The organism is Bifidobacterium sp. ESL0820 (assembly GCF_052606235.1).
On record NZ_CP199594.1, the window covers coordinates 57,672 to 115,342 of the forward strand.

The 57,671-nt window shown below is 60.0% G+C and carries 47 protein-coding genes and 1 tRNA gene (2 of these 48 cut by a window edge); 33 read left to right on the top strand and 15 right to left on the bottom strand.

Features of this window, described 5'->3' with window-relative positions:
• The 10 genes from ftsE to ACUIAH_RS00320 all read left to right on the top strand — a co-directional run.
• Positions 1-1,637, top strand: partial view of a cell division ATP-binding protein FtsE gene (gene ftsE, locus ACUIAH_RS00275; protein ID WP_445340991.1) — the 3' portion only. It extends 169 nt beyond the left edge of the window; only the last 1,637 of its 1,806 coding nucleotides appear in the window; the start codon falls outside the window, past its left edge; it ends in the stop codon at positions 1,635-1,637.
• Positions 1,634-2,557, top strand: a complete 924-nt coding sequence (gene ftsX, locus ACUIAH_RS00280; protein ID WP_045924722.1) for a permease-like cell division protein FtsX — start codon at positions 1,634-1,636, stop codon at positions 2,555-2,557. The genes ftsE and ftsX overlap by 4 nt, the downstream gene beginning before the upstream one ends.
• A gap of 87 nt (positions 2,558-2,644) precedes the next feature.
• Positions 2,645-4,033 carry a CHAP domain-containing protein gene (locus tag ACUIAH_RS00285; RefSeq protein ID WP_445340992.1) on the top strand — a complete coding sequence of 463 codons (1,389 nt, stop codon included), beginning with the start codon at positions 2,645-2,647 and terminating at the stop codon, positions 4,031-4,033.
• Between the two features lie 92 nt (positions 4,034-4,125).
• On the top strand, positions 4,126-4,602 hold the full coding sequence (gene smpB, locus ACUIAH_RS00290; protein WP_313838171.1) for an SsrA-binding protein SmpB: 477 nt from the start codon (positions 4,126-4,128) through the stop codon (positions 4,600-4,602).
• A gap of 278 nt (positions 4,603-4,880) precedes the next feature.
• The gene (locus ACUIAH_RS00295; RefSeq protein ID WP_445340993.1) at positions 4,881-5,819 is read left to right on the top strand and encodes an ABC transporter substrate-binding protein; all 939 of its coding nucleotides are present in this window, start codon (positions 4,881-4,883) and stop codon (positions 5,817-5,819) included.
• Positions 5,820-5,928: 109 nt separating this feature from the next.
• Positions 5,929-6,903 (top strand): amino acid ABC transporter permease, encoded by a 975-nt coding sequence (locus ACUIAH_RS00300; RefSeq protein WP_045924718.1) that lies wholly within the window; start codon positions 5,929-5,931, stop codon positions 6,901-6,903.
• A gap of 16 nt (positions 6,904-6,919) precedes the next feature.
• A complete protein-coding gene (locus tag ACUIAH_RS00305) occupies positions 6,920-7,732 on the top strand; it encodes an amino acid ABC transporter ATP-binding protein (protein ID WP_445340994.1) in 813 nt (270 codons plus the stop codon).
• Positions 7,733-7,828: 96 nt separating this feature from the next.
• The gene (gene glmS, locus ACUIAH_RS00310) at positions 7,829-9,721 is read left to right on the top strand and encodes a glutamine--fructose-6-phosphate transaminase (isomerizing) (protein WP_121914157.1); all 1,893 of its coding nucleotides are present in this window, start codon (positions 7,829-7,831) and stop codon (positions 9,719-9,721) included.
• Positions 9,722-9,727: 6 nt separating this feature from the next.
• On the top strand, positions 9,728-10,480 hold the full coding sequence (locus tag ACUIAH_RS00315; protein WP_445340995.1) for a pseudouridine synthase: 753 nt from the start codon (positions 9,728-9,730) through the stop codon (positions 10,478-10,480).
• Between the two features lie 110 nt (positions 10,481-10,590).
• Positions 10,591-12,693, top strand: a complete 2,103-nt coding sequence (locus ACUIAH_RS00320; RefSeq protein WP_445340996.1) for a beta-galactosidase — start codon at positions 10,591-10,593, stop codon at positions 12,691-12,693.
• Here the strand turns inward: ACUIAH_RS00320 and ACUIAH_RS00325 are convergent.
• Positions 12,650-13,447 carry a type III pantothenate kinase gene (locus ACUIAH_RS00325; RefSeq protein ID WP_445340997.1) on the bottom strand — a complete coding sequence of 266 codons (798 nt, stop codon included), beginning with the start codon at positions 13,445-13,447 and terminating at the stop codon, positions 12,650-12,652. The two genes, ACUIAH_RS00320 and ACUIAH_RS00325, sit on opposite strands and share 44 nt — an antisense overlap.
• Positions 13,448-13,592: 145 nt before the next feature.
• Here ACUIAH_RS00325 and ACUIAH_RS00330 point away from each other — a divergent pair, with 145 nt between their 5' ends.
• From ACUIAH_RS00330 to ACUIAH_RS00360, 7 genes are all read left to right on the top strand, one after another.
• A complete protein-coding gene (locus tag ACUIAH_RS00330) occupies positions 13,593-15,239 on the top strand; it encodes an ABC transporter substrate-binding protein (protein ID WP_445340998.1) in 1,647 nt (548 codons plus the stop codon).
• Positions 15,240-15,241: 2 nt separating this feature from the next.
• Positions 15,242-16,219 (top strand): ABC transporter permease, encoded by a 978-nt coding sequence (locus tag ACUIAH_RS00335; RefSeq protein ID WP_445340999.1) that lies wholly within the window; start codon positions 15,242-15,244, stop codon positions 16,217-16,219.
• 77 nt (positions 16,220-16,296) lie between these two features.
• Positions 16,297-17,268, top strand: coding sequence for an ABC transporter permease (locus ACUIAH_RS00340; RefSeq protein WP_445341591.1), 972 nt, complete (start codon positions 16,297-16,299; stop codon positions 17,266-17,268).
• Positions 17,259-18,053, top strand: a complete 795-nt coding sequence (locus ACUIAH_RS00345) for an ABC transporter ATP-binding protein (protein ID WP_445341000.1) — start codon at positions 17,259-17,261, stop codon at positions 18,051-18,053. Before ACUIAH_RS00340 ends, ACUIAH_RS00345 begins: the two co-directional genes overlap by 10 nt.
• The gene (locus tag ACUIAH_RS00350; RefSeq protein WP_445341001.1) at positions 18,040-18,888 is read left to right on the top strand and encodes an ABC transporter ATP-binding protein; all 849 of its coding nucleotides are present in this window, start codon (positions 18,040-18,042) and stop codon (positions 18,886-18,888) included. The genes ACUIAH_RS00345 and ACUIAH_RS00350 overlap by 14 nt, the downstream gene beginning before the upstream one ends.
• An 81-nt stretch (positions 18,889-18,969) precedes the next feature.
• Positions 18,970-20,988: a RecQ family ATP-dependent DNA helicase gene (locus ACUIAH_RS00355; RefSeq protein WP_445341002.1), complete on the top strand. Its 2,019-nt coding sequence runs from the start codon at positions 18,970-18,972 to the stop codon at positions 20,986-20,988.
• Between the two features lie 63 nt (positions 20,989-21,051).
• Positions 21,052-21,534: an S-ribosylhomocysteine lyase gene (locus ACUIAH_RS00360; protein ID WP_029678668.1), complete on the top strand. Its 483-nt coding sequence runs from the start codon at positions 21,052-21,054 to the stop codon at positions 21,532-21,534.
• A 79-nt stretch (positions 21,535-21,613) separates the two neighbouring features.
• On the opposite strand, the gene ACUIAH_RS00365 is transcribed toward ACUIAH_RS00360, so the two are convergent.
• The 5 genes from ACUIAH_RS00365 to ACUIAH_RS00385 all read right to left on the bottom strand — a co-directional run bounded on the left by ACUIAH_RS00365 (position 21,614) and on the right by ACUIAH_RS00385 (position 26,748).
• A complete protein-coding gene (locus ACUIAH_RS00365; protein WP_445341003.1) occupies positions 21,614-22,513 on the bottom strand; it encodes a dihydrodipicolinate synthase family protein in 900 nt (299 codons plus the stop codon).
• A gap of 2 nt (positions 22,514-22,515) precedes the next feature.
• Positions 22,516-23,313, bottom strand: coding sequence for an amidohydrolase family protein (locus tag ACUIAH_RS00370; RefSeq protein WP_445341004.1), 798 nt, complete (start codon positions 23,311-23,313; stop codon positions 22,516-22,518).
• Position 23,314: 1 nt separating this feature from the next.
• The gene (locus tag ACUIAH_RS00375; protein WP_198199950.1) at positions 23,315-24,583 is read right to left on the bottom strand and encodes an MFS transporter; all 1,269 of its coding nucleotides are present in this window, start codon (positions 24,581-24,583) and stop codon (positions 23,315-23,317) included.
• 8 nt (positions 24,584-24,591) lie between these two features.
• Positions 24,592-25,383 (bottom strand): SDR family oxidoreductase, encoded by a 792-nt coding sequence (locus ACUIAH_RS00380; protein WP_445341005.1) that lies wholly within the window; start codon positions 25,381-25,383, stop codon positions 24,592-24,594.
• A gap of 81 nt (positions 25,384-25,464) precedes the next feature.
• A complete protein-coding gene (locus ACUIAH_RS00385; RefSeq protein ID WP_445341006.1) occupies positions 25,465-26,748 on the bottom strand; it encodes an enolase C-terminal domain-like protein in 1,284 nt (427 codons plus the stop codon).
• A gap of 150 nt (positions 26,749-26,898) precedes the next feature.
• On the opposite strand from ACUIAH_RS00385, the gene ACUIAH_RS00390 reads away from it, so the two are divergent.
• The 6 genes from ACUIAH_RS00390 (at position 26,899) to dnaG (ending at position 34,116) form a co-directional block, all read left to right on the top strand.
• On the top strand, positions 26,899-27,954 hold the full coding sequence (locus ACUIAH_RS00390) for a LacI family DNA-binding transcriptional regulator (RefSeq protein ID WP_445341007.1): 1,056 nt from the start codon (positions 26,899-26,901) through the stop codon (positions 27,952-27,954).
• A 146-nt stretch (positions 27,955-28,100) separates the two neighbouring features.
• Entirely contained in the window at positions 28,101-28,736 is a 636-nt protein-coding gene (locus ACUIAH_RS00395; protein WP_445341008.1) for an N-acetyltransferase, read from the top strand.
• A 42-nt stretch (positions 28,737-28,778) separates the two neighbouring features.
• Positions 28,779-30,137, top strand: a complete 1,359-nt coding sequence (gene alr, locus ACUIAH_RS00400) for an alanine racemase (protein WP_445341009.1) — start codon at positions 28,779-28,781, stop codon at positions 30,135-30,137.
• 70 nt (positions 30,138-30,207) lie between these two features.
• A complete protein-coding gene (locus ACUIAH_RS00405; protein ID WP_024626651.1) occupies positions 30,208-30,666 on the top strand; it encodes an Ohr family peroxiredoxin in 459 nt (152 codons plus the stop codon).
• Between the two features lie 18 nt (positions 30,667-30,684).
• Positions 30,685-31,968: a deoxyguanosinetriphosphate triphosphohydrolase gene (locus ACUIAH_RS00410; protein WP_445341010.1), complete on the top strand. Its 1,284-nt coding sequence runs from the start codon at positions 30,685-30,687 to the stop codon at positions 31,966-31,968.
• Positions 31,969-32,025: 57 nt separating this feature from the next.
• On the top strand, positions 32,026-34,116 hold the full coding sequence (dnaG, locus tag ACUIAH_RS00415) for a DNA primase (protein WP_445341011.1): 2,091 nt from the start codon (positions 32,026-32,028) through the stop codon (positions 34,114-34,116).
• Between the two features lie 94 nt (positions 34,117-34,210).
• Here the strand turns inward: dnaG and ACUIAH_RS00420 are convergent, their stop codons facing one another.
• Entirely contained in the window at positions 34,211-36,130 is a 1,920-nt protein-coding gene (locus ACUIAH_RS00420) for an alpha/beta hydrolase (RefSeq protein ID WP_445341012.1), read from the bottom strand.
• A 564-nt stretch (positions 36,131-36,694) separates the two neighbouring features.
• Here ACUIAH_RS00420 and ACUIAH_RS00425 point away from each other — a divergent pair.
• Positions 36,695-37,468, top strand: a complete 774-nt coding sequence (locus tag ACUIAH_RS00425; RefSeq protein WP_445341013.1) for an HAD family hydrolase — start codon at positions 36,695-36,697, stop codon at positions 37,466-37,468.
• Positions 37,469-37,478: 10 nt separating this feature from the next.
• Here ACUIAH_RS00425 and ACUIAH_RS00430 read toward each other — a convergent pair whose 3' ends face one another.
• Positions 37,479-37,781, bottom strand: coding sequence for a nucleotide pyrophosphohydrolase (locus tag ACUIAH_RS00430; protein WP_445341014.1), 303 nt, complete (start codon positions 37,779-37,781; stop codon positions 37,479-37,481).
• A 97-nt stretch (positions 37,782-37,878) separates the two neighbouring features.
• Between ACUIAH_RS00430 and ACUIAH_RS00435 the strand changes: the two genes are divergently transcribed.
• From ACUIAH_RS00435 to ACUIAH_RS00455, 5 genes are all read left to right on the top strand, one after another.
• Complete coding sequence (locus ACUIAH_RS00435) at positions 37,879-40,029, top strand: DNA/RNA helicase domain-containing protein (protein ID WP_445341592.1); 2,151 nt, start codon at positions 37,879-37,881, stop codon at positions 40,027-40,029.
• A 105-nt stretch (positions 40,030-40,134) separates the two neighbouring features.
• Positions 40,135-41,079, top strand: a complete 945-nt coding sequence (gene uriH, locus ACUIAH_RS00440; protein WP_046323844.1) for a uridine-preferring nucleoside hydrolase UriH — start codon at positions 40,135-40,137, stop codon at positions 41,077-41,079.
• Positions 41,080-41,171: 92 nt separating this feature from the next.
• Positions 41,172-42,533 carry a uridine transporter UriT gene (uriT, locus tag ACUIAH_RS00445; RefSeq protein ID WP_445341593.1) on the top strand — a complete coding sequence of 454 codons (1,362 nt, stop codon included), beginning with the start codon at positions 41,172-41,174 and terminating at the stop codon, positions 42,531-42,533.
• Between the two features lie 243 nt (positions 42,534-42,776).
• Positions 42,777-43,958: an SLC13 family permease gene (locus ACUIAH_RS00450; RefSeq protein WP_445341015.1), complete on the top strand. Its 1,182-nt coding sequence runs from the start codon at positions 42,777-42,779 to the stop codon at positions 43,956-43,958.
• 136 nt (positions 43,959-44,094) lie between these two features.
• Entirely contained in the window at positions 44,095-45,264 is a 1,170-nt protein-coding gene (locus tag ACUIAH_RS00455) for an MFS transporter (RefSeq protein WP_445341016.1), read from the top strand.
• Positions 45,265-45,310: 46 nt separating this feature from the next.
• On the opposite strand, the gene ACUIAH_RS00460 is transcribed toward ACUIAH_RS00455, so the two are convergent.
• Genes ACUIAH_RS00460 through ACUIAH_RS00470 form a run of 3 tightly spaced genes read right to left on the bottom strand, consistent with a single transcriptional unit; the run spans position 45,311 to position 47,048 of the window.
• A complete protein-coding gene (locus ACUIAH_RS00460; protein ID WP_445341017.1) occupies positions 45,311-45,916 on the bottom strand; it encodes a DNA-3-methyladenine glycosylase in 606 nt (201 codons plus the stop codon).
• The gene (gene fdxA, locus ACUIAH_RS00465; protein ID WP_045924685.1) at positions 45,913-46,299 is read right to left on the bottom strand and encodes a ferredoxin; all 387 of its coding nucleotides are present in this window, start codon (positions 46,297-46,299) and stop codon (positions 45,913-45,915) included. The genes ACUIAH_RS00460 and fdxA overlap by 4 nt, the downstream gene beginning before the upstream one ends.
• Positions 46,296-47,048 carry a helix-turn-helix transcriptional regulator gene (locus ACUIAH_RS00470; protein ID WP_445341018.1) on the bottom strand — a complete coding sequence of 251 codons (753 nt, stop codon included), beginning with the start codon at positions 47,046-47,048 and terminating at the stop codon, positions 46,296-46,298. Before ACUIAH_RS00470 ends, fdxA begins: the two co-directional genes overlap by 4 nt.
• A 58-nt stretch (positions 47,049-47,106) precedes the next feature.
• On the opposite strand from ACUIAH_RS00470, the gene ACUIAH_RS00475 reads away from it, so the two are divergent.
• A complete protein-coding gene (locus tag ACUIAH_RS00475) occupies positions 47,107-49,770 on the top strand; it encodes a multicopper oxidase domain-containing protein (protein ID WP_445341019.1) in 2,664 nt (887 codons plus the stop codon).
• Between the two features lie 255 nt (positions 49,771-50,025).
• Here ACUIAH_RS00475 and ACUIAH_RS00480 read toward each other — a convergent pair.
• Positions 50,026-50,102, bottom strand: a tRNA-Arg gene (locus ACUIAH_RS00480).
• Positions 50,103-50,140: 38 nt separating this feature from the next.
• On the bottom strand, positions 50,141-52,024 hold the full coding sequence (locus tag ACUIAH_RS00485) for a 1-deoxy-D-xylulose-5-phosphate synthase (RefSeq protein ID WP_445341020.1): 1,884 nt from the start codon (positions 52,022-52,024) through the stop codon (positions 50,141-50,143).
• A 179-nt stretch (positions 52,025-52,203) separates the two neighbouring features.
• On the opposite strand from ACUIAH_RS00485, the gene purE reads away from it, so the two are divergent.
• From purE to ACUIAH_RS00500, 3 genes are all read left to right on the top strand, one after another.
• Complete coding sequence (gene purE, locus ACUIAH_RS00490) at positions 52,204-52,710, top strand: 5-(carboxyamino)imidazole ribonucleotide mutase (RefSeq protein WP_313835669.1); 507 nt, start codon at positions 52,204-52,206, stop codon at positions 52,708-52,710.
• Positions 52,694-53,860, top strand: coding sequence for a 5-(carboxyamino)imidazole ribonucleotide synthase (purK, locus tag ACUIAH_RS00495; RefSeq protein ID WP_445341021.1), 1,167 nt, complete (start codon positions 52,694-52,696; stop codon positions 53,858-53,860). The genes purE and purK overlap by 17 nt, the downstream gene beginning before the upstream one ends.
• Positions 53,861-53,929: 69 nt before the next feature.
• Positions 53,930-54,373 (top strand): Fur family transcriptional regulator, encoded by a 444-nt coding sequence (locus ACUIAH_RS00500; protein ID WP_045924680.1) that lies wholly within the window; start codon positions 53,930-53,932, stop codon positions 54,371-54,373.
• On the opposite strand, the gene ACUIAH_RS00505 is transcribed toward ACUIAH_RS00500, so the two are convergent.
• Together ACUIAH_RS00505 and ACUIAH_RS00510 are read right to left on the bottom strand one after the other, a co-directional pair.
• A complete protein-coding gene (locus ACUIAH_RS00505; RefSeq protein ID WP_445341022.1) occupies positions 54,345-56,954 on the bottom strand; it encodes a bifunctional lysylphosphatidylglycerol flippase/synthetase MprF in 2,610 nt (869 codons plus the stop codon). The two genes, ACUIAH_RS00500 and ACUIAH_RS00505, sit on opposite strands and share 29 nt — an antisense overlap.
• A gap of 54 nt (positions 56,955-57,008) precedes the next feature.
• Positions 57,009-57,671, bottom strand: partial view of an alpha/beta hydrolase gene (locus ACUIAH_RS00510; protein ID WP_445341023.1) — the final stretch only. 702 nt of this gene lie beyond the right edge of the window; the window shows 663 of its 1,365 coding nt (coding positions 703-1,365); its start codon lies off the right edge, out of view — the gene reads right to left on this strand; its stop codon occupies positions 57,009-57,011.

Sequence of the window (57,671 nt, forward strand, 5' to 3'; positions counted from 1 at the left end):
CCACCGAGGGGGAGATCCGCGTGGCCGGCAACGATCTGCGACGCCTGCGCAACCGTGAGATTCCCGGGTATCGGCGCTCCATCGGCTTTGTGTTCCAGGATTACAAGCTGCTCAACAACAAGACTGTATGGCAGAACGTGGCCTTCACGCTGGAAGTCATCGGCGCTCGTCGATCCACCATCAAGACTCTGGTTCCTCAGGTGCTCAAGACCGTGGGGCTGACGGGCAAGGAGCAAAACTACCCCCATGAGCTTTCCGGCGGCGAGGCGCAAAGGGTGGCTTTGGCCCGCGCCTACGTCAATAATCCGGAAATCCTGCTGGCTGACGAGCCCACAGGCAATCTAGATCCCACAACCTCCTTGGGCATTATGGAGGTTCTGGATGCCATCAACCGGACCGGCACCACCGTGGTCATGGCCACCCACAACGAGGAGATCGTCAACTCCATGCGCAAGCGGGTGGTGGAGCTGCATACGGGTCGGATCATGCGCGACGAGGTCCACGGCTCCTACGATTCTTCGCGCTTCTTCCCCGATGCCGAGGTTGCGGCGCGCTCCCATCATGCCATCGGGGATCCCGCCGACGGCGATGCCCTGGACCGTGCTCGTGAGGTTGGTGTTGGAGGGCGCCGTCCGGTGCAGGTTGTTGTGCAGGATGGGAATAGCTCGGCTACCGAACCCATCGCGGATGGAACCAAGGGGGCCAAGCAGGTGGTCCAGGCGGCGGCACAGGCCGTCGACCAGGGTCAGTATGGCGATGAGGGAATCGCACGGCTGGCTAAGTCCATGCATTCGGGGAGGACAGGACGTTATGGGCAGGTCTTCACCTCGGTCGAGGACACCCTGACCTGGGGGAAGGGCCTGGGCAGTCTTGAGTCTGCGCAGGAAGATTCCAGTCAGCATGAAGAAGCCTCTTCGGGGCAGCCCGATCGGAAGGCCGATTCCGATTCTGACGAACGATTCCGCAGACCTGCACCGGTGTCTCAGGGCAGCCAGGATCGACCGGGTCAGTCGAGTGAAGGTTCCGGCGACAAAGACCAGGGCAAGGCAGGAACCGATCGCGCAGAATCCGGGAATCGTCCCCAAGCAGAACCTGCAGAACCTGCTGCCTCCAGGAAGTCTCGGAAGTCCGCTCGTGGTTCGGAAGCTGCTCCGCGGCCCGAAGATGCGGGCAGTCGAGAGCAGGATAGGAACCCAGGTCGTGACCGCAAGGGTCTCGCGCATGACGATCACAATCATGACCATGGTCAAGGCGGGCCCAAGAAAGATGACAAAGTCAAAAACCGCCAACCGTTGAAGGAATCCTCTGCTGAGGCTTCTGATCGTGAACAACAGTTCAAGAGGCCCGATGTCTCCAGCCCAGCCCAACCGACCGGCGAATCCGGTCAGGCTGCGGTCCGCATGAAGCAGGACGGCGCGCAATCCTCAAAAGAACCCTCCGGCAAGAGCAGGACCGGTAAAAAGGACTCGACGAATGAAAGAGATCACGATGTTGAGTCTTACGATGCCGAGTCCATGGGGGCCCCGCCGGCCCCGCCCGCTCCCCCTGAAGTCCCCAAGGCGGCCAGGAAGCCCCAGCAAAAGAGCGGTGCACAGGCTCGGAACGAGCGTCATGACAAGAAGAAGGCGGCACGATGAGACTGCGGTTCATCCTTTCCAGCACCTGGGACAACCTGCGGCGCAACGGGTCCATGATCCTCTCGGTCATGCTGGTCACGTTCATCTCCTTCCTCTTCATCGGCGCATCGGGCCTCATGCAGGCCCAGATCAGCAAGGCCAAGGGGGACTGGTACGACCAAGTGGAGGTGGTGGTCTGGCTATGCCCGGACGGCGCCAGCCAGGCGGCATCCTGCGCGACCGGCAAGGCGCCCACCAACGCCGAGATCGTCAAGCTGGAGAACACCATCAATACCGAGCTGCGCGACTCTGTGGCAAAAATCACCTACCAGAGCAGGGAGGACTTCTTCAAAAACACCTTCCTCAAGCAGTACCCCAACGGCACATACGAGGGAAGGACCATGACCGCAGCGGACATGCAGGCCTCCCTGCGTCTCAAGCTCAAGGATCCAACCAAGTACCAGGTGGTCTCCGAGGTGCTGTCCGGACGCGACGGCGTAGAGGAGGTGTCCGACCAGCGTCAGATATTCGACCCGGTCTTCAAGATCCTCAACAGGGCTACGGCAGTCACCCTGGTCCTGGCTGTAGTCATGGTGATCGTAGCCATCCTGCTGACTGGCACCACCATCAGGATGAGCGCAGCCTCGCGTCGCAACGAGACCGAGATCATGAGACTGGTGGGAGCCTCCAACTGGACCATACGACTGCCCTTCATCCTGGAGGGCGTGGTGGCATCCTTGCTGGGATCTCTTCTGGCTGTCGGCGCTCTGAGCGCCATCGTCAAGCTTTTCATTACGGATTGGCTGGCCCGGACGGTCCAGTGGATGCCCTACGTGGACCAGTCCACGGTCCTGCTCATGGCCCCGGCGCTGATCCTGGGGGCCATGCTTCTGTCCGCATTGGCTTCTTCCATCTCCCTGCGGCGGTATTTGAGGACCTGATCCGCAGCGACGGGCCGATTGTCCTTATGGGTCCGAACTCTGCCATAATGATGACTAGCATGGATAAGTGATAGTGAGGACTTGACCATGAATCGTACGAAGCACTTGGAAGCCATCTGCGGCCTGGTGGGGTCGTTGGCCATGATGCTGGGCGGTGGGATCCTGGGGTTGACAGTGGCCCCCGCACCGGCCCGGGCCGATTGGAGTAGCTATCAGCAGAAGGTGCAGAGCCATGAGGCTCTCAAGAGCAAGCTGGCGGGTGTCAACAGCGAGCTGGCCAACCAGATTCTCAGTCTCAGCGATCTGACTGCCAACCAGATCCCGGCGGCCCAGCAGAGCGCTATCGAAGCTCAGCAGCAGGCCGAGCAGGCCGACAGTCTGGTTCAGGCCACCAATGACCGACTGCAGGCGGCCCGCAAGGATCGTGCCGACCTGGAGGCCAAGATCCGTCAGACCGGCATCGACTATGACGACGCCAAGGCCGGTGTGGCGCAGATGGCGAGAAAGAGCTTCCACGGCTCTGAGGCCTCCCAGGTCATGGACGTGGTGACCAAGTCCTCCAGCACCAAGGACTTTGTGGACAAGATGCAGTCCGATGCAGCCGTGACCCGATCCGAGGCCAACACGGCCAATGATGCCGCCAACACCCTCAATTCGTCCATGAATCGCAAGCAGCGCCTCGAGGCCATCGAGGAGCAGATCAGCACCTTGAAGGCCAAGGCCGACCAGCAGCAGGCAGCGGCCCAGCAGGCAGCAGCCGCGGCGCAAGCCAAGCAGGACAGTCTGCAGGCCTTGCGCGACCAGGGAACTGCAGCACGCAAGCAGCTGGAGGGGCAGAAGGCCGCCCTGACCACGCAATCGGCCCGTGAGGCCGCTGATATTGTGGCCACCGAGTCTATGATCGATTCCCTCAACACTGGCAATGCCGGCGGCGGGGCCGATCCTCATGCCGGCGGCGCCCAGCAGATCGGCGGTGGCGGCTCCGCATCATCGCCGGCTCCGCAGCAGGCTCCGCCGAGCAACGGGGGCGGTGGAGGTGCCTCCGGCATGAATTACGGGGTGCCTGGCAGCTGTCCTGAGGGTTCTGGGTTCTGCTACGGCCATCCCACCGGCAACTCGGTGGGCGGCAGCGCTTATCCTGCCCGTCAGTGCACGCTCTGGGCCTACATCCGCCGCTCGCAGCTGTCCCTGCCTGTGGGATCCTATATGGGCAACGGGGCTGAGTGGGCCGGCAAGGCACGTGGCCTGGGCTATTTGGTCAACAACACCCCCCATGTCGGTGCTGCCATGGTCTTCGCCCGCGGCCAGCGAGTTACAAATTGGAACGCTGACTGGACCTATGGCCATGTGGCTGTGGTCGAGCGGGTCAATGCAGATGGATCGGTGCTCATCTCCGAAGGAGGCACCGGCTTCGCCTCCTTCCCGACTTATGAGACGGTCTATGGGGCCGGCAACTACCAATACGTTCATTACTGATGCCGTTGCGGGCCAGGTCCGCCGCTTGGAACGTTACTATCGCTGTCCGGAGTGCCAGGTAGCCTCCTTGGCGCGATCCAGAGGAGGATATTATGGCTAAGGAAACCGGCACAACCATGATCGCCCAGAATCGCAGGGCTCGTCATGACTACCAGATTGAGGATCGGTACGAGGCCGGCATAGCTCTGACCGGGACTGAGGTCAAGTCACTGCGCGAGGGGCGGGCTTCCCTGGCCGAGTCGTTTGTCAGCATCGACCGGAGGCACGAGGTCTGGCTGGAGAACGCCAATATCCCTGAATACCTCAATGGCACCTGGAATAACCATGCCCCCAAGCGCAAGCGCAAGCTGCTTCTGCATGCCAGGCAGATCATTCGCCTGGAGCGGCAGATTCAGGCCAAGGGATACACCATTGTCCCCTTGAGCCTGTATTTCAAGGATGGCAGAGTCAAGGTGGAGATCGCTGTGGCAAGAGGCAAGCGCGAGTATGACAAGCGTCAGTCCCTGCGGGAGGAGCAGGACCGCCGCGAGGCCCAAAGGGCCATGCGCTACCGGAACCGTCGGGGCTGAGACACCTGCTGATGCACTTTCTGATTCTCGGATAGGCCGGCTGCCTCCTGATATTTCCTTGCACTATGCAGATCGACACGCCCGGAGCTAAGACGATTGGCAGTGTTCTATAAGCTTCTGAAGCTTGAGCTGGAGCCAAAATCTGCCCTGCAGAACAAACTGCAATCGATGATCAACAATCAGCTGGATGCATAAAAATACAAATGTGTGCATAATAGTGCATGTTGATCAAGGGATACGGAGGGTCGCCTCGGGCGGTCCGGAAGAGGAGAAGAGACATGGGCAAGATCAAGGCGGTGCTGGCGGCGGCTCTGAGTGTCACCCTGCTGGCCTCCCTCGGGGCCTGCGGAACCACCGACGAGGCGGACAGCAACAATGCGTCGGGCAAGTCCACAACAAGTTCCCATCCGGCGGCTTTTGACGTCAGTGGCATCAAAAAGGATCCGGCCATCGCGGCCAAGGTGCCCGAGTCGGTTTCCAAGGACGGCAAGCTGACTGTGGGCATGGAGACCTCGTATGCTCCGGGTGAATTCATGAATGAGGACGGAAAGACACCGATCGGCTATGACGTCGACCTGTCCAACGCCATTGCCAAGGTGATGGGGCTCAAGGGGGAGATGGTCAGCGCTTCCTTCGATACCATCATCCCGGCCATCGGCAGCAAGTACGACGCGGGCATCTCCAGCTTCACCATCACCAAGGAGCGGATGCAGTCGGTTGACTTCGTCACCACATTCAAGGCAGGCACGGCCTTTGCAGTCAAAAAAGGCAACCCCAACAAGATCAATCCTGACGACATCTGCGGCGTCAAGGTCGGTGTGCAGACGGGCACCATCGAAGAGCAGCAGGCGACCGACAAGATTTCGGCCGAGTGCAAGGCCAAGGGCAAGAAGCCGGTGGATGTGCAGTCCTACAAGCAGCAGACCGATGCCGCCACAGCGGTGGTCAACGGCAAGATCGACGTCTTCTACGCCGACTCCCAGGTGACCGGATATGCCATCAAGCAGACCGACGGCCAGCTGGAAAAGCTGGGCAAGGATACCGACATCGTCCTGCAAGGCGCCGCTCTGAAGAAGGGCAGCGGCATGGCTGAGGCCACCCAGGCGGCGCTCCAGAAGCTGATCGACGACGGCACCTATGCCAAGATCCTCAAGAACTGGGGCGTCCAGAGCGGGGCAGTCGAAAAGGCGGAGATCAACCCTGCGGTCTCTGACTGAGACAGGCCTCTAGGCGCGGGCCGGCTCAACAACCGGACTGCGCCTAGCGGTTGGCCCGGCTGGATAGGCTGGGCCTGAATAAGTTCAGCGGTGCGGAAGGAAGCAGGAGATGCATACCAAGAAGGGGACGGACCAGATTCAGATCCCCGGCAGAATAGAGGCCAGGCCGGTGCGCAAGCCGGGGCCGATCGTGGCCGCCGTCATCGTGGCCGTTTTCGTGGCCATGCTGATCCATGGCATGGTGACCAATCCCAACTTTGATTGGCCCACGGTCTGGAAGTATCTCTTCAACGAGCATGTCCTGGACGGCATCAAGTGGACCCTTCTGCTGACCGTCTACGCCATGGTTCTGGCCACAATCCTGGCCATCATCCTGGCGGTCATGCGCAAGTCGTCCAATCCGGTCCTGCGTTGGGTCAGCTGGTTCTTCATCTGGTTCTTCCGCGGCACTCCTGTATATACCCAGCTGGTTTTCTGGGGCCTGCTCTCCGTGCTGATTCCCAAGCTGGCCATAGGCATCCCCTTCGGGCCAGAGTTCTGGAGCATCGACACCAAGACCGTGCTCAACGCCACCGTGGCGACGGTTCTGGGCCTGGGACTGAACGAGGCTGCCTACCTTTCCGAAATCGTCCGCGCCGGCATCGAGGCTGTGGACCCCGGCCAGGAGGAGGCCGCCAAGGCTCTGGGCATGCCGCCCTCCATGATCATGCGACGGATCGTCCTGCCTCAGGCCATGCGCATCATCGTGCCGCCTACCGGCAATGAAACCATCGGCATGTTGAAGACCACATCCCTGGCCCTTGCCGTGCCCTTCACCCTGGAGCTCCAGTTCGCCACCAACGCCATCGCCAACCGCATCTACAAGACCATCCCGCTGCTGATCGTGGCCTGCATCTGGTACCTGGTCATCACCTCCGTTCTGATGGTCATCCAGGCCCAGCTGGAGAAGCACTACGGCAAGGGCTTCGACTCGCGGCCCCTGGCCGGATCAGGGGCCAAGGACGGCAAGGATGGCGAGGACCCGCAGACCCGTCAGGAAACTGACAAGGTCAACAAGGTCATGATGGCCGGGCTGAACGCCTGAGCGCAGGAGGAAAATCATGGACGAGGACAGGCAGACCAGGAAAAATGGGCAAGTCAATAAGAATCCGGCTATCGTCATCAGGAATGTGCACAAGGTATTCGGCGACCAGCATGTACTGCGGGGGATCAACCTGGAAGTCATGCCCGGCACGGTAACGGCCGTCCTGGGGCCTTCCGGCTCAGGCAAGTCGACCCTGCTGCGGCTGATCAACCAGCTGGAGACCCGCACAGCAGGCGAAATCTATGTGGACGGCGAGCTGACCGGATACAGGAAAATCAATACCGGCAAAGGTGCTGTGCTGCAGACCCTGGATGACAAGGCTATTGCCAGGCAGCGATCCAAGATCGGCATGGTCTTCCAGCGTTTCAACCTCTTCCCCCACATGACTGCCTTGGAGAACGTCATGGAAGCGCCGGTCCATGTGGGCCGGGTTCCCAAGGCCGATGCCCGCCAGGAGGCTCAGGCCCAGCTGGAACGTGTAGGGCTGGAGGACAGGATGGACTATTATCCTGCCCAGCTCTCCGGCGGTCAGCAGCAGCGTGTGGCTATCGCGCGAGCCCTGGCCATGCACCCCGACATCATGCTCTTCGACGAGCCCACCTCAGCCCTGGATCCTGAGCTGGTGGGAGAGGTTTTGGGGGTCATGAGGCAGGTTGCCCAACAGGGCATGACCATGGTGGTGGTCACCCATGAGATGGGCTTCGCCCGCGAGGTGGCCGAGCAGATCGTCTTCATGGATCAGGGAGTCGTGGTGGAGCAGGGAGGCCCTGACATCATCGACCATCCGCACTCCGAGAGGTTCGCTGAATTCTTGCATACCGTACTCTAGCCTCAGCAGGCTCAGGTCCTGTCCAGGTTGTAGAAATTCCGGCAAGAAGCCTTCCGGACAGGCGACGGCGGAACTCCCATGGCTAGACTGGGGTCCATGTGCGGAATCGTCGGTTATGCGGGATCGGTGCGGACGGCCTGCGGCAGGCCCCTGGAGGTCTGCCTCAAGGGTCTGGAACGTTTGGAGTACCGGGGCTATGACTCGGCTGGAGTGGCTCTTGCTGCCCCGGGAATGACGCAGGTGGCCGTACGCAAGAAGGCGGGGCGCCTGGGCAATCTGGTCGCTGATCTGAAGACCAAGCCCATGCCCGAAGCCACCGTGGGCATCGGGCACACCCGCTGGGCCACCAATGGCGAACCCACTGATGTCAACGCTCATCCCCACACCAGCCGTGACGGCAAGGTCGCGCTGATCCACAACGGGATCATCGAGAACGCCTCAAGGCTGCGGCTGGACCTGGAGACCGAGGGATACACCTTCGTGTCCTCCACGGACACCGAAGTGGCGGCCAAGCTTCTGGGCAAGATTGCCCAGGAGATCGTCGATGCCACCGGCCAGCCCGACATCTTCGAGGCCATCAGGCGGTTGGCCCGCATGCTCAAAGGAGCTTTCACCATCCTGGCTGTGGACTCACGTCAGCCTGATCTGGTGGTGGGCGTCCGACATGATTCGCCGCTGGTGGTCGGTCTGGGAGACGGGGAGAACTACCTGGGCTCCGATGTGGCTGCCTTCGTAGCCTATACCCGCCAGGCCATGGAACTGGGGCAGGACCAGGCCGTCTGCATCAGCGCGGACCAGGTCAAGGTTACGGACTTCCAAGGGCACCCGGTAGAGCATCCCCGCCGTTATACCGTCGACTGGGATGCCTCGGCCGCCGAAAAGGGCGGATGGGACTCCTTCATGGACAAGGAGATCCACGAGGACCCGGCTGCCGTCTCCAACACCCTGTTGGGCCGATACGACGAGTCGGGCGACCTGGATCTGGACGAGGTTCATATCGATGAGGAGGTCTTCCGCCAGATCGACAAGATCATTGTTGTGGCCTGCGGAACGGCCTCCTACGCAGGGCTGGTGGCCAAGTACGCCATCGAGCACTGGGTCCGCATCCCGGTGGAGGTCGAGCTGGCCCATGAGTTCCGCTACCGTGATCCCATTCTGACCCCGCGCACCCTGGTCGTGGCCATATCCCAGTCAGGAGAGACCATGGATACGCTGATGGCGCTTCGCCACGCACGCGAGCAGGGTTCACGGGTTCTGGCCATCTGCAACACCCAGGGGTCCACCATCCCCAGGGAGTCCGACGCCGTGCTCTACACCCACGCCGGCCCCGAAGTGGCTGTGGCCTCCACCAAGGCCTTCCTGGCCCAGATCGTGGCGGCCTACCTGCTGGGTCTCTACCTGGCCCAGGTCAAGGGGACCATGTATCGAGACGAGATCCACCAGACCATCGACAGCCTCAAGGCCATGCCGGCCAAGATCCAGAAAGTGCTGGACGGACAGGCCGAGGTCATCAGCCAGACGGCTCAGCGCATGTCCAAGGCCCGCTCCTTCCTCTTCCTGGGGCGGCATGTGGGCTATCCGGTGGCCCTGGAGGGGGCGCTCAAGCTCAAGGAGATCGCTTACATCTTCACCGAGGGGTTCGCCGCTGGCGAGCTCAAGCACGGGCCTATCGCCCTGGTGGAGCCGGGAGAGCCTGTGGTGGTCATCGTACCCAGCGCACGGGGCCGCAATGTGCTGCACGACAAGGTCATCTCGGCCATCGAGGAGGTCAAGGCCCGTGGCGCCTTCACCATTGTCGTGGCCGAGGAGGGCGACCCGGACGCCGACCGCTATGCTGACGTGGTCTTTTGGAGGCCGCCCTGCCCAACCCTGCTAAGCCCCCTGGTGGACGTGGTCCCTCTGCAGCTGTTCGCCTTGGACATGGCCCGGCTCAAGGGTCTGGATGTGGACAAGCCCCGCAATCTGGCCAAGTCGGTCACGGTGGAATAGGGTCCCATGGCTGTCGGGTCCGGGCAGCGGGGGCACCGGATGGTCCTGGAGGAGCCGCGGATCCCCTTCGAACCCAGAATCATCTACGAGGACCAGCGCATCATCGTGGTCGATAAGCCCCATTTTCTGGCCACTATGCCTCGAGGGATGTGGTACGCCAGTACTGTGCTGATCCGAATGCGCCGACTTTACGGGGAGCCCGACATCATCCCTGCCCACCGGCTTGATAGGGCTACTGCGGGCGTGCTGGTCCTGGTTCGAGATCCGGCTGCCAGGCGGGCCTATCAGATGCTCTTCCAGGAGCATCGCGTGCGCAAGGTCTACCAGTGCTTGGCGCCGGTGCGACCCATAGCTCGCTCGCGGACCGGCACCGTGCGACACCTGGATCCGCCCCGGGTCTTCCCGCTAGAGCGCCGTTCCAGGATGATCAAACGCCGTGGGGTTCTCCAGGCCTGGGAGGAGCGAGGGCCTGTCAATGCGGTTACTCGGGTCGAGCTGACAGCGGGCCAGGGATGCCTGGCCACCTACACCCTTTACCCGAAGACCGGCAAGACCCACCAGCTTCGTGTGCACATGAATGCTCTGGGCCTGCCCATAGTGGGTGACGATCTTTACCCCTGGATCCAGACGCGGGCCTATGACGACTTCTCCCAGCCACTGCAATTGGTGGCCCGTCGCCTGGAGTTCACTGACCCCTTCACTGGAGCTAATCGCATCTTCACATCCTCCGTTCCCTTGGATCCTCAAGGAAAAGCCTGAACAGTCAGCCTGGTGGGACATAATGGTCAGGGGATCCCGGAGCCGCGGGACGACGTGGACGCGGCAGGCATCCCCGTCCGAGAATCGAGACGGACCAGGAGGTTCTACCCATGAGCAAACCGACAAGGCGGGCCTATCGATGGCCCAAGCATCTCAAGGGTCAGCAGTCCCTCTGGTACGGATGCGACTACAACCCCGACCAATGGCCCGAGGATACATGGGATGAGGACATCAGGCTGATGACCAAGGCAGGGGTCAACGTGGTGGCCTTGGCGGTCTTCTCCTGGTCGCGCATAGAACCCAGCCAGGGGGTTTTCGATTTCGATTGGTTGGATCGGATCATTGACAAGCTTGGTCGGGCGGGCATCGGGGTCAACCTGGCCTCGGCCACGGCCTCGCCTCCATTGTGGCTCACCCAGGCCCATCCTGAGGTTCTGCTCAGGGACGAGCGAGGCGACACGGTCTGGCCCGGGGCCCGGCAGCACTGGCGGCCCACCTCGCCGGTCTTCCGCTCCTACGCTTTGAAACTCTGCCGGGCCATGGCCGAGCACTACCGGGACAACCCCTATCTGGTGGCCTGGCATGTGGGCAATGAGTATGGCTGTCACAATCGCTTCGACTATTCCGACGATGCCATGCGGGCCTTCCAGCGCTGGTGCCGCCGCCGCTACAAGGACATCGAGGCCGTCAACCGCGCCTGGGGCACGGATTTCTGGTCACAGAGGCTGAGCGACTTCTCGCAGATTCTGCCACCGCGTTTCATCGGCCAAGGGAATTTTCAGAATCCGGGCCGCATGCTGGACTTCGAGCGATTCAGCTCCGATGCCCTCAAGGATTTCTACATGGCCGAGCGCGATACCTTGGCTGAAATCACCCCGGACATCCCCCTGACCACCAACTTCATGGTCAGCGCCGGCGGATTCGCCCTGGACTATGACGACTGGGGCGACCAGGTGGACTTTGTGGCCAACGACCACTATGTGACGCCTGGTAGGGATCATCTGGAGGAGCTGGCCTATTCCTCCAGCCTGGTGGATGCCATCGCTCGCCGGCGTCCCTGGTGGCTTATGGAGCAGTCCACCTCGGCGGTCAACTGGCGGCCGGTCAACCCCCGCAAGGAGCCCGGACAGCTGGAGCGCGACTCCCTGGCTCACCTGGCGCTTGGTGCTGATGCCATCTGCTACTTCCAGTGGAGGCAGTCCCGGGCTGGCGCGGAAAAGTTCCACTCGGCCATGCTGCCTCATGCCGGCGAGGACACGGCAGTCTTCCGTGACGTCTGCCAGCTTGGAGGGGACCTGCAGGGACTCTCGCAGGCTGGTTTGGCTGGCAGTACGCTGGCCAAGGCCCCGGTGGCCCTGGTCTTCGACTACGCAAGCCAGTGGGCCAGCTCCCAGGCAGCATCGCCCAGCGCCCGGGTCGAGCATGGCCAGGAGCCGCCGGTCTGGTACCGGGCCTTTCTGGACAACGCCATCCGGCCCGATGTCCTGCCGGTCAAGGCCGGATGGGAGGAGTATCCGCTGGTGGTCCTGCCAGCCCTCTACCTGATCGACGCTGACTTCTCCAAGCGGCTGCACAAGTATGTACACAGTGGAGGGCGGCTGATCGTCACCTGGGGCAGCGGCATCGCCGACGAGCAGGACCGCGTCTGGACGGGAGGATATCCGGGGCCGCTTCGGGACCTGCTGGGTCTGTCGGTCGAGGAGTTCACACCCATGGCTCCCGGCGCACCTGGCCTGCTGGACCACCTGGACCTGGCCAACGGGGTCACGGCGCACGACTGGGCCGATGTCATCGGCCACCTGGACAAGGGCACCAAGGTCCTGGCTAACTACCGGGCGGATCCCTGGACAGGGATGGATGGCATGCCGGCCATGACCGTCCATGACTGGGGTCATGGCAAGGCCGCCTACCTAGGTTGCCGTCTGGATGCCCAGGATCTGGCCAAGGTTCTTCCTGCCCTGCTGGAGGCCCTGGATATCGCTGATATGAGATCAGTCCAGGGCGACCCCGATCTGTTGAGAGTTGAGCGAGTCAGCAAGGATGATCGGACGCGTTTCGTCTTTCTGTTCAACAGGACCAGGCATCCGGTGCAGGTTCAGCTGGAGGGGCAGGTCCTGGTGGGCTCACTGGCCAGCGTTGACGGGGATGGCAAGCAGGCCAGCCTGCAGGTCAATGGCGCGCTGGTGCAGCGTGTGGTCGGCCATCGGCATTGAGCTGGTGAATCCTGTGCATGCCGGCGAAGATCAGCTCGGGATCGTATACCTCGATCAGGTCGGTGTCCTGTGAGAAGGTACGACCCATGCCGCCTGTGGCCACTACGTGGAAGTCTCGGCCGATCTCGTTGCGAAACTGGCGAATGATCCTTTCCAAGCCGCCAAGGAAGTTGTAATAGAGTCCGGCCTGCATGGCCGTCCTGGTACCCGTGGCCATGATGGTCTGAGGACGGGTGATCTCCACCTGGGGGAGCTGGGCGGTCTGGCCGGCCAGGGCCTGGGCCCCTGAACGGATACCCGGCACGATCAGGCCTGAGCGGATGGCGCCCCTGTCATCCACATAGTTGAAGGTGGTGGCCGTGCCGAAGTCGATAACCAGTACAGGCCCTCCGTAGCGGTGGAAGGCGCCCACGCAGTCGGCCAGGCAGTCGGCGCCCAGGGAGCGCGGATCATCCAGACGGATGTTCATGCCTGTCTTCACGCCGGGGCCCACCACCATGGGGTCGATGGAAAAGAAGCGGATCAGGCAGGATCTGACGGCATGCATGACCGCGGGAGCCACCGAGGAGATGATGGCATCCTGCACATCCGCAGTCTTGTAGCCGGCCAGGGCCATGAGCTGCCCCAGCAGAAGTCCGAACTCATCGGCCGTGTGGTCGATCCTTGTGGTCAGCCTGTAGGAGGCGGCGACCTGGTCGCCCTCCATGAATCCGACCTCGATGTTGGTGTTGCCGATGTCGATGGCCAGCAGCATGTCTCTTCCTCCCTGCCGTCGTCCGGGCGCGTGGCGCTTTCCGAATCCATCCTAAGCGCATAAGCCTGGGTGATGGCTTCGGGGAGTATGCTGGTGGGCGGTGATCGACCAAAATGGCGGTCAACCACAGCATAAGGATTCGTCAATGAACGCAGATCGACACGGCACGCATGCCCATGGCAGCGTGACCGCAGCAGATACAGAGGCGGCCCAGGAGTCAGGCCCCAGCACTGACCCCGAACTCAACGCCAGGATCAGGCCTATGAGGTCGGGTGGCAACACCCTGCCCTGGAAGCTGCTCAGTCTCCTGCTGGCCCTGGCCTTGGCACTCTCCCTATGGACCGGGCATCGTGGACCTATTGGCCAGGCCGAGGGAGGAACCGTTGCGGACACGGTCACGGTGGGGCTCAAGCTGGCTCCCACCAATCTGGACATCCGCAACCAGTCGGGTACGGCGCTGGATCAGCTTCTGATCGGCAATGTCTATCAGGGCCTGGTGTCGCGGGATTCCCGGAACCAGGTGCGCCCAGGGCTGGCCAGGAGCTGGAATGTCTCCGAGGACGGCCTGGTCTACACCTTCCACCTGCATGAGGGCATCCGCTTCTCCAACGGTCATGCTCTTCGGGCCCAGGACGTGGTCGACTCCATTCGCGGGCTCATGGCAGGCCACTACCAGGGCAGCGAGATGCTGGAGGGCTTCCAGGGCGTTGAGGCCGCAGATCCGCTGACGGTGCGCCTGACGCTGTCCAGACCCTACCAGGACCTGCTCTGGCAGTTGAGCGGCCGGGCTGGCCTGGTCTTTGACCGTCGTGCTCATTACGACATGAAGACCCAGGCCGTGGGATCCGGCCCGTACCTGCTGGAAAGCTTCCGGCCAAACGACTCGGTCACCCTCAAGGCCGATCCGCACTACTGGGGCAGCGACAAGCCTAAGACGCCAACCATCGTCATCCGTTACCTCAACGACGACAACGCTGCCGTCAACGCCCTGCGCAGCGGGGATGTGCAGGTGCTGGCTCCGGTCACCGAGAACCTGGCCAGTCCTTTCCGCAACAGCCGCGACTTCCAGGTCAAGGCGGGCGACGACACCGACAAGTACGTTCTGGCCATGAACGGCAAGGGTGCCGCCACATCCGACCCGCTGGTGCGGCAGGCCATCCGCCATGCCATCGACCATCGGCAGCTGATCGCCTCCCGGGGCGGATCGGACAGGGCCCTGGGCGGCCCCATACCCTCCCTGGATCCCGGCTATCAGGATCTGACCGGGCTCTACCCCCACGATCCTGAGCAGGCGCGGCGGCTTCTGGCCCAAGCCGGGTACGGTCCCGGTCACCGGCTCAAGCTGCGGCTGACCTACGCCAACACCTACGGCAGCGAGTTGGGCGATCAGCTGCGCTCGCAGCTGCGTCAGGTGGGCATCGACCTGGATGTGCGGGTGGTGGAGTTCTCGGTTTGGCTCCAGGACGTCCATGCCAACAAGGACTATGACCTGTCTCTGGTGGATCATGGCGAGAGCCACGACTTCCATCAGTGGGCCAACCCCGGCTACTACTACAACTATGACAATCATCAGGTCCAGGAGCTCTATAGGCAGGCCATGGCCACGACCTCCGCTGATGACTCCGACAGGCTCCTGGCCCAGGCCGCCCGGATTGTCAGCAACGATGCGGCGGCGGATTGGCTCTTCAACTACCGGGTGACCACGGCCTGGCGGACGGGGTTGGAGGGCTTCCCGGTCGATCTGAACCAGTCCCTCATGCCCTTGTCCGACGTGACCTACAGGCGGGGATAACCATGGCCAAATTCCTAGTGCGGCGCCTGGTGCTCTTCATCTTGGCGCTGATGGGCATCTCCCTGCTGATCTTCCTGGCACTGCGCATCCTGCCCGGTGACGTGGCCGCCGTCATGGCCGGGCTGGATGCTCCGCCTGCGCGTGTTGACCGGCTGCGTCGGCAGATGGGCCTGGACCGCTCCTACCCAAGGCAGTATCTGGACTGGATCAGCGGCTTTCTGCAAGGGGACCTGGGCAGGTCCATTCTGACCAACCGTCCCATCGCCTCCCAGGTTGGTGTCCGGGCCCAGATCACCTTCCCGCTGATTCTTCTGGGGCTGGGTGTGGCCCTGCTGCTGGGCATTCCCCTGGGCTCCGCGGCCGCTCTGGCGCGCTCGCCACGGATGCAGTCCTTCAGCCACATGGCCGCCATCGTGGGCGGATCCGTACCCGCCCTCTGGTCAGGACTGCTGCTGATCATGCTCTTCGCCAAGGGCAGCGGCCTGATTGGCCTGTTGCCCTCCCAGGGCTTTCCTGCTCTCGGCTGGGCTCAGCCGGGTCAGGCCTTGTCGGCTTTGATTCTGCCTGCTCTGTCCACCGGCATCATCGTGGGCGCCGGCATCATGCGGTACACCCGCTCCCTGCTGGGCGACATGCTCTCTTCGGGGTATGTGGACATGGGCATGGCCTGCGGGATGACCAGAACCCAGGCCGCCCTGCGCATCGGTCTGCGGCTGGCTTCTCCCCAGTTGGTTTCGGTGGTCGGGCTGACCATGGCCGAGATGATCACCGGGGTCATGGTCAGCGAGAACCTGTTCGCCCTGCCGGGACTGGGCTCCATGCTGGTCACCGACGTGGGCAACCGGGATCTTCCGGCCGTTCAGTCCGAGCTGCTTCTTCTGGCGGCCTTCTTCCTCTTCCTGGGACTCTTGGTGGACGTTATCCATAGATTGATCGATCCGCGTTTTCGAGGTGCGGCCAGGCAGGAGGTGGCTGATTGATGAGCTGGGAACACGCAGACAGGCCGCGCTTGGGACCCAGGGCCGCATTCCCCGGGCAACTAGGATTCTTCGGGCGGATGCGGGTGGTGCTGGCCGCCATGTGGCGCAAGGCCTCGGGTCGATACTCGCTGATTGTTCTGGTCATGTGGATCCTGGTCTCCCTGGTCTCCAGGTTCTGGACTCCGGTCCCTATCTGGACCACTGACGGGTACCGGATCTGGCAGGCCCCCAGCCGCGCCCATCTTCTGGGAACGGACGGTACCGGAGCAGACATCCTCTCCTGGCTGATGGCGGGGTCGGCAACCAACCTGGCCATCAGCCTTCTGGCTGTCATCCTGTCGGGCGTATTGGGACTTCTTCTGGTCATGGCCATGGTCTCGCGCCGTTCAGGAGTATCACAGACGGTCGTGGTCCTGGTCGACGCCCTGATTTCCCTGCCCACAGTTCTGCTGGCCCTGATTCTGGCTGTTCCCCTGGGCCCCAGCATCGCCGTGGTCGTCGTGGCCTGCGGGTTCGGCTACGGACTCAACCTGGCCCGGATCGTACGGCCCCAGGCGCTTCTGGCGGCAGAGTCTGACTACGTGCAATCCGCCCGACACAGCGGAGTCGGATCCTTCAGAATCTTCTGCACCCACCTGGTGCCCAATGTCATTCCTGTCCTGTGCGTGCAGCTTTCCATGTCGGCGGGGACCTCGGTTCTGGCTGAAGCAGGGTTGACCTACCTGGGGGTGGGCGTTCCCTCCGGCCTGCCCTCCTGGGGGCACTCACTGACCACCTCGGTCAAGTTCATCAACGTCTTTCCGCTGACCGTGCTCTGGCCCGGCCTGGCGGTCACCATGGTGGTGGTGGCGCTGAACCTGTTCGGCGACGCCCTGCGTGATGCCATCGATCCGGTTACCAACCCCAGGCTCAGGGCTGCCGTAGCTGCCGCCGGACGGTCCACTGTCCGGCCCGAGGAGCTCCAGGAAAGGTCTGCTCAATCGGATGACTCGGGTCATCATGTCGAGAATGCGGTCCATACAGGCGAGGGAGGCCAATCATGTCGCTGAATATTGACGGCCTGAGCCTGTCCATCAATGGCCGCACCATTCTCGACCAGGTGGACATCAAAGTCGGGGACGGCCAGCGGGTAGGCCTGATCGGCTCCTCAGGCTCCGGAAAGTCGATGATCGCCCGCAGCGTTTTGGGCACCACACCACTGACGGCCTCCCTGTCGGGATCCATTCTGGTGGACGGGCTCCAGATTCTCGGTTCGGACGACCGGTCCCTGGCGGATCTGCGCGGTTCCCGGATGGGCATGATCTTTCAGAATCCTTCCACGGCCCTGAACCCAGTAAAGAAGGTCTACAGCCAGGTTGAGCTTCCTCTTCGCCGCCACTACCGCTTGAGCGCTCAGGAACGGCGCAGACGGGTCATGGAGATATTGGCCCAGGTCGGGTTGGATGCGGATCTGGCTGGCTCATATCCGCATGAGCTGTCCGGGGGCCAGCAGCAGCGGGCGGCCATAGCCACAGCCCTGGTCACCAAGCCCAGACTGATCCTGGCGGACGAGCCCACCACCGCCCTGGATGCCATCACCCAGCGGCAGATCGTAGACCTGTTGGTTTCCTTGGTTGACCAGAGCGGGGCCTCTCTGCTGTTCATCACCCATGATTTCTCCGTCCTGGCTCGGGTTGCTGATTACTGCTACATCCTTGACGCGGGCCGAGTGGTGGAAAGCGGGCAGACGCAGAGCATTCTGCGCGACCCATTCAGTCCGCAGGGCAGGACTCTGGTGAGAGCGGCCAGAGAGCTGACGCTGCGCGCAGATGGAGGCAAGCATGACCGCGACTGATGGTACACATGCCGATCCGATCCTGACCGGGAAAGGCCTGACCAAGATCTATGCCTCTACCGGCAGCGGCATGGCTCGGAAGGCTGCGGTTGACGGAATTGACATCTCCCTTCTGCCGGGGGAGTGCCTGGCGATCATAGGGGAGTCCGGTTCAGGGAAGACCACGCTTTCTCGTCTGCTCCTAGGTCAGTTGAGGCCTGATGCCGGGCAGGTGACATATCAGGGCAGACCGGTTCTCCACGGTTCCCCGGCCGACAAGGCGCTTGCCCAAGACTCTGCTCTGGTCTTTCAAAACCCCTTCACCTCCCTCGACCCGCGGTGGACCATCGGCCGGTCAGTCGCCGAACCTCTTCTGGCTGCCAGGCGCAGGGGGAGTGGGCACCTATGGCATCGTCGTCAAGATGGGACAGACCTTGCTGATCGGGTGGCCAAGGTCTTGTCAGAGGTTGAGCTTGACCCCGGCGCGATCATGACGGCTTATCCCTCCGATCTGTCTGGAGGCCAGGCCCAGCGGGCGGCCATAGCCCGGGCCCTGATCGTCAAGCCCCGGATACTCTTGGCCGATGAGCCCATGAGCGCCATCGACGTCTCGGCGCGCGTAGGGATTCTCCATACCCTTCAATCCATCATGGCCCAGTCCAGGCAGCAGGCCGATCCGTCAAATGGCATGTCCATGATCATCATCTCCCATGATCTGGGCGTGGTCCAGCACATCGCGGACAGGGTCATGGTGCTCAACCAGGGGAAGGTGGTGGAGGAGGGGCCGGTGAAAGCCATCCTCAATCATCCCAAGCAGTCCTATACCCGCCAGCTACTGGCAGCTGCGACCCTATAGGCATTCGTCTTTTTCCGACGATTGACCACATGGTCGTTCGCCCACTGCTTGACGCCTGCCGGGGCAATAGACTGGGGAATCATGGTGGACATCCAGGATGCAGGGCAGGCGCTGAAGCGGTATTTCGGGTATGAGTCCTTTCGCCCGGGTCAGGAGGATCTGGTCAAGGCCATCTTGAATGGGCAAGACTGCCTGGGTGTTATGCCGACCGGGGCCGGCAAGTCCATTTGCTATCAGATTCCTGCCACACTTCTGGACGGTCTGACCATCGTCATCTCTCCCTTGGTTTCCCTGATGAAGGACCAGGTGGACGGGCTGGAAGATGCCGGCATTCATGCTTCGTTCGTCAATTCCACCCAGGACGTGGATGAGCAGTCCCTGGCCCTGGCTCAGGCTGCCCAGGGACGCAGCAAAATCCTTTACGTGGCTCCGGAACGGCTGGATGCCCCCAGATTCAGGGAGTTCGCCCAGCATACGAGGATCTCCCTGCTGGCGGTGGATGAGGCCCACTGTGTATCCCAGTGGGGTCAGGACTTCCGCCCTGCCTACTTGGGCATTGGCGACTTCATCAGATCCCTGCCTCACCGGCCCACGGTGGCAGCCTTCACTGCTACGGCGACCGAGAAGGTTCGGCGCGACATCGTATACATGCTGGGCTTGGACGACCCCTACGTGGCGGTGACGGGATTCGACAGGCCCAACCTCTTCTTCGACGTGATCAAGCTGGAGAGCAAATACAAGAATCGCTGGGTGGTCCAGTACGCCCTGAAGCATGGAAACGACTCAGGCATCGTCTACTGCGCCACCCGCAAGGAGACCGAAGCCCTGGCCGATGATTTGACCAAGGCCGGTGTCAGCGCTGTCAGCTACCACGCTGGCATGGATGCCCAGGACAGAGAGCATGCTCAACGGGACTTTGTCAACGACAAGGTGCAGGTTGTCGTGGCTACCAATGCCTTCGGCATGGGCATCGACAAGTCCAACGTACGTTATGTCATTCATCACAATATGCCTGAGAGCATCGAGGCCTATTACCAGGAGGCCGGCAGAGCGGGACGTGACGGCGAGCCAGCCCGTTGCTCCCTGCTGTGGAACGAGAGCGACATCGTCACCCGCAGGCGCCTCTTGGACATGGATAACGGCAATGACAGGCTGACCGGGGATCAGACTGAAGCGGTCAGGGCCGAACACCGGCGTCTGCTCAACGTCATGATTGGCTACTGCAGGACCACCGGCTGCCTTCACCAGTACATGCTGCGGTATTTCGGCGAGGAGGTGGACCAGGCGGCCGCAGGTCTTTCGCCTGCCGAGGCCGATAAGGGCAAATCCGTCCCAGTCGGGCATCCTGACACGGGCAGCGGCGGCTGCCAGAACTGTTCCAACTGTCTGAGCACCTTCACGACCATCGACGTCAGCGATGTGGCCCGTGCCATCAGCAGGTGCGTGCATGACGTGAACCAGGGGTTCGGCTCCGGCAAGATCGCGCAAATTCTCCGTGGTTCGCGCTCGCAGGATCTTCTTCGGCGAGGGTTGGATCGGTGCCCTAGCTATGGCGCTCTGGATCAGGTTCCAGAGTCGCGAATCCGTGACGTGCTCAACCAGATGGCCTCGGACGGGTATCTGTATATCACCGAAGGGCGGTTGCCCATGGTCCATTTCGGGCCCAAGGCTGCGCAGACGGTCAGTCCGGACTTCCATTACGAGATCAAGCGGACGGAACGCCCACGTGCCTCGGGCAAGGTCTACGGCGGCAGATCCTCTTCAACCGTCGACGATGATGGTCTCGACCAGGCCGGTGCAAGCGATGCCAGCCCAGAAGATGAGGAACTTTTCCAGAAGCTACGCGACCTGCGGACCAGCATAGCCCGCAAGATCGGCAAGCCTCCCTACATTGTCTTCTCCGACAAGGCACTGCGCGATATGTGCCGTCTTCGTCCGGCTGATGATGCAACCTTCCTGGCCGTCAATGGTGTGGGGCAGCACAAGCTGGAGCAGTATGGACCCCAGTTCATGGGGGTCATCTCCGAGTTCTCGGCCAGAAGAGGGGTGGATGTGGCCAAGGGCACTTCCGGATCTGATAGGCGGGTCGGCCTACCATAGGATGTACATGACTTCATCGCGGCTGCCTTTCATACCCGGCGCCCGACAGGAAAGGAAACAACAATGGCTGACAAACCAATCGTAGAGAGCTTCCAGCTGGATCACACCAAGGTCAAGGCGCCCTACGTTCGTCTGATCGACGAGGAGAAAGGGCCCCAAGGAGACATCATCTCTAACTATGATCTGCGCCTGGTCCAGCCCAATCAGAACGCCATCCCAACTGCCGGGCTGCACACCATCGAGCACACCATCGCCGTGCTCCTGCGCGAGCGCATCCCCGGCTATATCGACTGCTCGCCCTTCGGTTGCCGGACGGGCTTCCACCTGCTTGCCTGGGGCCGTCATTCGACCGAGGATGTGGCCAAGGCCCTGAAGGAGTCGCTGGAATTCATCGCCGAAAAGGCCACCTGGGACGACGTGCCCGGCACCGAGATCACTTCATGCGGCAACTATCGCGACCATTCGCTCTTCTCGGCCAAGCAGTGGAGCCGCGACATCGTCGCTGCCGGCATCAGCTCCGATCCTTACGAGCGCAAGCTGGTCTGATCGCTGACAGGCAAACAACTGGGCCTGAGGAAGGGTATGTTCCTTTCCCCAGGCCCAGTTCGATGCAACAGACGAAAGCTCAACTACGCAGTATGGTTTCGATCTGTTTCATCTGATCGTCATCAATCTGCATGGCTGGTTCGCGGATGCGCGTGCTGATGGGAAGACCCTGCAGTCGCACAGCTCCCTTGATGGCCGACACGAACAAATCCGCAGTGTCGTAAATCGCCATCAGGTGGTTGATGCGTCGGGCCTTGTCTAGTGCAGTCCGGTAATCGCCCTCTTGATAGGCCTGATGCATGGCCACGAAGGTTTCCGGCTCCACGTTGGTCAGACCCGACAAAACACCGTTGCCTCCGCAGATGCGATTGACCATATAGTATTCGTCGAATCCGGAGAACACCGAGAACTCAGGGCTGACACGTCTGACTGCCGATACGACTCGGCGTGTGTGGCTGATCGTGTCCACGGTGTCTTTGATGCCAACAATGTTTGGACATTCCTGGGCCAGTTTAGCGACCAACTCCGGGGAGCAGTCGTTGCCAGTACGAGCCGGGAAGTTGTAGAGGATCACCGGCACAGCCGAGGCGTGAGCGATGCTGGTGAAATACCTGTAAGCAGTCGGTTCCGAAGGGCCGAAATAATAGGGGCTGACAGCCACCACGGCATCGGCGCCGATTTGTCCGGCAAACTTGGTCAGATCCATAACCCGGTCTATGTCAGTGTCGCCTACTCCGACGAATACCTTCATGCGCCCCCGTATATGGTCGACGGCGAATTGCAGGGCTGAGCGCTTCTCTTGGAGATCATAGGCATAGAACTCGCCGATGCTTCCGAACAGGAGCACCCCATTAATGCCAGCCTGGATCAGATGGTCCAGATGTCGTCCCCACAGGTCGGTGTCGATGACTCCTTGATCGTCGCTGACGGTTATCGACGGGCAGAATATTCCCTCGAATTTGGCTGATGATGTGCTCATGTTCACCCTTCCACAGTAAGCATATCGGCATCGATCCCATAGGCCCTCATGGCATTGTGCTTGAAGAAGTCCTCATCAGGGCCAAAGGTATCCAGCATCAGTTGCCAGTGTTCCTGGAGTGAGGAGTGCACGGTGACGACCGGCCAGTTGGAGGCATAGAGGATCCTATCCGGGGGAAATGTGTCCCTGATGAAGGCGACGATGTCGCGATCGACCGGCAAGTCGCCTGATACCTTGATATAACAGTGCGGCAGGGCCGCCATGGCCTCTATGGCCTTTCTGGAGGTCGACGACAAGTCGGGCATATTGCCCAGATGGTCCATGATGACAGTCAGGGAAGGAACCTGAGAGAATGCCTGAGCCATGTCCGGCAGTTCCGCCCCCCTGTTGCATAGCTCAAAGGGCAGGCCCTTATCAGCCATGGCGCGGAGCCCAGCGATGAAGGAGGGTTCCAAGCAACGGCCGCGAGGGGCAGAGTCAGTGTGCAGCGGCTCTCTGATGCCCGTCGCATTGATGGGCACCCTCATATAGGGCCCTACCTGGACTCGGAGCATTCGGGCAAGAATCTTGGGGTCATTGTTCTCATAGACCAAACGGTCCTCTAATAGGGGGTCGTCCGAGTCTACTTCCACATAGACTCCGCCCAGAAATTCCACTCCCAGCTGCTCGTACTCGCTTTCCAGCTCATGAAGGGGAAAGCTCCGGTTCAGTGAGGGCATTCCGTCCAGCCACGGCAGATGCTGCCGCTCAAGATCCCACATATGGAAGTGAGCATCGATGACCTGTAGTTGTCGTGTCATATCAGGCCCCCTGCTTAAGACCTATGCGGCACCCGCGGAAGGCATACCAGGCGATGTAGAGGAATCCGGGTACGGTCACCAGCATGGCGATTTCGATGCCCATGGCATCCTGGATGGCACCCAGCAGCAGTGGAATCAGGGCCGCTCCGACGATGCTCATAACCAGCGCCGAAGAGCCGGTCTTGGCGTCGTTGCCCCTGATGCCCTTGAGCGTCAGCGAGAAGATCGTGGGGTAGCCGATCGATATGAACAGATAAGCGATCAGGAAGCAGATGACCGAGAATCGTCCCAGACCCAGGAATACCAGAACCATCAGCACGGCTGTGATGCACATGTAGACGCCCAGTATCTTGCCGGCATCGAATTTGGTCATCAACGGAGTGGTCAGGAACCGGCCAAGGGTGAACAGCAGCGACAGCAAGGCCAACAGTGTGGCAGCCAGACCGGCGGTGATGCCGGCGCCCCAGTGTTTGAGAGCATAAGCGGAGAACATGGCCATGCCTGCCACCTGCAAGCCGATAAAGATGAACTCGGCGATCACGCCCAGTACGAAGTAAGGGCGTTTCAACAGACTTGAGGTGCCGGAACCGGTGCCAGTTTTCCCTTCCTGCTCGTCATCGCCGGGTGGTGTCGGCAGTTTGAAGACGATGAAGACAGCTAACACCAGCAGCAGGACGATGCCGATGACGATATAGATCATTCTGGTATCTGACAGGAACTTGACCTTGGCTTGCTCAAAGCCCGGCTCTTTTGGGGTCAGGGTTTTGGACAGGACTCTGCCCAAAATCAGAGGCCCCACCACGTTGCCGACGCCGTTGAAGCTCTGTGCCAGATTGAGTCTGAAGGATTCGCCTTTTTCATCGCCCAGCTTGGTGACATAAGGGTTGCAGTTGGTCTCCAGCGAGGAGGCTCCCAGCGCTACCACGAACATGGCGAATAAGAAGAGCCCGTAGCTGGCCATATTTGTGGCCGGCACCACGATGAATGCTCCGACTGCGAACAGTATCAGTCCGGAGATGACCCCGCCCTTGTAACCGAAGCGCTTGGAGATGATTCCGGCTGGGATGGCCATGACGAAGTAGGCTCCATAGTAGGCCACCTGCAGCAGCGATGCCTGGGTGCTGTTCAGCTCCATGTAGTTGCTGAACGGACTGTTGAGGGCGTTGACCAGATTCATGGTCAATCCCCAAATGAAGAAGAGTCCGATGACCAGGGTTATGGCGACAGTGGCCTTGGACCCGCCCTTGTTTCGTGTATTTGTATTTTCCATGTCAGAGCTCAATTCAGTGCCCGGTCCAGGTGGACGTATCCGCCATCGACGAACACCCATTGGCCGGTGGTGTGTGATGCGCGATCAGAGAGCAGGAAGGTGGCGGTGTTCCCAATCTCCTCGGGTGTGGTCATGCGATGCTCCAAAGGAATCTTGTCTGTGATGACCGACAGGCGTGCCTGCTGGGCCTTTTCATCGCCAAAGGTCTTGATCCAGTCGGCATAGAGCGGGGTCCAGCATTCCGAAACCACGATGGCATTCACTCGTACGTCATCGTGCACCAAGGCCGCAGCCCATTCCCTGGTCAGGCCCAGAACCCCGCCCTTGGCTGCTGCATAGGCGCTGGTCTTGCCCTGACCGGTCACGGCGGTTTTGGAGGTGATGTTGATGACTGATCCGTGGCTTTCCTTGAGGTAGGCACAAGAGGCGTGCATGAGTTCGTAGTAGTGGGTGAGGTTGCCGTGTACGGAACGCTCGAACTCCCGCCAGTCAGTAGTTTCCAAAGCTTTGTTGTCGTTGACTCCAGCGTTGTTGACTATGCCATCGATATGGCCGAATTCCTTGTGTACCTGCTCCACAATGGGTGCAATGCCGTCGGTGTCATTCAGATCCAAAATGAAGGTCCGGTAGGTATCGGTATAGGCCTCGATGTCTTTGCAGAACTGGTCCCTGGCTGACTCGTCACGGTCTATGATTGCGGTTATGGCACCCTCCTGGGCCAGTTGTAGAGTGATGCCCCTGCCGATGCCCTTGAAGCCGCCGGTGATGATGAATACCTTGTTCTTGAGATGCAGATCCATGAGAACTCCTTTGTCTATATGGATGGATGATTTGTTAGAGGTCCAGTGATTGGACCGGATTTTGATTGAGGTGGGCCGCTCTCACTCCTGGTGCAGGTAGCGCTGTGCGGTTTCCACGGTCATTTCGGCTCCATTGCCGGGAGCGGTCGGTGCCTGATACATGCCTTGGCTGATACGCACGGGGTTCACGAAATATTCGTGCTGGTTGTCCACGTATTCGATCATTCGGCCCTGTGTGGTGCAGGAGACGGCTGCGTAGTCGAACATGGCGAAGTGGCAAACCATCTCGCACAATCCGACCCCGCCGGCGTGGGGGCAGACTATCTTGTGGAACTTGCGAGCCAGCAGGTATTCCAGAACTATCTCCTGGGGGCCCGCCACTCTGGTGGCGTCGATCTGCATGATGCCGAAGGCGTTGGCCTGCAGGAACTGCTTGAACATGATGCGGTTCTGCATCTGTTCGCCGGTTGCCACGGGTATGGGATTGATGGCTCTGGCAATGGTTGCGTGGCCGATGATGTCGTCGGGGCTGGTAGGCTCTTCGACCCATGCCAGGTCAAAGTCATGGAAATGGTTGACCCAATCAATGGCTTGAGGGACATCCCAGACCTGATTGGCGTCGACGGCCAGGCGGACGTCGGGACCGATGGCATCCCTGGCCAGTCCCAGACGGCGTATGTCATCATCGAGGTTCTGGCCTACCTTGAGCTTGATTTGCTTAAAGCCTTTTTCCTGTGTCTCTCGTTTGGCGATCTCCACCATTTTTTCGTCGCTGTAGCCAAGCCAGCCTGGTGCTGTTGAGTAACCGGGGTACCCGTGCTGGCGAATGTCCTCGATGCGCTCCTGCTTGCCGGATTGCCCATCCTTGAGGATGTCTATAGCCTCCTCGGGGCGCAGGGCATCAGATAGATATCGAAAGTCCAATGTGCTGACAAGATCCTCAGGGTCCATTTCAGCCAGCAGCAACCACAATGGTTTTCTCGCCCTCTTGGCTTTCATGTCCCAAAGAGCACTCAGCAGTGCGCCGATGGCCATGTGCTCGACTCCCTTTTCGGGTCCCAGCCAGCGCAGCTGTGAGTCATGGACCAATAGGTCCCAGGCCAGACCCATGCTGTCCAGCAGACGTTCAACTTCCAGGCCACGCAGAGTCTCTCCTATGGAATCTATGGCTCTGCAAACAACATCGTTGCCTCGTCCGATGGTGAAGACCAGACCACAACCTTTGATGCCGTCGTCAGCCGAGGTGTGTATTTCCACATAGGCGGCTGAATAGTCGGGGTCCTTGTTCATGGCATCCGACCCTGACAGGGTCAGAGAAGTGGGAAAACGAAAGTCATACGTTTTCACCGCAGTGATAGTACTCATCGTGGCTCCTTTGCCAATCTTGTGAACGTATACCCTACTATAGGCCCAGCAATAGAAATTTGAAAATTAGAAATGTAAAAATTCTAAATTTGACATGGATGCTTTCGCTGCTTCCTTGGTTACGATTGGTGGGTAATGGAAAGGACGCACATGGCCAGACAGGAACCAGGCAATCCGCACGTTGGCGCCATAGCCGAGCAGCTCGGCATCTCTGCTTCGACCGTCTCCAAGGTGATCAACGGTCGACCGGGCGTGGCGGCAAAAACCCGTCGAAGGGTCGAAAAAGCTTTGGCAGACGAGGGCTATGCGCATCCGCTTGTCAGCACGAAGATTGCTCAGACTATTGAGCTGGTTGTGGATTATATTGCCAACAATGGCACTATCGAGATGATACGTTATGCCTCAAAGTGGGCTTTGGATGCCGGTTTGGCTCTGACGGTGACACAGACCGATCACCAGCGGCGTGCCGAGGAATGCCTGAGGGGGATCATTGATCGCAACCCGCTGGGGGTGATCACCCAGATGTCCTCCATAGACCAGGAGGGCAAGAATGTGCTCAAAGCAAGGGGCATTCCCCTGGTGGCAGTCGATCCGGTGGATTTGGTCAATGATGAGGACATGAGCATAACGCTAGACAATTGGACTGGAGGATACCAAGCGGCCAAATGCCTTCTTGACGCCGGGCACCGGTGCATTGGCGTCATCGCTGGACCGGCGAATGTGCAATCCGCGCAGGCCAGACTGGCTGGATACCGAGCAGCATTGGCAGCCATTGGTGCCAGTCTGCCGTCAAACATGGTTCAGCAGGGAGATTATTTGCCTGACAGAGGGTACCAAGCCGCCTGTGATCTGCTGGACCGCGATCATCGTCCGACTGCGATTCTGGCCTGCAACGACTTGACAGCCGTCAATATCTATAGAGCGGCTCGCGAACGTGGACTGGAACCCGGGCAGGACCTATCTGTGGTCGGATTCGACAACGTCTACCCGTCCTCTTACCTGATGCCCGCCCTTACCACGGTGGATCAGCCATTTGATCTGATGGCCAGGATGGCGGTGGGAATGATCCTCGATGCACGCCAGGGAAAGGAGTTCCAGCGGCATGTGGTCATGCCAACCCGTCTGGTCAGCCGACACAGCGTGGTCAACCTGACCCGTGCTCGTCGTTTGCGCTCGGAAGATCGGGTCCAGGAGAGTGCACAATAGCCCAAACTATTCCCCGATTCGCTCAATGCGTACTCACTTCGTGACAGCTTCCTGATGGATACACTCGTACTTCGGCAATCGCGGGGGCGGGTCTCGTCCCTGCCGCACCGGTCGAGAAAGAGGTAGCCACAGTGAGCAGGTACGCGATGGAGACTGCACGTTGGATCCGTCATGCCACCATGGACGACTTTGAGGCGATCATGCCTGTCTACGCCTACGCCAGAAAGCGGATGGCCGAGACTGGCAACCCCCGTCAGTGGGGGGACAAGTACCCCCTGCCCGAACGCATCCGCGAGGACATCGCCGGGGGCCACACCATGCTCTTGGTTGACGATGCGGCTGGCATGGATCCGATTCCTGACGATCCTGCCTACCCTGAACCTGAGTTGGACGAGCACAAGGGCAGTCACGAGCGCATCATCGGCGTTTTTGCCCTCTTCCATGACCCGGAACCTGATTATAAGGTCATTGACGGCAGCTGGCTGGACGACCGGCCCTATACCACCATCCATCGGGTGGCTGCCTCGGGACTGGGGCGTCACGCGGCCGGGGACCTGCTTGACTGGAGCATGCGCCGGTACGAGAACATCCGCGCCGATACGGGACTGAAGAATTATGCCATGCAGCACATCCTGGAGACCCACGGTTTCACCCGCTGCGGCAACATCATCATGCCTGAGAACAAGGAGATCGAGAACGTGCGGGTGGCCTACCAGCGGCACGATCGGCCCCTTGACCTGGCTGAGCGCGAAAGGGCCGCCAGGCGCTTGGTTGCCGTCTGAGGGCGGAGGCCGACCGTCGCAGCGCCGTCGCACAATGGAGCCATGACATTGAGCGCAGCACCGGCATGGCGGTTCTCCGGGCCCGAGGGCCAGCGGCATTACGAGCAGGCTCTTCGGGCCTATCCTGGACAGATCATCGTGGACTTGCGGACCTTGAAGGCCAATATGGCCACCCTGGTGAAGCTGGTTCATTCCACGAACCCCGGTGCTGCAGTCATGGGTGTGGTCAAGGCTGATGCCTACGGCCACGGGCTCATCCCCGCCGCCCTAGCGGCACTGGCGGGCGGGGCAACTTGGCTGGGAACGGCCCAGTCCAGCGAGGCCCTGCGTCTGCGTCGTGCAGGCATCGGCCCCGACCGTTGCCGGATTCTGTCCTGGATGTTCAATGGGGACCGCGCCCCCTTTGACCAGTTGATCCAGGCTGACATCGATCTGGGCATCGGTTCCCTAAAGACCATGGACATGGCAGCCCAGGCGGCAGATCGGGTCGGCAGACCTGCACGCGTCCATATCAAGGTGGACACCGGCTTTGGACGCAACGGCTTCACCCCTGAAGCCTTCGGGGATGCCCTACACGAGCTCTCCAGCCTGGCCGCCAAGGGGCTGTTGGAGCCTGTGGGGCTTTTCAGCCATCTGGCAGTGGCCGACATGCCTGGCGTGGACGAGTTTGTGTCGTCCACTGACGAGCAAATCGTGCTCTTCGAGGAGTTCTCTGACAGGATGACGGCCGCAGGCATGAAACCCGAAATCCGGCATTTGGCCAATACCGCCGCCACGCTGACCCGTCCTGGGATACGTTACGATCTGACCCGTCCGGGCATCGGCCTGTACGGATACGAGCCTGATCCCTCCATGGGGGTTTCGGCCGATTATGGTCTGCGTCCGGCCATGACCCTCCAGGCCCAGCTAGGCACTGTCAAGGATATGCCGGCCGGTCATGGCATCTCCTACGGGCGCACCTATTTGACGGAGAAGCCCACCAGCACGGCCATCATGCCCCTGGGCTACGCCGACGGGATCCATCGGTCTGCCTCGGGCTTTGACCGCCAGGGCGCCATGGGCCGGGAGCACCGGGGCGGACCCGTCCGTCTGATGACTCGTCAAGGGCCCAAGTTGGTTCGCGTCGCTGGAAGGGTCTGCATGGACCAGTGCGTGCTTGACCTCAAGGGCATGGCTTCCGATTTGGGCGTGAGCGAAGGCGATACCGTTGTTCTCTTCGGTCCAGGCAGTGGAGAGGATCAGGCCGAGCCAACCGCTGACGACTGGGCCCGGGCCGCCGACACCATCAGCTATGAGATCTTCACCTGCCTGCGCAGCCGGATTCCACGGCTCTACCTGGGCGTGCATGAGGTGATCGACCCTGCCGACCTGCATCTGATGGCCGCTGAATCCATTCTTTGAGACCACTATCACAGGTAGAACCTGGGCTTGGGGCCTTGTCAAGGGGCAATATAAGTGGTGAGATGAGGTTATGACTACATATACAGGAAATGAACCCAGCAATATCTCATACACAGCCGTAGCTGACATCACCGGAGGCCGCGAGGGCCATGCGGATAGCCACGAGCCCGATCTCTCCCTGGACCTGGATACACCCAAGGCCATGGGGGGCAAGGGCCAGGGCACCAACCCCGAGCAGCTCTTCGCCATCGGTTGGGGAGCCTGCTTCCAGGGAGCTATGGGACTGGCCGGCAAGGAGTTGCGTGTGCCAGCCACCAAGTTGGCCCAGAGCAAGGTGCGCACTCATATCTCCCTTGGCGACCAGGGCGAGTCCTTCGGCATCAAGGCTTTAATTGAGGTCTGTCTGCCCGGCGTCGATCGTGATCTGGCCACCCGCCTGGTGGAACGCACCCAGGAGCTCTGCCCCTATTCCAAGGCAACGGCGGGCAATGTGCCCACTGAAGTGGTGGTCGTGGACAATCTGGACTGAACGGAGCGGGCGCGCCTGATGGGCACTGACGAGGAGGGCGGATCCCGCCTGCTGGCCGAGGGCTACTCCGCTCAGGATCAGGAACGGTGGGCGCCAGAGCCCCCAAAGACCAGCAGCAGGACCGCCTTTGAACGCGATAGGGCGCGCCTGGTCCATTCTTCGGCCTTGCGTCGGTTGGGGGCCAAGACGCAGATCCTGGTCGCCGGCACTGACGATTTTGCTCGTACACGGCTGACCCACACCCTGGAGGTGGCCCAGATTGGTCGGCAGATCGGGACCATGCTGGGCTGCGACCCCGACGTGGTGGATTGTGCCTGCTTGGCCCATGACCTGGGCCATCCGCCCTTCGGCCACAACGGCGAACGCGCCCTGTCTTCGCTGGCCTCCGACATAGGGGGATTCGAGGGTAATGCGCAGACCCTTCGATTGCTGACCAGGCTGGAGCCCAAGGTCTTCCATCCGGACGGACGCTCGGCAGGGGTCAACCTGACCAGGGCTGCCCTGGATGCGGCGGTCAAATATCCCTGGACCCTGGCCGAGGCCTCGGCTCATCCAAAGGGGGAGAGGACGGCCAAGTTCTGCGTCTACCCTGACGACCAAGAGGTCTTTCATTGGCTTAAGCAGGGGGCGCCGCAGGCCAGCACTCCTATGGAGTGCCAGGTCATGGATTTGGCTGATGACATCGCCTACAGCGTCCATGACGTGGAGGATGCCATCGTGGTCGGTTCCTTCGTGCCTGAGCGACTGGCTGAGCCCAGGATCATCGATGGTGTGGTCCGGGCTGCCCGATCCTGGTATGGCGACCGATGGGATGCTGACCAGCTGGTACGAGCCTTGGAAACCGTCCGTGGCATGTTGCCGTTGGGCTTCGACGGTTCACGTCGGGCCCTGGCTACGTTGAAGAACACGACCAGCTATCTGATAGGGCGCTTTGCCGACTCCGTGGAGGCGGCCACCCGAAGCCGCCATGGCCAAGGTCCGCTGACCAGGTACTCGGGGGGGCTGGTCATCCCTCCCCGGACCTCCTATGAGATTGTGGCCTTGAAGGGGATTGCTGTCTACTTCGTCATGGCTCCCCGTGAGAAGGAGCCCTTCCATGCAGAGCAGCTGAAAATCGTGACCGACCTGGTTGAGGTGATGATGGCCGACTCGCCAGTACCTTCGGATGCTCTGGAGGATGTCTTCCTGGAGGATTGGCGCCAGGCGGGTTCAGACGGGGAGCGCCTGAGGGTGGCCATCGACCAGGTGGCCTCTCTAACCGACGGCTCGGCGTTGGCCCTGCATTCCCTGGTCTGCCCCTAGGCCTGCGGCATTTATGCCGGGCGCAACACATCGGCCTGGCCCGGTAGGCTGGGTGTCATGTCCGGAATGATCAAGAAGGAAGACATCGAGAAGGTCAGAGCCAAGGCCGATCTGTATGAGATCGTCTCTGAAAGCGTTACTCTGAAGCCTTCAGGTTCCGGCACTTACATGGGCTTGTGCCCCTTTCACGATGAGAAGTCCCCGTCCTTTTCGGTACGTCCGTCCATGGGGGTCTGGCACTGCTTCGGCTGCGGCCTGGGCGGCGATGTCTTCACCTATGTCGAGCAGGAGGAGAACGTCGAGTTCGGTGATGCCGTCGAGATTCTGGCAGACAAGTACCAGATTGAGCTGCATTACGAAAACTCCCGCCAGGACAAGCGCCGGGGGTCCAAACGTTCCCGGTTGCTGGAGGCCAACGAGGAGGCCCAGCGTTTCTTCGTCTCGCAGATCATGAGCAAGGAGGCGCTGGCAGCGCGCAAGCTCTTGGCGGGCAGAACCTTCTCCCAGGCTGACAGCGCGCATTTCGGCTGCGGATATGCTCCACGCGGATGGGACAATCTGGTTCGTCACCTATCCACCAAGGGTTTCACTCAGCAGGAGATGCTGGATGCCGGGCTTGCCAGGAAGGGGCAGCGGGGGGTCTACGACTACTTCCGGGGCAGGGTCACCTGGCCTATCAGGGATTCCACGGGCCGCACCCTCGGCTTCGGCGCTCGCAAGCTTTACGAGGACGATGGCATCAACGCCAAGTACATCAATACTCCGGACACCCAGCTCTACCGCAAGAACCAGGTGCTCTACGGCATCGATCTGGCCAAAGACGCCATCGTCAAAAAGCGACAGGTGGTCATCGTGGAGGGCTATACCGACGTCATGGCCTGCCACCTTGCCGGTGTCGATACGGCTGTAGCCACCTGCGGCACTGCCTTCGGCGAGGATCATGCCAAGATCGTCCGCCGGCTCATCTCCGACGATGCCCTCGGCGCCATCCAGCTGGTGGGGCCGGTCCAGGGTTCCCGGGTGGTTTTCACCTTCGACGGTGATGCCGCCGGGCAGAAGGCCGCCCTGCATGCCTTCGGCCTTGACGGGAGCTTTCTGACGCAGACCTTCGTGGCAGTGGCTCGGGAGAATCTGGATCCATGTGATCTGCGCATCCGCTATGGCGATGAGGCCGTGCGTTCCCTGGTCGAGCATGCCCGGCCGCTATACGACTTCGTCATCGACACTGCCGTGGCCATGTTCGATACCCAGTACACCACCGGGCAGATGGGGGCGGTCAAGGCCGTAGCACCAATCCTGGCCCAGATCAGAGATCGCTCCCTGGTGGGGGCCTACACTCGCAAGACTGCCAGAAAAATCGGCGTGGATCTGGATCTGCTGCGCCAGGAGGTCAACAGGGCCCGTCGCAAGCTGCATGTGAAGGACCAGGATGCCTATGCGGTCCGCACTCCTCACCGCGGTGCGGGTGAATCGGAGGGTCGTGCGGGCCAGGGCAGTGACGATGCCATGCGACGCCGCAGAATACAGCGTGAGGACGCCCTTCGACAGGGCTACCACCACATCGATGATGCCGTCTTCATCTGCGAGCAGCAGTTCATGGGCGTGCTTATCCAAATTCCCAGAGCTGTCGGATCGGATGCCTTCGCCCAGCTGAGTCCGGACAGTTTCGAGGTTCCGATTTTCCGCTCCCTTTACCGGGCGGTGCAGGCCGCCGGAGGGCTGCCTGACAGGAAGACGCCCCAAGGACTGTGGATGCATAATCTGACCAAGGCTGGCGGGCCCATGCTGGAGTCGGCCATTAATGAGCTGGCCGTCATGCCTCTGCCGCTGAATTTGGATAAGCAGGAGGATAAGCAGAGGGGCTCAGGACCCGGCTCCAAGAAAGGCGACAAGGGGGACGATCAGAGCACAGGCTCCGAGGGCGCGGATGTTCAGCTGAAGCAGCCTAGCCCGGAGGAGCGTCAGTATGCCTCAGAGCTGCTGGCAAGGCTGCTGGATGCCACCTACATGCGGCTGATCGCCTCGGTCAAGCACCAGATGAATCAGTTGCCTGACGGACAGGAGAAGTTCGACCTTCTCGGCCAGCTCACTCAATACGAGACCCAGCGCAACGAATTGCGCAACCAGGTCTTCGGCAACGCCGAGTGAACTGGTGGCCAGAAAAGTTGATCCTCCCTGTCCTTGTCGAAGTTTTCCTTGTAGACAGGGACGGAGAGGGCCTGGGGTTGGTGTGGTCTCCCCGTTAGGCGGGGAAGGATATCTGTGAGTTGATGCAGGTCATCACAGTAACAATGATCGCGGTAATGATGCCACCCAGATAGGGATTTCTGGTGTGACGGTAGATCGCCCGGGTCACCAGAGGCATGACAGCCAGCGGGATCAAGGGTGTCAGCATCCAGTCTGGTATCTGTGTGTTGTTACCGAACAGGCCGTTTACTCCAGTGACGAAGAAATACCCGTATCCAACCACTGCTATAAACAGAGCCGGCAGCATGTTGAAGAATGCCAGCAGACCTATGTTGGCTGTTGAGTTCCTCCCGAATGAGGTGGAGTAATTCAGGCTATTGATGAAGACCGATGTGGTTCCGTAGGCTACAAGGAAGAAGGGCAGTAGCTTGAGCATCTCAGGAATCTTGTCAGCGGTAAATGGTCTGGCGGCCCAGTACCAGAACCGGAAATCGGAGTTGAAGAGGAACTTGCATGTGAAGATCAGCAATATAGCCAGAAGACTGACTGTCAGTGCAAGCGTTATTGTCTGCCAAAGTCTTCCTCCACCGATGGGCAGATCAAGATCCGAGACTTTAGTCCCCCTCTTTCGCGCATACAAGCGGTACCACAGAATTGTCAACGCGATCATGAATATGGCATTCAGGCAGCCCCACACACCGTAGAACAAGGGCATACCTTGTCGAAAGTAGTTGCCGATATGCTTGTCGACTTTCAGCCCGAACAACGTCAAGGCGCTGGCAACTGAGAAGGCGGTGGCCGACAGAAGGCAGACCCAAAGCCATACTGAACCTCCCTTATAGGCATCAGCTTGACGCATGCGTGCCGGTTCCTCTGAGCCGGCCTTTTTGAAGAGGCTGGTTCTGACCAGACAGAGTGTTCCAAAGACCATGAAGAGCATGAGGCCGATCAGTCCAAGAAGCCCTCCGATCATTTTGACAGGATAGATATGATTGCTGTCGGCGAGGTCGGTTTTCATGTTGAAAGCCCTAACCATGAATTGAACAGCATCGGTGCATGGCTGGGATAGGAAGAGCACTGTTCCGTGCGTCCCGTTCTCCATATAAATGACGTGTGAGGCTTGATGGCCATTGATCTGCTTGCGGTACCACCGGCCGCTGATCCCTGCAGGTGTATGGTCAGTGGGCGTGATGCCGAAGTTGAGGAAGGACCGTGCGTTATTTGATTTGAGGTACTGCGGGTTGGGCTTAATTTTGCCAGTTGACGTATCTTTTTCCTTGAAAGAGTAGTCGTCGTATTTGCCGGCGAGTACTCCTACGGTGCGCTCGCGATAGTAGTTGAAATACTTACCGTTGGTGTTCTTCTTGGCTGCTTCGACGACGTTCGTCTTGCCGGGAACATACCCGAAGGCGGCCGTCTCGTTGTCCTTATAGACAGGGTCTCGGCTGACATAAAGCACGGTCTTGATCAGTGGATGCTGGCGCTTGTTGTCGATCAGGATGGATTCATGGATGGTGTTCCCGCCTCTTGAATGCCCTGAAACCCCTATCCGATCAGCATCGACAAAGGGGAGAGAGGTGAGGTATTCCACCGTGTCATACAATCCGCGTCCGTTCACAAGCCATTCCTGGTCATTGAGAATTTCGGACTCGCCATGGCCATAAAGGTCGAAAGATACCACGACGAAACCTCTGCGAGCCCACTCAATCTGGAAATCGTCGCTTTTCTCCTTGTTGGTGTTGCCTCCGTGAGCAAAGACAATGGCAGGTGCCGGGTGCTTAGGAGAAGCCGATTTTGGCTGGAGCATATCCATGCTCAATCGGTGGCCTGAGGGCGATTCAATCTGTAGCGTCTCCTTGGTAACGTGTCCCCCATCGGTTTGAGCCAGATTGGACATAAGTCCACACGCCAGACAGAGAATTAGGGAAATGACCAGACCGATGGCCGGATTATGAATAATGTTGGTTTTTCTCATGGATTCATCCTTTTTACGATGTTCGCGTAGCCGTCCAGGATTGTTTCTTTCATTGATGATCCTCTTTGTTCATCGGATATATGGGTGCCGAAACCAGCAACGACTACGACAGGCCCAGTTTTGGTGCAAGACAGAGCACAGTAATCGTTCCCCGTTTAGATAACCGGTGATGCCTTACTGATATAGTATTACCGGTAAGGCATGACAACATGTTTTTTATGAATACCTTGGCCTTGTGGCACATTCTCAAGTACCGAGCGGATGGGCGGAATACGCCGTGGTATTAGGCTTGAACATACAACGCCGAAGAACGGCTTTACATTACAACCAAGAGTTCGTCGCCTATAATGCCAACCTTTCTCGGTTTGCATATCAACAGTTGGAGCATGGCCAGTCACGGCCTGGGAGTCCAGCCAATCCCAGTTTGATCAACATAATGGCAGTTGCTCAAGTACTTAATGTGAGCCTGGATGAGTTACTGCCTGCTCCATGGCCAGATCTTCATGCTAAGTAGTGCGGGGGTGGAGCCATTCTCAAGACAAGCCCTGCCGATAGGGTGAATGCATGAACATGGAGCATCTAAAGGAAGCAAATCCTGCCGAGTCAGCTGACAAAGCCCGGTCTGTTGAGGGCCGTCGACCGCTTGCCGTCTTCTGGGACATGGACGGAACCCTGATCGACTCAGAGCCCTACTGGCATCAGGCTGAGGTAGATCTAGCGCACAAGCATGGAGGAGACTGGAATACTGACATGGGTTGGCAGGTTTCCGGCAAGCCTCTGCCCAAAGTGGCAAGGGTGATGCGCGAGCGGGGTCTTGACCTTCCAGAGGATCAGATTCCGGATCTGTTGATCGACGGGGTGATTGCCATGGAGGAGCGTCACATGCCTTGGATTGAAGGAGTCCGTGACGTCTTGGCAGACCTAGTTGAGGCCCGCATTCCTTCGATTCTGGTCACTACCTCGCCACGCCGCATGGCTCAGGCAGTGGTCACCAAGGCTCCTGAGGGAGCTTTTGCCGACTATGTTTGCGGGGATGATGGACTGGCGCAGAAGCCGGACCCTGCCCCCTATCTGCATGCGGCCAGTCTGCTGGGCATCACTAGCCAGGATCTTATGGTCTCCTGCCTGGCTTTCGAGGATACCTTGACCGGCATCACTTCTGCTGTGGCATCGGGAGCTACCACCGTGGCCTATACCGGCACCAACCCGGTCGATACCTCATCAGGTCCTCAGTTCGCTTCGATGAATAGCTATGTTGGAGTCACCCTGGATGATCTGTCAGCACTGATCGCCAAGCGGCTCGAACGATCGGGGTCACCGGCTGCGCAGGCTTGCTGAATCAAGCTGTCTACTGCAGGGGGCGATATTTTCGGCTGGAGCCGCGCGAAGTAGCCACTGGATACCTGTCGGCCGTCCTGTGCAGTTTGTCCATGATGATTTGATCCATGTCCAGATTCAGCCGATCCGCCAGCTGGATGCAATAGGTGAGCACGTCAGCCAGTTCGTCGGCCACGTGGCCTTCATCTGCGTCCCTGGGATCATCCCCCCACTGATAGCATTCCAAGAGCTCGGCAGCTTCGATGCAGATTGATTTGGCTAGGTTGGCTGGCGTGTGGAATTGATCCCAGTCGCGCTCATGTACAAAATTCATTACTGCTCTGTCGGTTTCCTTGCTGATCATGATTTCGAGCCTATCAGTCGGCCCTCCTGCATTCAGATTGGTGTGGGTTCGTGGCATAGTGAAAACCATGGATTCATCTAGCGCGCCGCAGCCTGTGGTGATGACTCTGCCTTACAGCGATTTCAGGGATGAGGATTTTTCCAAGGCTATTGCAGAGTACAAGCAGGCGAAAGCTGATGGCAGCCAGGGCAGTAATTTGGAGGAGAGGCTGCTTGAGGAGCTGTTCCTACGATATCCCACCGTGTATATCGTCTCTGCCGACGAAAGGGACAGCAGCAAAAAGCATGGCAGTGAGCCTCCTTATGTGGTTTACGTCGGGGAAACCAACGATATCCGTTCTCGAACCAGGCAGCACATTGAGCTGGATCCACGGACCCGGACGGATTGGGAACGCTTGGTGCGATTCATGCGCAATCATCAGGACAGAGTCAGCCAGTACATCATCGGTGACCGCCATTTCAATAAGTCCTTGACTCTGGATATGGAAAATCGGCTGATGGGGTATATGCAGAGCGTCGACGCGGTCAAGCTGGTTATGAACCGTAGAACCAACGCTCAGGACATGTACTACACCAGCGACGAATTCGACAGCATCTTTTCCGAGGCTTGGCAGACTCTGCACGAAATGGAGCCCGATCTGTTCCCGGAAGAGAAGGCGATCTTGGACTCTGCCCTGTTCAAAGCCTCTCCCTTCCGCAAACTCACCGACGAACAACGGCGTGCTGAAGAGGCTGTTCTGCATGTGTTGGAGTCAGTGATTATCCAAAACCCTAGCGAGGGTTTCCACTCTATGACAGAATCGATAGGCCCGGTTCAGATTAATGGTGATGCCGATACCCAGGTCATTGTCGTTCAGGGTATGTCAGGGACTGGCAAGACCGTTTTGCTCAGCCATCTCTTCTATCAAATATGTGCGCGATATGGCATCTATGGAAACTTGAATGGCAAGGATGATAACCATTCGTCAAAGGCCAAGCAGCGTTCCTACATCATCGTCAATCAGGCCGAGCAGGCAAATGTCTATAACCAGATGGCTCTGAAGCTGGGATTGCAGAAGAAACGCGGCCAGTGCGTGGTTGGGGCTGTCCAGTTCATCAACCGGTTCAGCAAGCACACCAATCGAAATGGCCGGTCCACAGGCAGGGCAGCTGACCCCATGAATAGCGTCGATGCCAAGGCAGATGTCGTGCTGATTGACGAGGCGCACCTGCTGCTGACGCAAGGGTCGCAGAGCTACTCCGGAAGCAACCAGCTCTACGACATACTACGGCGGGCAAAAGTAGCCATCGTGGTCTTCGATCCCGAACAAGTCTTGCGTGGGTCTCAGTTCGTGGATGCCCAGGAAAGTCGGCTTCTGGGATTGACTGGTTCTGAGCATGATAAGACCTTCTCGCAACCTATGCTCATCCACGAAAAGTCACGGGACGGTCAGGCGCACGAGGATACCTTCCAGGTCAGTCATGTTCGTTTGGACCAACAGATGCGTATTCAGGCTGACCCTGCAACCTGCGCCTGGCTGGATCGGATGACAGCCAAAGATGGTGTCATTGAACCACTGCATCCAGATCCTTGGGAGCATCCTTATGAGATTAAGGTTTTTGATTCGCCCAAGGATTTAAGGGAGTTTATTCGTTATAAAGACAGGGAGCAAAGGGGAGAGGGCTCCTTGGGCCTTTGCCGACTCCTGGCCACCTATGACTGGCCTTACAGCAGCAAGAAACACCCGGATCCACTGGATTCCTCCCGTCACTGGCAGGTTGTACTGCGCCAAGGGGATTCAGGCCAGTGGGTGTGGGCCGAAGAGGGTCAGGAAGGGGATGGTGAATTCGCCATGCCTTGGAATTACGAGCTATATGAGGCGCAGGGAAACTCTGCTGCAAATCACCGGATTGCCTGGGCCGAGCTGCCCTTCACCATCGATGAGGTGGGCTCCATATTCACCATCCAAGGTTTTGACCTCAACTACGCGGGGGTCATCATTGGACCATCAGTCACTTATAGGAATGGAAAGATCAAATTCGAACCGAAGTTCAGTTGCAACACACTGGCGACTAATCATCGGTCGGAGCCAGAGATGAATCCTGTGGATAACCTTCGTCATGAGTTCAATGTGTTGCTCAAACGAGGGGTGCACGGATTGGGGCTATTCGCAGTCGATCCTGAGCTTCGGAATCGACTGGCCTGGGCAGTGGGTGGGTTCGCCCGCGTCCAGGACTGACCAGCTTAACGCGCCTACAAGGATTGAATGCCAATCAGGGGTATCATGTCCTGGGCCATGATCCATGGCCCAGGACATATTCATGAGAAAGGCGCAGGCGAGTATATGACGACGCGCAAGATCATCCTGGACTGCGATCCAGGTCATGACGATGCGGTGGCTATCCTTCTGGCAGTAGGCGATCCGCGGATCGACCTGATCGGAGTGACTACGGTTGGCGGCAACCAAAGTCTGGACAAGGTTACCTACAATGCGAGGGCTGTGCTGGAAAAGGCTCATGCGCGCCAGGTGCCGGTCCACGCCGGATGTGATAGGCCGCTAGTGCGTCCTCAGGAGGTCGCCGCCTCCATCCATGGCCAGACCGGTCTGGACGGGGTCGAGCTTCCCGAGCCTACCCGGCCGCTGGATCCTGGCCACGCTGTCGATTGGATCATCGAGACCATCATGCGCGAGGAGCCGGGCACGGTGACCCTGGTTCCCACAGGACCTTTGACCAACATCGCTATGGCCGTTCGCAAGGAACCCCGCATTGTCGACCGTGTCCGTGAGGTCGTGCTCATGGGTGGTGGCTACCATGTGGGCAACTGGAGCGCCGTCGCTGAATTCAATATCAAGGTGGATCCTGAGGCTGCGCATATCGTCTTCAACGAGCCCTGGCCGGTCACCATGGTGGGGCTGGATCTGACTCATCAGGCCCTGTGCACCCCGGAGGTCCAGCAGCGCATTGAGGGCATCGGCACCGATCTGGCCCATTTCGTCAGCGGGTTGATGGACTTCTTCCGCAAGTCCTACCAGGACAACCAGGACTTCGTGGACCCGCCTGTGCATGATCCCTGCACTGTGGCCTATCTGATCGACCCCTCTATTGTGAGCACCCGTCGTTGCCCGGTTGATGTGGAGCTGCGCGGGGACCTGACCTGCGGGATGACCGTGGCCGATCTGCGCGGCCCTGAGCCCTCTGCTGAGGACTGCCACACCCAGGTGGCTGTCAAGCTGGACTTCCAGGGATTTTGGGACCTGGTGGTCAAGGCCATCACCGCGATTGGATGAAATCAATGAAGACTTCGAACGCAGCCGCACCCAAGACCGACAAGCCCGCTGCCACGACCGCTGGTGGCTCTGGCGCTTCTATTGTCGCCTTGATGACGGCCCTGATGGCCGCCGTCTTCGCCTTCCAGCTCAACGCCTCCATGCTCTCGCCGGCCCTAACGACCATGGAAACCGAGCTCAATGCCAGCAGCTCCAGCATTGGTCTGACTCAGACGGTGTTCTTCACCTCCTGTGCCGTCTTCTCCCTCTTCCTTCCTCGGTTGGGCGATCTAGCCGGCCGCAAGAAGGTGCTGCTGGGCATGCTGAGCCTGACGGCGCTGGGATGCGTGGTCTCCGCTCTGGCTCCCAATGTGACGATGCTGATGATTGGGCGCGTCATTCAAGGAGTGGCCGGTCCGGTCGTACCCATGACCCTGATCATGCTGCATGCCGAAGTGACCGATGAGGCCCGCTACGCCAAGCTCATGGCCGTTTTGACGGCGGTCAACGGCGGCATCGGAGGCGTGGATGCCATCCTAGGCGGTTGGCTGGCCGGCACCTTCGGCTTCCGGTCGGTCTTCTGGTTCATGGTGGCCATTGCAGTGATTGCTGTCCTCCTAGTAGCAGTTTTCGCCCGCGAGAGCTATGCAGACGATCGTCCCCGCATGGACTGGGCCGGCGTGGTCTTCCTCTGCATAGCCTTCCTGGCGGCCTACCTGGCTATCAACGAGGTCGAGAAGCTGGCTCAGGCGCGCTGGATCCTGGTGGTCGTCGAGATCCTGGTTGCTGCGGTTTTCTTCATGATCTTCTGGAAAGTCGAAAGCACCACGTCGGCACCCATGGTCACCACCACCTATCTCAAGCAGCGGCGCACCTGGGGCCTTCTGCTGACGACTCTGACCACCATGGTCGGCGTCTTCGCCATCATGAACGGGATCGTTCCGGCGCTTGCTCAGGATGGCGAGGTCGGCGTCGGCTTGAAGGCCAGCATCGTCTCCTTTGCGACGCTGACCCCATATGCCCTGGTCGGTCTGGTCTTTGGCCCTGTGGCTGGGATGCTGGCCTCGCGCTTCGGCTATCTCAAGGTTCTGAGAGTCGGTCAATTGGTCAGCGTGCTGGGACTGGTCTTTGGCATCTACGTCTGCCTGGTTCCCAGCATTTGGAGCCTGGTGGCGCTCTCCCTGATCCTAGGTGTCTCCTACGCAGGGACGGCTAACATTATGCTCAATGGGCTGGGCGTGGTTCTGTCTCCTGCGGACAACACCGGCTATCTGCCGGGACTCAACGCCGGAGCCTTCAACCTGGGCTCAGGCCTGAGCTATGCGGTCCTCTATGCATGCATGAGCGGCTTGGCAGTATCCGGCGGAGCCCGTACTGGATACATTGCGGCTATGATCGGCGGCGGCGTGCTGGTGCTGATCGCCCTGGCTCTGTCCTATCTGATTCCCGATCCGGAACGAATGAATGACAGGTAATATTCCGGCCTGATAGGGGTCCTGCGGATGTACTGATTCGCAGGACCCCTTTCCATGTCTTATAGGCATCCGACTCTATGCGTATCCGACAAGGATCAAAAGTCGGGACTAGGCAGGCCAGCAACCAGTAGCGCCGAGTGTCCCGACCTTGGTCTTAGGGGCGGAAAATAGCGCCAGGAGAGGCCCTGTAAGCAGTGGGCGGGCGCGTAAACTAAGTGAGGAATTCGTTCGCCGGAGGTGACCATGCAACATCGGGTGATCGGACTGCTGAAGAACGAAACCGTCCTGGTCGTCGCGGCAGTCATCGCTCTCGTATCCTGCATCCTCATTCCTCCCGACCGGCGGTATCTTGGCTACATCCACGTCAATACCCTTACCCAGTTGGGATCCCTCATGATGGTGGTCTGCGGATTTCAGCGTATCGGGGTCTTCCATGCCATTGGTGCCGGCCTGCTGAGTCGTGTCCGCTCGGTGCGGGGCCTGGCCTTGGTGCTGGTTTCCCTGCCTTTCTTCTCCAGCATGTTCATCACCAACGATGTAGCCCTGGTCACCTTCGTGCCCTTCGCCATTGCTGTTCTCATCATGGCCGGCCTGGAAACCCATGCCCTGCTGATTGTCACTCTGATGACACTGGGTGCCAATGTGGGCAGCATGCTGACGCCCATCGGCAATGCTCACAACTTATACCTCAAGGCCCGATCCGAGATGCCTGCCGGGGAGTTCCTTCTCCTCATGGCACCTTATGCCCTGGCTGCAGCCCTGATGCTCTTCCTGTGCTGCTGGTTCGTCTTCAGGAATCAGCATCTGAATAAGTTCGAGGGCATGGATGCGCAAGAGATCCGCCGCAGCATACTAGCGCCCAGGGAGGAGGGGATACAGCCTCAGGTCAAGGAGATGCAGCAGTCCAGCGGATGGCGCATCACTGTCTACCTCCTGCTCTTTCTTGTCTGCCTGCTTGGTGTGGCCAAGCTGATTCCCCAGTGGGCCATGGTTCTGGTGGTGGCGGTGACCTTTCTGATCTGCGACAGGCGGGTCTTTCTGCATGTGGATTGGGGACTGCTCCTGACCTTCGTGGCTTTCTTCATCTTTATAGGCAATGCCAGACGGATCCCCCAGTTCTACAACCTGGTCAGCAGCCTGGTCAATATCCACCCTTTGATTACCTCGGTCCTGTGCAGCCAGGTCATCAGCAATGTGCCCACAGCCCTGCTGGTCTCAGGTTTTTCGACAGCCTGGCGCCCGATCATTCTGGGTACCAACCTGGGCGGGCTCGGCACCCTGGTTGCTTCGATGGCCTCGCTGATTTCCTACAAGGCTGTGGTCAAGCAGTATCCGGGCAAGAAAGGCGATTACCTGAAAATCTATACCGCGTTTAATCTGCTCTTCCTCGTCGTGTTGGTTGGCATGGCCCTGCTGCTGGAGTAGACTACCCCCATCAACCAGGAATGGTGCCGCTGATATTGAGAGGGAGGCAGCAACGGTGGAACCGGACCCGTGCGCGTCTAAGCCTAAGAACACAGGGATATTGGCCAGACGGAACCTTGGGGTTCTGGTCGGAATCATGGCCTTGGCCATCATGTCGAGGTTTGACTCCATCATCTCTCCTTCCGTTGCAGCCATCCAAGCATCTTTTCCTCATGCTGATCCCTCCACCGTTGAATCGGTGGTTTCTATCGGCTCTTCGGCAGCTATAGTTTCAGCTCTTTTATTTGGTCAACTCTTGACCAGAATGAGTTTCAGAACAGCTGCCTGCATCAGCTGTCTGTGTGTCGCCCTGGGCGGCTTGATGCCCTTGGTTGTGCATGGCAGCGTGAGTCAGCTTCTTCTCTTTGCTTTGGTTGTCGGGTTTGGCGTGGGTATCGCCACTACAGTCCTCCCCAGCCTGTCGGCCAGGTTCTTCCGCGGGAAGCAGTTGGCTGCGCTGATGGGGTTGGTCCTGGCTGTTCAGGATGGCTCTTCCATGCTGGTCCTTGCCCTGGGTGGTGTTCTGGCCAAGGGAGGCTGGCTGCACAACTATTGGCTCTATTTTCTGGCCTTGCCTGCCTTGGTCTTGGTCATCTTCATGGTCCCCGGAGTCGGTGCCGTCGAGGAGGAGTCGGAAAAGGCCGTAAGATCTGAGGCATCGTCTTCTTCTCAAAAAAGCGGACAATGCTGGTGGGCTACCATTTCCTGCATTCTCATTGGGTTTCTGAGCATTTTCCTGGTCGCCGTCCTGTACAACAAGCTCGCGGTCTACATAGCCAAGTATGGTTTGGGCGGCACCAGTGCAGCCGGGGTGGCCCTGATGTTCAACACGGGTTCCTCAGTCGTGATCGGGCTTAGCATCAACGGCATTAAGCGGATATGCCGGCAATGGACCATTCCGGTTGCCTTCCTTTTGATGGCCCTGGGCGCCCTGCTCTTCCTGACCACTCGCTCATTCCCGCTGGTTTGTTTATCGGCATTTCTGATTGGTTCGGGCAGTGCCATCAATATGGCCACCTGCCCCTACTATCTGTCCAATCTGACTGAGCACAAGCGCTATCCGCTGGTCATGGGGGTCTTTTCAGCCACCACCAGCCTCGGTTTTACGGCATCTACCTGGGCCTTCAAGGCTTTCTCAAAAATGTTTGGACTGGATCCGGTAACAGGCAGTTTCATAGGCATGCTGATCATCGCTCTGCTGGCTGCTGTCATGCTTGCGCTTGTTCGTTTCCAGAGCTGTGTCGAATCCCGCTACATTGAGCAATAAGCCACCCTTGAGGCTGTAGAAGTCAGAAGTGAAGGATTCTGCCCTTTCATCGCGACAGGTAGGGGTTGCCGGTGATGACAAACCTTCGTAGGGCCTCTTTGGCGTGGGATATGCCTATTCGAGGGGTTGCCGTGATGGTCTCGTCCTGGGCCAGTCCGTCGGCTGCCAGACGGATGGGTGGTTTTCTAAGATCGTGGCCATAGTTGTGCTTGTCAATGTCCAATGCCTGGCAGAGCTTGGCGGGACCGTTGGTCAGCTCCCGGTCCGGGTGACGGCCGTGTCTGTGATTGCGCAGAAGGCCCAGACCCTGCACTGGCTGGCAGGCTCGAATCAGCACCCCGGCGCCGAACCCGTCCTGCTGGCAGGAGATGTTCAGGCAGTAATGCATTCCATAGGTGAAGTAGACGTACATGTGTCCGCTGGGGCCGAAGAGGGCAGCGTTGCGCGCTGACCGCCCGTGATAGGCATGGCTGGCCGGATCATTCTGATCGTAGGCTTCGGTTTCCACGATCCGAACCCTGGCCTGTTTTCCTTCCGACTCGTAGTCCCGGATGATCAGGCAGCCCAAAAGCAGACGGGCTGCCTCCTCCACAGGGCGGTCCAGAAAGTCCGGGAAGACCAGATGATCATCCTGGCTTGAACCGGCTTTCATTCCGCCTGGTCCTTGCGGACCCAGACCGCGCGCTGGCCGCGCGATTCCGGCTGGATGCAGACAAAATTATCCTGGTGGGGCAGGGCGGCGACCTGTGGATGGTCGTGATCGTAGGGTCCCTGGGCCTGGGCGCCGCCGGCATCACCGACCTGGGCAAAGAAGTCCTCGGAGGCATCCTTGAACCAGGTCCATTCCTCTGGCAGATCCTCTTCATAGAAGATCGCCTCCACCGGGCAGACGGGCTCGCAGGCACCGCAGTCGATGCATTCGTTGGGGTTGATGTACAGGTTCCTGGGGCCCTCGTAGATGCAGTCCACCGGGCATTCGTCCACGCAGGCCTTGTCCTTGACGTCCACGCAGGGCTGGGCAATCACGTAGGTCATTGCTTTGCTCTCCTTTTTGATTGGTTGTCCGCTTTCGCTGCTTTCAGGAAGCATCCCTTTGGCGACGACAGAGGTTCCAGCGATACACGGGCTCTTTTATTCCTGGCCGCTTTGCTGCTGCCTTCCACGATTCCTTGGACCATCCCCAGATGGATCGTGCAGATAATGGGATGGGCGTTGACACTGTCCAAGAAGGGGCATGCGGTCAGAAACAGGCTCGATGAATCCGGTTCTGCCATAACCGGAGCAAAACCCAGGGTGGCCAGAGTATTCAACAGCGTCTGCGACATGCTCGAGGACACGTCCTTCTCGGCATTCGCCCCGCTTTGTCTGGCCAGGGTACGACCCCAGACCTGACCTGCTTTCAGCGCAGCCCTACCTCTGCTGTCAGCATCGGGACAGGCAGTTTCCAGTGCGGAGCAGAGCGAGGAGATCATATCCTCCCTGGCATGGTTTGTGGATATAGGGGAGTAGATGACAGACGGTCTGCCTCGACCGGCCGATCGACCTTCCCTGTCTCTTGTCTGACGGACAGCCTCGCCCTGTTCGACCAGGCGTTCAAGATGGAAACGAGCGGTCGTCGGATGGATGCCGAAGGCTGCTCCGATCTGCTGCGCAGTTAGGCCTGCACCGGTCTGTTCGGCTGCCGTATGCAGATGATCCAAAATTGCAGAGCGGATCTTCCCCCCGCTTCTGCGCCCAGAGGGGGCATGGATCCCTTGCTTAGAGGGTTGAATTTTCTGACTCATCGATTAAATTGTATAACTATTCAATCAATTATCAACCCAGGACAAGGCGGACAGACCCATGCAGGATGACCCAAAGATGCGCAAGTCCGGCGGCAGGACGGCCTTGCCCAGGTCCAGGATGGCCCTCCTCATCGGCGCAGGTCTGGCTGCATTGCTTGGCCTTGTTGCGGCGCTGATTCGCGCGGATCTGATTCACCCTTCAGGCAGGGTGCCGCTGGCTGACCTGCACGGCGGGCTCATGGTCTATGGGTTTTTGGGCGCAGCCATTGGCCTGGAGAGGGCAGTGGCCTACCGCAGCGGCGGATCCAGCAAACCCTCCTGGGGATTTTTTGCTCCTGCCTTGGGCTTGCTGGGGTCTCTGCTCTGCCTGCTGTCGTTGATGGTTTCAAGCCATGGTGATGCCCCAGCATGGGTCAGGGTGGAGCTTTTTGGCGGCATTCCGTGGACTTTGTCCATGTTGGTCCTGACAGCCATGTTCTTGGCCATCTGGCGTCGGCAGCCTTCTGCAGAGGTGCTCATACAGGTCCTCGGATCCCTGGTTGGTCTGGTCGGAGCTGCTGCATGGGTTGCAGGATTGGACGCCTCGGTTCTGGCCCCAACCTGGCTCTTCTTTCTTATTCTGACCATCGTGGGGGAGCGGGTGGAGCTGGCCAGGGCGGTCTTTTCGGATATTCGTCTTGAATCGGGAATCCTGGGTCTGAGCCTCCTGACAGTCCTGATGCTGCCGATCCAAGCCATGGCGCCTTCGGTCGGCTATCCGCTTCTGGGGCTGTCGCTGGGACTGCTCCTCCTGGTCATGGCCAGTCATGATGTGGCCAAGGGCACCTTCCGTCATGGCGGTCTGCCAGGATTCATGGGCACCTGCATGCTGTCGGCCTACGCCTGGGGACTTCTGGCTGCCCTCATCTGGATGGCGGCGCCCTTGGACTCCAGCACCTACTGGGGGGATATGGCGCTGCATGCCTTGGCTATCGGATTCATCATGACCATGGTCATCGCCCATGTCTGCATGATCGTCCCCTCGGTCATCCGCAGGCCCCTGCCCTTTCACCCGCTCCTCTGGGTTGCCTGGGCGCTTATGCAGGTTGGCTTGCTGATCAGGCTCCTTGGAACCATCCGGCTCTACACGCCCTTATGGAAGGCGGGGAACCTGCTGAATGTCCTGGGAATCCTCTCCATGATGCTGACCGTGGTGTACCTGGCCACTCGCGGCAAGCAGATCCTGGCATCCAAACGCTACCGTCGTCGCCAGCCTGAGGTTTCGCAAACCGAACAAGTGGGAACCCTGGCCCTAAGAACGGATCTGGTTGCCACTTCCGCTACCGTGCTGGTCCTGGTGGCCGCCGTGGTCTTGATGGCTCTGCGGCCGACGCTGGCTGTCCCGGTCGGGGCGGCACCTAGTGCCGGAGGCGTCCAGGAGGCATCGTCAAAGAGCGTCCAGCCGACGGGTCACACCAGCAGAGCAACGATCAAGGTAAAAGGGATGGCCTTTGTGCCGGATACCATCACCATCGATGCAGGAGACCGGCTGATTGTAGATTTTAGGAACACCGGAGATCAGCGGCACGACTTGGTTTTCGCCAATGGCAAGAGCACAGGGTCAGTTCCGGTAGGCCAGAGCGTCTCGGTCGACGTGGGGGTCCTAGGCGGGGACACATTGGGATGGTGCTCGCTGGCAGGACACCGCCAGATGGGCATGGAGCTCAAGATCAAAACCAGGGGTGGAATTGTTTCCGGGCAAGGTCAGTCATCAGCTGGGAAGGTGGCCCTAAGCCATGTCCCTTCAGCCGCCAAGCTCAAGTCGCAGGCTGAGAAGAGCGACCCCGCCAAGGCCGCTCTTCCATCCTTGGATGGTCAGGGGAGGGCTGGAACCAGAAAATACACACTGGATATCAAGGAACGCAAGGAAAAGGTGGCTGCGGGGCTTGAGCGCACGGTCTGGAGCTTCGACGACGCGAACGATTCGCGGGATAGCGGATCGCGCCCTTTGGCTCAGGGTCCGGTGTTAAGGGGCCGTGTGGGAGACACTTTTGAAGTCACCATCAGGAACAAGGGAAGCATGAGCCATTCCATCGACTTTCATGCCGGTCCGGCCGTCCCTCAGACCATGATGCGCAACATAGAGCCGGGCAAGGAGCTCCTGTACACCTTCACCGCTGATCGGGCTGGCATTTGGATGTACCACTGCAGCAGCGACCCCATGTCAAACCACATAGCCAACGGCATGTATGGGGCTGTGGTTGTCGATGACGGCACGCTGCCGCCCGTGGCTGCTGAATATGTTCTGGTTCAGTCCGAAATTTATCTGGGGTCCAATGGAGGGGCTGCCGATGCGGAAAAGGTAGCGGCCATGAACCCGGATATCATGACTTTCAACGGACGGGCTTTTCAATATGACGCTCATCCCCTCAAGCTGGAAAAGGGGCAAAGGGTCCGCATCTGGGTTCTGGACGCCGGACCCAACCAGCCGCTGTCCTTCCATATTGTGGGAACCCAGTTCGATACGGTCTGGACTGAGGGACGCTATCTGATAGGCGGAGGCGCAGGAGGGAATTCCGCTGCTGCCTCATCCTCATCAGCGGGAGCCCAGGTCCTGCCCCTGCTGCCGGCCCAAGGCGGGTTTGTGGAGCTCAAGGTCGATCAGCCTGGCGACTATTCCATAGTCAACCACGTCATGAGCCTGGCTGAGAAGGGCGCCCATGGCATTCTTCGGGTGTCGTGACGCGAACAATCAACGTCCTGTATAAGGCAAGCGAACGTGCCTTGTTCGCAAACGGATTCCTGCCGGGCTGCGGGACTGGTTCGACCCTCAATTGTGCAAAGGCAAGTCCCTAAGTTCTGGCTTGTGTCCTTTCTTTGCCTGACCGCCCTTCTGTCTTAAGGCGGGTGAGTCGTGCATGAGGTAAGGAATACTGCAATGGCGAGATGCACAGAACATGAAGCCTCCCTGTGCCCGGGCAACAGCAGGGAGTGCTATTGGTGACCCCGGAGAGATTCGAACTCTCGACCTACAGATTAGAAGTCAGTTGCTCTATCCAGCTGAGCTACGGGGCCAAACCCTTTCATTGTACCCGCCTGGGTCCACCGGCGGGTCAGATCCATGAAGCCTGGTCGGCAAGGGCATCCGATATGGCACGGGTCATTGCAGGAACAGTCATGCCATACCTTTCCAGCAGGGCGGCCTGGGGAACTCGGTCCTTGAACTCCTTGGCCGCTCCGAAGGCCAGGGTGCGAACCCGACTCGGTCCGTAGTAGGCAGCCACCGCCTGTCCCCAGCCGCCATCCAGCTGACCATCCTCGATGGTGACCACCAGGGAGTGGGTGCTGGCCAGGGCATCCAGGGTCTGCTCGTCCAAGCGGTCATAGCGATGCGGATCCACCAGTGTGGGTTTCAGCCCCAGGGACGCTTTCAAGGAATCAGCCAGGTCACGACCCAGGGGCAGGGCATCGCCGAGAGCTAGCAGGGCCACTGTCCTGCCTTGCTGCAGGATACGGTAACGGTCCCATGGCTGGCCTGCGGTCGTGGAATCGGATTTTACCGGCGCTATCGGCTTACCTGCGCGTTCTGTCGCCAGCGTGCGCTCGCCGGGCACCCTGATGACCACCGGCTGCCGGGCCGGGCCAGTGGCCCAGGCCAGCATGTCCAAGAACTCAGCCCCGCTGGTCGGAGCCAGGCAGGTCAGTCCGGGGATGCCTCGCATCATGACCATGTCGGCCGTGCCTGAGTGTGTGGCATCGGTTTTGGCAACGCCAGTGGAAAAGACCAGCAGGGTCACCGCACTGCCGTTCAAGGCCATCTCCTGCTCGATCTGGTCGTAGGCCCTCTGGAAGAAGGTGGCTGAGGTGGCGACTACAGGTGTGCCTCCGGCCTTGGCGATGCCCGCGGCATAGGCTATCGCATGGGATTCGGCGATGCCCACGTCCCGGTAGTGGTTTCCGGCCCGTTGGCGGAAGTCGGGATCGATGCCATTGGACAGCGGCGTAGCGGGGGAGATGACCGTCAGGCCCGGCTCTTGAGAGAACCTGGCCTCCAGGGCCTGCATGGCCATTCTTCCGTAGGTCTTTCGTGAGTTGGGCAGACGGTTAAGGGAGTCCAAGCCGTCCTGCCAGTGGTTGGCTTCCACCGGACCCTCGGCGGGCAAATCCGGCAGGGAAGTCATATGAGCTGTTTGCCCATCGCTCTGGGCCATCGAAGTCGATCCTATCTGTCCTTGGCTGCCCTGGCCCAGTCCCAGGCCCTTGCGGGTATGGATATGAACCACCACCGGATGATCAGTGTCTTTGACCTGACGGAAGGCCTCGATCAGATCCTCGATTCGGTTGCCCTCCTCCACGTAGCGGTAGTCCAGCCCAAGGGCGCGGAAGGGATTGTCTGAGCTGCATCCCCCGCTGGCACGCAGGGCCGCCAGGCTCTTGTATAGCCCCCCGTGGTTCTCGGCGATGGACATTTCGTTGTCATTGACCACAATGATCAGGTTGCCGCCCTGCTCAGCAGCCCAGTCCAGCCCCTCGAAGGCTGGCCCGCTGCTCAGGGAGCCGTCCCCGATCAAGGCGATGATGTTGGCCTTGCCTCCGGTCGCATCCCGCTGGGCGGCCATTCCGCAGGCCAGGCCGATGGAGGTGCCGGTGTGCCCCAGCATGAAGTCGTCGTAGGGGCTCTCCTTGGGCGAGGTGAATCCGGAAAGATCCTTCTGAGACTCAGGGTCCGTGTAGAACCGGCGCCGGCCGGTCAGGATCTTGTGCGTGTAGGCCTGATGGGAGACGTCAAAGATCAGATGATCATGAGGCATATCGAAGACGTAGTGCAGGGCGATGATGGGCTCGATGGTGGCCAGGTTGGAACCCAGGTGGCCGCCGTGACGTCGACAGAAGCTGATCAGCAGCTGACGGATCTCGTCGGCCAGTCGATTCAGCTCTTCCAAGGAGAGAACCTTCAGATCCTTTGGGGAGTCGATGCTGTCCAGAAGCTTGCCCATAACCCTCCTGTCGGTTTCTGTAATGCAATCCAATGATTCTAGGTCTGGGGCGGCGGTTTGGAACCGCTGTAAGCCCGATGTTCACCAGGCCCGGCCTTTACATCCATAGGACCGTCACGATTGGCCGGCTTCTCCCCGGCCTTGCGTAGTATCGGATGTGCATGAACATTGGAGGGCCGATGGCTGACAATACACATGAAGGGGCACGCGTCGCAGTGATCATGGGATCATCGAGCGACTGGGAGACGATGAAGGAAGCCTGTCGGATGCTGGACCGGTTCGCTATCGTCTACACCAAGGAGGTCATCTCCGCCCATCGCACACCTGGGCGCATGGCGGAGTTCGCGCATCAGGCCCGAAGCCAGGGCATAGGGGTCATCATCGCCGGGGCCGGAGGAGCAGCCCATCTGCCTGGGATGGTGGCGGCCCAGACCACGCTGCCGGTCATCGGAGTGCCAGTGAAGTCCCATGCATTGAGCGGGGTTGATTCACTCCTGTCCATCGTGCAGATGCCTGCCGGCATTCCTGTAGCGACTACGGCTATTGGGGCGTCCGGGGCTACCAACGCCGGCCTGCTGGCGGCTTCGATTCTCTCCATCAATGATCCGAGGCTGGCTCAGGCCCTGGATGACTACCGTGCCGGGCTGGCCCGATCCGTGGAGGCTTCCAATGCCAAGCTTGTCTGAGGAGACCAAGGGAAGAATCGATCACCTGGAGCCGGGATCCGTCATCGGGATCGTCGGCGGCGGCCAGCTGGGACGGATGATGGCTCTGAGTGCCCGCTACCACGGATTCCGCATCGGTGTGCTGGATCCCACGCCCGATGCTCCCGCGGCCCAGGTGGCCGATTTTCAGGAGACGGCCGACTATGGCGACCTCGAGGCCCTCAAGCGGCTTGCCGACCGCAGCGATGTGCTTACCTACGAATTCGAGAACGTGGATGCCGACGCACTGGACCAGGTGAGGGACCGTGTGGCCATCCCCCAGGGGACCGACCTGCTCAGGGTCACCCAGGACCGCGTTCACGAGAAGACCTTTATCAACCGCCATGGCATCGATACCGCCCCTTGGAGGCAGGTTGACAGTCTTGATCAGCTTGACGCAGCCCTGAAGGAGCTGGGAATGCCCGCTGTGCTCAAGACACGAACCGGCGGCTATGATGGTCACGGCCAGGCGGTCCTGCGCACCAAGGAGGATCTGCAGGCCTTGCAGGCGCGTATGAAGGGTCGGGACTTCCCGCCCTCCGTGTTGGAGGGGTTCGTGGACTTTGCCTTCGAGGCCTCCATTTTGGTCTCGGGCAACGGGAAGGATTACGTGACCTTCCCCATGGTCCGCAACGAGCATCGTCACAACATCCTGCACATGACTCTGGCACCGGCAAAGGTCGATCCCGGGATGGCTGACCGGGCGCGTGACATGGCCCTGACCCTGGCTGACGGCTTCAAGCTGGCCGGGACCTTGGCCCTTGAGCTCTTCGTCATGCCCGATGGCGGTCTGGTGGTCAACGAGTTGGCCCCGCGCCCCCATAATTCCGGTCACTACACCATCGAGGCCTGCTCCATGGACCAGTTCGATGCCCACGTCCGAGGCATCGCCGGGTGGCCCTTGCCGAATCCGCGCCTGCTCAGCCCGGCGGTCATGGTCAACGTTCTGGGACAGCATGTGGCCCCGGTCAGGCGGCTGCTGGGTGAACATCCCGAATGGTTCCTGCATGATTACGGCAAAGCCGAAGTGCGCACCGACCGCAAGATGGGGCACCTGACGGTGCTGACCGACGATCCGGAGCAGACTGCACAGGACCTGGAAGCCACAGGCTGCTGGTCCGACCTGGACTGAACCGAATCCTCACATCTGTCCCGGCAATCCGGATGTAGGCTTGGTGGAGCCCAAGGAGTGTGTCTAATCATGAACGCTGGCTCATCCGTCGGCCGCCGGACGCGGCAGAAGAACGCCATCTGGAAGGTTCTTCAGGCCCAGAATGACTTTGTTTCAGCCAAGGAGCTGCACAGGCTCCTTGGCGATTCAGGCCAGCGAATCGGCCTGGCCACGGTCTATCGGCAGCTGGCTTCCCTGCACATCTCCGGCAGCCTGGACTGCATTGAGCACGGAGGCATCCGCCTCTACCGGGTCTGCTTGGCCCAGCGTAGGCACCACCATCATCTGGTCTGTGAACGCTGCGGCAGGACCGTGGAGATCAGCCCGCCGGACGATGGCTGGCTGAAGGCCGTGGCGTCTGAACATGGCTTTACGGTCTCCTCGCACACCTTGGAGGTCTACGGCCTGTGCAGCAGCTGTCGAGACCGCTCCGGTCAGGCAGACGTCAGTGATCCTCCCGGCCCTTGGGCATGATGGTCTTGATGGCATCCCAGGCCTGCGAAGCCTTGAGATTGGGCAGGTAGGCCTGGACTACAGCCAGTCCGATCTGAGCCAGCTGAGCCGGGTCGGGATAGCAGATATAGACCGGGTGCTCGCTGGGCTGGAACTTCTTCTTAAAGAAGAAGAGCGAGCGGAAGCCATAGGCCGGCTCCATCAGGTCGGCCACCAGGTGAAGAGCGTGCTGCAGGAAGGCGGTCCGATCTTCGCCCTGACCATCGTCATCGTCTTCGCTGCTGTCCATGCCGGCCAGGGGAGCGGCCGATAGGCTCATGAATTCCGCCGTCCCCTGGTCGCGCAGCCGTTCGGCCATCCGTGCTATCAGGAACTCCATGATCCCGTTGGGACTGTCGGTCCTGTGCCGCATGAAGTCCAGGGTCCATCCAATTACCTGGCCCTGGCGGTAGGTGGGCATCCAGCTGGTCACGGCCAGCACCTTGCCCTGGTCGTCCACGGCGTAGAGGATGGCCATGCGCGGGTCCCTCAGCTCATCCAGGCCGCCCAGGGTGAACTTCATCTCGGGCAGGGCCTTGAGTTCGGCCCACTGCTCGGAGATATCCACGATCTGCGATTGGACATCCCAGGAGGCATCGTTGAATGTGGTCAGCACGTCCGTGATCTTGTCGCGCTTGGCCTTGTTGATGGCTGTGCGAATGTCCTGCCACTTCTTGCCCTTGGTCTGCCAAAGACTGGGGGTGACCACCATCTCCGAGCCAACTGTCAGGGTGGACCAGCCGCGGGAGGCGAGCAGATCGCGTTGGGGCTTGTGGACGCTGTAGAAGACCGGTGACCAGGAGTGGGCGCTGCAGAAGCGTGCGAATCCGTCCAGATCATCCGCATATTCGTCAGGGTCGCCGAATGGTCCAGTGGTGGTCAGGGCTATGCCGTGCAAAAGCCGGTAGGCGATGGCCGAGCGCCCGCTGGGAGAGAACCAGTAGCTGTTGCCCTCCCAGGTGGTCATGAAGGACATGCTCTCGCCCCCATACTCGACCAGACGATCGGCCTCCTGGCGCTCGCTGCCGTTCTGGATGACCGAGCTGCGCATCCAGGAGAGCAGAACCACCAGGACCGCCAGCCAGAAGATCAGCCCCACCCCATGGCTGACGATCATCCCGGTGGGCGTGCGTGGGACCAGGGCTGGGCGGAAGCGCGAGGCCACACCATTGGGCAGGTAGAGTTCGGGCAGCTGGGAGAGGGCCCTGCCGGTGGTGGGCCAGGGGTGGAAGGACCCGGGGCTTGCGGCAGTGAAGGTCAGATAGCCCATGGCTGTGGCCAGGAAGGCCAGGACGATGGCTGCCCAGCCCACCTGCAAGCGCGAGGCCTTGGTCCGTACCAGGAAGATGCGCAGGTTGCGTGCCAGGAACCAGTTGAGAATCAGCGGCGGCAGGGTGATGATCAGCAGGGAGGGCAGGGCGCCGTGGTGGATGACCCGTGGCAGGCCGTCTCCGATGGTCAGGGGGAAGACCAGGAAATAGAGTATGGCCAGGATGATGGTCAGGGTGTTGAGGACCAGACCGGTGACAGCGGCAACCCGGCGGCCATGGTAGATGCCCCAGGCCACCACCAGCAGTACCAGGGTGGGCATGATCAGGGACGAAGCGCCGGTGGGTGCTCGGCCGGCGACCAGACCGTACTGGGCGTAGCAGCTGGCCTGGTTGTTCTCGGCCAGGCAGCGGGACAGGGCAGCGCTGCCGCCAGGGTCCGAACCCAGGAACATGCCCAGCGGGGTGAAGAATCCTGCGCGGATCCTGGAGGAGACGGTGACCAGGGGGCCGAGAGCTAGAACCGTGGAAATGGCCCCCAGCAGGTGGCGGGTCTCATAGGAGCCGCTGTGGCCATGCGGATTGGCGTCCTGGACCGGTCCGTGCCAGAGGTGGCCGGTCAAGTGGCCGATCAGCGCTGCAGCCAGGGCGCAATAGTAGCCGGGGTTGCCGGTATACAGCACCATCAGTATCAAGGCCGTGTAGCCTATTGTGGCGATCCTGCGTCGCCAGAGGAAGTCGCTGAAGGGGATGGAGGCCATCAGGGATCCGACCACCAGGATGATGGGGCTGAGCGTCATGGGCACTCGGATGAACCAGGCCCAATGGTCCTGGAGTGCATTGATCAGGGTGCAGATGATCAGCCCGACAGCCGCGCCGCCTATCGCGCTGATGACTGATGCCAGCACGGTGCGCCTGCGACCCAGTCGGGTCTCGGCGATGCACAGCATGACCAGCACCAGCGCCACATCTATGATCAGTTGCAGGGGGCCAGGGGTGATGACCAAGGATACCAGCAGCCGTGCGAACTGGACCAGAAGCGAGGGGCGGCCCTGGCCGTGGACCGGATGCGGAACCTGGTGAATGATCAGGTCTGACAGCGGCATGCCCAGCCGTGTCCTGCCGGGGATGCGCAGCAGCCAGATCAGCAGCCAGGTGATCAGGTTGAGCAGGACCAGCGCAAGGCTGAAAGCCAGTGCAAGAGCGTGACGTCTGACCCATCTGGTCAGGTCCCGCAGAAGCACGGTCTTGGCCGAAGGCTCCATCAGCCTGGATCCTTTATTTGTTGTCTCCATGATTGCGGCGGCTCTTTCTGCTTATCGGTTTGGACGCTCTGATCTGTCAGCGGTTCAGCCGAGGTGTGTTTCGATAATGTTCGGGAAATCTTCAACTGGTCGGGACATGGGTCCTAGTCCCATGGCTTCGCCCACCCACTCCAGCCCGGGTTTCCAAGCCGTCTTGACTGTATGCCAGTCATGGCCCGATCCCTGGGTGATGACGGCCTGCACCTTCATGCCCGCCTGGTTGGCGGCCTTGGCGATGACCATCATATTGTGCTGGGACTCTTTATCGTTGGACCCGGCTGCGGTGAACAGAAGCTGGCGGGATGGCGCCCGCTCCAGCATGGCCCTGGCCGGAACCTGGGCCAGGAAGCGCTTTCGGTCGCCGCCGAAGTAGTCGCGGATCATCTGTTCCTGCCGACCCTGGGTCGGTTCCAGCTCCCCATCAGCCGGGAGCATGCTTCCATAGACGTCTGGATGCCGTGCCCCAAGCTGGGTGGAGCAGGTCCCGCCCTGGGAGAATCCGCCGATGGCCCATTGCTGGGGCTGGCTGGCGACGGGCAGTTCAGCGCGGATCCAGGCGGGAACGTCACTGCTCAGGTAGGTTTCAGCCTTCCCGTAGACGGGGGAGTCCACGCATAGGCTGTTGTGAGAGGATGAACCGTTCTGGTCGGGGGAGACCACCACTGGTGCCAGGCCGTCGTGCTGGGCGGCGTAGGCATCCATCATGGC

Bases quoted from the DNA above. Each gene is read 5' to 3' on its own strand.
- ACUIAH_RS00505 (WP_445341022.1), bottom strand. From the start codon at position 56,954: ATGGAGACAACAAATAAAGGATCCAGGCTGATGGAGCCTTCGGCCAAG.
- ACUIAH_RS00450 (WP_445341015.1), top strand. From the start codon at position 42,777: ATGCAACATCGGGTGATCGGACTGCTGAAGAACGAAACCGTCCTGGTC.
- ACUIAH_RS00455 (WP_445341016.1), top strand. From the start codon at position 44,095: ATGGCCTTGGCCATCATGTCGAGGTTTGACTCCATCATCTCTCCTTCC.
- ACUIAH_RS00305 (WP_445340994.1), top strand. From the start codon at position 6,920: ATGGACGAGGACAGGCAGACCAGGAAAAATGGGCAAGTCAATAAGAAT.
- ACUIAH_RS00285 (WP_445340992.1), top strand. From the start codon at position 2,645: ATGAATCGTACGAAGCACTTGGAAGCCATCTGCGGCCTGGTGGGGTCG.
- ACUIAH_RS00300 (WP_045924718.1), top strand. From the start codon at position 5,929: ATGCATACCAAGAAGGGGACGGACCAGATTCAGATCCCCGGCAGAATA.
- ACUIAH_RS00355 (WP_445341002.1), top strand. From the start codon at position 18,970: ATGGTGGACATCCAGGATGCAGGGCAGGCGCTGAAGCGGTATTTCGGG.
- ACUIAH_RS00395 (WP_445341008.1), top strand. From the start codon at position 28,101: ATGGAGACTGCACGTTGGATCCGTCATGCCACCATGGACGACTTTGAG.
- ACUIAH_RS00385 (WP_445341006.1), bottom strand. From the start codon at position 26,748: ATGAGTACTATCACTGCGGTGAAAACGTATGACTTTCGTTTTCCCACT.
- ACUIAH_RS00320 (WP_445340996.1), top strand. From the start codon at position 10,591: ATGAGCAAACCGACAAGGCGGGCCTATCGATGGCCCAAGCATCTCAAG.
- ftsX (WP_045924722.1), top strand. From the start codon at position 1,634: ATGAGACTGCGGTTCATCCTTTCCAGCACCTGGGACAACCTGCGGCGC.
- ACUIAH_RS00350 (WP_445341001.1), top strand. From the start codon at position 18,040: ATGACCGCGACTGATGGTACACATGCCGATCCGATCCTGACCGGGAAA.
- ACUIAH_RS00425 (WP_445341013.1), top strand. From the start codon at position 36,695: ATGAACATGGAGCATCTAAAGGAAGCAAATCCTGCCGAGTCAGCTGAC.
- ACUIAH_RS00345 (WP_445341000.1), top strand. From the start codon at position 17,259: ATGTCGCTGAATATTGACGGCCTGAGCCTGTCCATCAATGGCCGCACC.
- ACUIAH_RS00330 (WP_445340998.1), top strand. From the start codon at position 13,593: ATGAACGCAGATCGACACGGCACGCATGCCCATGGCAGCGTGACCGCA.
- ACUIAH_RS00470 (WP_445341018.1), bottom strand. From the start codon at position 47,048: ATGAGTCAGAAAATTCAACCCTCTAAGCAAGGGATCCATGCCCCCTCT.
- ACUIAH_RS00375 (WP_198199950.1), bottom strand. From the start codon at position 24,583: ATGGAAAATACAAATACACGAAACAAGGGCGGGTCCAAGGCCACTGTC.
- smpB (WP_313838171.1), top strand. From the start codon at position 4,126: ATGGCTAAGGAAACCGGCACAACCATGATCGCCCAGAATCGCAGGGCT.
- ACUIAH_RS00360 (WP_029678668.1), top strand. From the start codon at position 21,052: ATGGCTGACAAACCAATCGTAGAGAGCTTCCAGCTGGATCACACCAAG.
- ACUIAH_RS00485 (WP_445341020.1), bottom strand. From the start codon at position 52,024: ATGGGCAAGCTTCTGGACAGCATCGACTCCCCAAAGGATCTGAAGGTT.
- ACUIAH_RS00500 (WP_045924680.1), top strand. From the start codon at position 53,930: ATGAACGCTGGCTCATCCGTCGGCCGCCGGACGCGGCAGAAGAACGCC.
- ACUIAH_RS00340 (WP_445341591.1), top strand. From the start codon at position 16,297: ATGCGGGTGGTGCTGGCCGCCATGTGGCGCAAGGCCTCGGGTCGATAC.
- ACUIAH_RS00430 (WP_445341014.1), bottom strand. From the start codon at position 37,781: ATGAATTTTGTACATGAGCGCGACTGGGATCAATTCCACACGCCAGCC.
- purE (WP_313835669.1), top strand. From the start codon at position 52,204: ATGGCTGACAATACACATGAAGGGGCACGCGTCGCAGTGATCATGGGA.
- ACUIAH_RS00460 (WP_445341017.1), bottom strand. From the start codon at position 45,916: ATGAAAGCCGGTTCAAGCCAGGATGATCATCTGGTCTTCCCGGACTTT.
- ACUIAH_RS00435 (WP_445341592.1), top strand. From the start codon at position 37,879: ATGGATTCATCTAGCGCGCCGCAGCCTGTGGTGATGACTCTGCCTTAC.
- purK (WP_445341021.1), top strand. From the start codon at position 52,694: ATGCCAAGCTTGTCTGAGGAGACCAAGGGAAGAATCGATCACCTGGAG.
- ACUIAH_RS00365 (WP_445341003.1), bottom strand. From the start codon at position 22,513: ATGAGCACATCATCAGCCAAATTCGAGGGAATATTCTGCCCGTCGATA.
- ACUIAH_RS00370 (WP_445341004.1), bottom strand. From the start codon at position 23,313: ATGACACGACAACTACAGGTCATCGATGCTCACTTCCATATGTGGGAT.
- fdxA (WP_045924685.1), bottom strand. From the start codon at position 46,299: ATGACCTACGTGATTGCCCAGCCCTGCGTGGACGTCAAGGACAAGGCC.
- ACUIAH_RS00295 (WP_445340993.1), top strand. From the start codon at position 4,881: ATGGGCAAGATCAAGGCGGTGCTGGCGGCGGCTCTGAGTGTCACCCTG.
- ACUIAH_RS00405 (WP_024626651.1), top strand. From the start codon at position 30,208: ATGACTACATATACAGGAAATGAACCCAGCAATATCTCATACACAGCC.
- ACUIAH_RS00410 (WP_445341010.1), top strand. From the start codon at position 30,685: ATGGGCACTGACGAGGAGGGCGGATCCCGCCTGCTGGCCGAGGGCTAC.
- uriT (WP_445341593.1), top strand. From the start codon at position 41,172: ATGACGGCCCTGATGGCCGCCGTCTTCGCCTTCCAGCTCAACGCCTCC.
- dnaG (WP_445341011.1), top strand. From the start codon at position 32,026: ATGTCCGGAATGATCAAGAAGGAAGACATCGAGAAGGTCAGAGCCAAG.
- ACUIAH_RS00325 (WP_445340997.1), bottom strand. From the start codon at position 13,447: ATGCTGCTGGCCATCGACATCGGCAACACCAACATCGAGGTCGGATTC.
- ACUIAH_RS00475 (WP_445341019.1), top strand. From the start codon at position 47,107: ATGCAGGATGACCCAAAGATGCGCAAGTCCGGCGGCAGGACGGCCTTG.
- ACUIAH_RS00390 (WP_445341007.1), top strand. From the start codon at position 26,899: ATGGCCAGACAGGAACCAGGCAATCCGCACGTTGGCGCCATAGCCGAG.
- ACUIAH_RS00335 (WP_445340999.1), top strand. From the start codon at position 15,242: ATGGCCAAATTCCTAGTGCGGCGCCTGGTGCTCTTCATCTTGGCGCTG.
- glmS (WP_121914157.1), top strand. From the start codon at position 7,829: ATGTGCGGAATCGTCGGTTATGCGGGATCGGTGCGGACGGCCTGCGGC.
- alr (WP_445341009.1), top strand. From the start codon at position 28,779: ATGACATTGAGCGCAGCACCGGCATGGCGGTTCTCCGGGCCCGAGGGC.
- ACUIAH_RS00380 (WP_445341005.1), bottom strand. From the start codon at position 25,383: ATGGATCTGCATCTCAAGAACAAGGTATTCATCATCACCGGCGGCTTC.
- ACUIAH_RS00315 (WP_445340995.1), top strand. From the start codon at position 9,728: ATGGCTGTCGGGTCCGGGCAGCGGGGGCACCGGATGGTCCTGGAGGAG.
- uriH (WP_046323844.1), top strand. From the start codon at position 40,135: ATGACGACGCGCAAGATCATCCTGGACTGCGATCCAGGTCATGACGAT.
- ACUIAH_RS00420 (WP_445341012.1), bottom strand. From the start codon at position 36,130: ATGAGAAAAACCAACATTATTCATAATCCGGCCATCGGTCTGGTCATT.